General features: G+C 55.6%; 46 protein-coding genes. 18 read left to right on the top strand and 28 right to left on the bottom strand.

Features of this window, described 5'->3' with window-relative positions; genetic code table 11:
- The first annotated feature begins 612 nt into the window (after positions 1 to 612).
- The gene (locus tag JFT58_RS24425; protein ID WP_231998167.1) at positions 613 to 1,092 is read left to right on the top strand and encodes a hypothetical protein; all 480 of its coding nucleotides are present in this window, start codon (positions 613 to 615) and stop codon (positions 1,090 to 1,092) included.
- Positions 1,093 to 1,459: 367 nt separating this feature from the next.
- Here JFT58_RS24425 and JFT58_RS24420 read toward each other — a convergent pair whose 3' ends face one another.
- From JFT58_RS24420 to JFT58_RS24305, 25 genes are all read right to left on the bottom strand, one after another.
- Positions 1,460 to 2,440 carry an integrase domain-containing protein gene (locus JFT58_RS24420; RefSeq protein WP_198834684.1) on the bottom strand — a complete coding sequence of 327 codons (981 nt, stop codon included), beginning with the start codon at positions 2,438 to 2,440 and terminating at the stop codon, positions 1,460 to 1,462.
- Positions 2,441 to 2,578: 138 nt separating this feature from the next.
- Positions 2,579 to 3,307, bottom strand: coding sequence for a TIGR03747 family integrating conjugative element membrane protein (locus JFT58_RS24415; protein WP_198834685.1), 729 nt, complete (start codon positions 3,305 to 3,307; stop codon positions 2,579 to 2,581).
- 40 nt (positions 3,308 to 3,347) lie between these two features.
- Positions 3,348 to 5,507: a type IV conjugative transfer system coupling protein TraD gene (traD, locus tag JFT58_RS24410; RefSeq protein WP_198834683.1), complete on the bottom strand. Its 2,160-nt coding sequence runs from the start codon at positions 5,505 to 5,507 to the stop codon at positions 3,348 to 3,350.
- Positions 5,508 to 5,516: 9 nt separating this feature from the next.
- Positions 5,517 to 6,032: an integrating conjugative element protein gene (locus JFT58_RS24405; protein ID WP_010565129.1), complete on the bottom strand. Its 516-nt coding sequence runs from the start codon at positions 6,030 to 6,032 to the stop codon at positions 5,517 to 5,519.
- A complete protein-coding gene (locus tag JFT58_RS24400) occupies positions 6,029 to 6,577 on the bottom strand; it encodes a lytic transglycosylase (protein ID WP_198834682.1) in 549 nt (182 codons plus the stop codon). Before JFT58_RS24400 ends, JFT58_RS24405 begins: the two co-directional genes overlap by 4 nt.
- Positions 6,559 to 7,278, bottom strand: coding sequence for a TIGR03759 family integrating conjugative element protein (locus JFT58_RS24395; protein WP_103406479.1), 720 nt, complete (start codon positions 7,276 to 7,278; stop codon positions 6,559 to 6,561). Before JFT58_RS24395 ends, JFT58_RS24400 begins: the two co-directional genes overlap by 19 nt.
- A 9-nt stretch (positions 7,279 to 7,287) precedes the next feature.
- Complete coding sequence (locus tag JFT58_RS24390; RefSeq protein ID WP_103406478.1) at positions 7,288 to 7,959, bottom strand: chemotaxis protein; 672 nt, start codon at positions 7,957 to 7,959, stop codon at positions 7,288 to 7,290.
- Positions 7,956 to 8,498, bottom strand: coding sequence for a PFGI-1 class ICE element type IV pilus protein PilL2 (gene pilL2 / locus JFT58_RS24385; RefSeq protein ID WP_103406477.1), 543 nt, complete (start codon positions 8,496 to 8,498; stop codon positions 7,956 to 7,958). Before pilL2 ends, JFT58_RS24390 begins: the two co-directional genes overlap by 4 nt.
- A gap of 106 nt (positions 8,499 to 8,604) precedes the next feature.
- Entirely contained in the window at positions 8,605 to 9,351 is a 747-nt protein-coding gene (locus JFT58_RS24380) for a DUF5983 family protein (RefSeq protein WP_103406476.1), read from the bottom strand.
- Positions 9,352 to 9,404: 53 nt separating this feature from the next.
- A complete protein-coding gene (gene radC / locus JFT58_RS24375; RefSeq protein WP_103406475.1) occupies positions 9,405 to 9,899 on the bottom strand; it encodes a RadC family protein in 495 nt (164 codons plus the stop codon).
- Between the two features lie 99 nt (positions 9,900 to 9,998).
- Positions 9,999 to 10,256 (bottom strand): hypothetical protein, encoded by a 258-nt coding sequence (locus JFT58_RS24370; protein WP_103406474.1) that lies wholly within the window; start codon positions 10,254 to 10,256, stop codon positions 9,999 to 10,001.
- Positions 10,257 to 10,327: 71 nt separating this feature from the next.
- A complete protein-coding gene (locus JFT58_RS24365) occupies positions 10,328 to 10,909 on the bottom strand; it encodes an STY4534 family ICE replication protein (RefSeq protein WP_198834681.1) in 582 nt (193 codons plus the stop codon).
- 1,088 nt (positions 10,910 to 11,997) lie between these two features.
- Positions 11,998 to 13,965, bottom strand: coding sequence for a DNA topoisomerase III (locus tag JFT58_RS24360; protein ID WP_010565137.1), 1,968 nt, complete (start codon positions 13,963 to 13,965; stop codon positions 11,998 to 12,000).
- 228 nt (positions 13,966 to 14,193) lie between these two features.
- Positions 14,194 to 14,649: a single-stranded DNA-binding protein gene (locus JFT58_RS24355; protein ID WP_010565138.1), complete on the bottom strand. Its 456-nt coding sequence runs from the start codon at positions 14,647 to 14,649 to the stop codon at positions 14,194 to 14,196.
- Complete coding sequence (locus JFT58_RS24350; RefSeq protein WP_198834680.1) at positions 14,646 to 15,164, bottom strand: DUF3158 family protein; 519 nt, start codon at positions 15,162 to 15,164, stop codon at positions 14,646 to 14,648. The genes JFT58_RS24355 and JFT58_RS24350 overlap by 4 nt, the downstream gene beginning before the upstream one ends.
- Complete coding sequence (locus JFT58_RS24345) at positions 15,161 to 15,916, bottom strand: PFL_4669 family integrating conjugative element protein (protein ID WP_198834679.1); 756 nt, start codon at positions 15,914 to 15,916, stop codon at positions 15,161 to 15,163. The genes JFT58_RS24350 and JFT58_RS24345 overlap by 4 nt, the downstream gene beginning before the upstream one ends.
- A 264-nt stretch (positions 15,917 to 16,180) precedes the next feature.
- Positions 16,181 to 17,371: an STY4528 family pathogenicity island replication protein gene (locus JFT58_RS24340; RefSeq protein WP_034128264.1), complete on the bottom strand. Its 1,191-nt coding sequence runs from the start codon at positions 17,369 to 17,371 to the stop codon at positions 16,181 to 16,183.
- The gene (locus tag JFT58_RS24335; RefSeq protein WP_010565142.1) at positions 17,368 to 17,916 is read right to left on the bottom strand and encodes a DUF2857 domain-containing protein; all 549 of its coding nucleotides are present in this window, start codon (positions 17,914 to 17,916) and stop codon (positions 17,368 to 17,370) included. The genes JFT58_RS24340 and JFT58_RS24335 overlap by 4 nt, the downstream gene beginning before the upstream one ends.
- Positions 17,913 to 19,502 (bottom strand): ParB family protein, encoded by a 1,590-nt coding sequence (locus JFT58_RS24330; protein WP_010565143.1) that lies wholly within the window; start codon positions 19,500 to 19,502, stop codon positions 17,913 to 17,915. Before JFT58_RS24330 ends, JFT58_RS24335 begins: the two co-directional genes overlap by 4 nt.
- Before the next feature lie 14 nt (positions 19,503 to 19,516).
- Positions 19,517 to 19,726 (bottom strand): hypothetical protein, encoded by a 210-nt coding sequence (locus JFT58_RS30860; protein ID WP_010565144.1) that lies wholly within the window; start codon positions 19,724 to 19,726, stop codon positions 19,517 to 19,519.
- A gap of 79 nt (positions 19,727 to 19,805) precedes the next feature.
- Entirely contained in the window at positions 19,806 to 20,651 is an 846-nt protein-coding gene (locus tag JFT58_RS24325) for a ParA family protein (RefSeq protein ID WP_010565145.1), read from the bottom strand.
- 5 nt (positions 20,652 to 20,656) lie between these two features.
- Complete coding sequence (locus JFT58_RS24320; protein ID WP_010565146.1) at positions 20,657 to 20,881, bottom strand: AlpA family transcriptional regulator; 225 nt, start codon at positions 20,879 to 20,881, stop codon at positions 20,657 to 20,659.
- Positions 20,882 to 20,996: 115 nt separating this feature from the next.
- Complete coding sequence (locus JFT58_RS24315) at positions 20,997 to 21,746, bottom strand: hypothetical protein (RefSeq protein WP_010565147.1); 750 nt, start codon at positions 21,744 to 21,746, stop codon at positions 20,997 to 20,999.
- A 319-nt stretch (positions 21,747 to 22,065) separates the two neighbouring features.
- Positions 22,066 to 23,280, bottom strand: a complete 1,215-nt coding sequence (locus JFT58_RS24310; RefSeq protein ID WP_010565148.1) for an aminopeptidase P family protein — start codon at positions 23,278 to 23,280, stop codon at positions 22,066 to 22,068.
- A 114-nt stretch (positions 23,281 to 23,394) separates the two neighbouring features.
- A complete protein-coding gene (locus JFT58_RS24305; protein ID WP_198834678.1) occupies positions 23,395 to 24,321 on the bottom strand; it encodes a LysR substrate-binding domain-containing protein in 927 nt (308 codons plus the stop codon).
- Positions 24,322 to 24,499: 178 nt separating this feature from the next.
- On the opposite strand from JFT58_RS24305, the gene JFT58_RS24300 reads away from it, so the two are divergent.
- The 7 genes from JFT58_RS24300 to JFT58_RS24270 all read left to right on the top strand — a co-directional run bounded on the left by JFT58_RS24300 (position 24,500) and on the right by JFT58_RS24270 (position 32,008).
- The gene (locus tag JFT58_RS24300; protein ID WP_010565150.1) at positions 24,500 to 25,351 is read left to right on the top strand and encodes a transporter substrate-binding domain-containing protein; all 852 of its coding nucleotides are present in this window, start codon (positions 24,500 to 24,502) and stop codon (positions 25,349 to 25,351) included.
- Between the two features lie 30 nt (positions 25,352 to 25,381).
- Positions 25,382 to 26,032, top strand: a complete 651-nt coding sequence (locus JFT58_RS24295; protein WP_010565151.1) for an amino acid ABC transporter permease — start codon at positions 25,382 to 25,384, stop codon at positions 26,030 to 26,032.
- Positions 26,033 to 26,041: 9 nt separating this feature from the next.
- Positions 26,042 to 26,701 (top strand): amino acid ABC transporter permease, encoded by a 660-nt coding sequence (locus JFT58_RS24290; protein WP_010565152.1) that lies wholly within the window; start codon positions 26,042 to 26,044, stop codon positions 26,699 to 26,701.
- Between the two features lie 8 nt (positions 26,702 to 26,709).
- Positions 26,710 to 27,507 carry an amino acid ABC transporter ATP-binding protein gene (locus JFT58_RS24285; protein ID WP_034128263.1) on the top strand — a complete coding sequence of 266 codons (798 nt, stop codon included), beginning with the start codon at positions 26,710 to 26,712 and terminating at the stop codon, positions 27,505 to 27,507.
- 129 nt (positions 27,508 to 27,636) lie between these two features.
- On the top strand, positions 27,637 to 28,269 hold the full coding sequence (locus JFT58_RS24280; protein WP_010565154.1) for an AraC family transcriptional regulator: 633 nt from the start codon (positions 27,637 to 27,639) through the stop codon (positions 28,267 to 28,269).
- A gap of 890 nt (positions 28,270 to 29,159) precedes the next feature.
- A complete protein-coding gene (locus JFT58_RS24275; RefSeq protein ID WP_010565155.1) occupies positions 29,160 to 30,371 on the top strand; it encodes a M24 family metallopeptidase in 1,212 nt (403 codons plus the stop codon).
- Between the two features lie 395 nt (positions 30,372 to 30,766).
- Positions 30,767 to 32,008, top strand: a complete 1,242-nt coding sequence (locus JFT58_RS24270) for an MFS transporter (RefSeq protein ID WP_233095443.1) — start codon at positions 30,767 to 30,769, stop codon at positions 32,006 to 32,008.
- Between the two features lie 86 nt (positions 32,009 to 32,094).
- Here JFT58_RS24270 and JFT58_RS24265 read toward each other — a convergent pair whose 3' ends face one another.
- The gene (locus JFT58_RS24265; RefSeq protein WP_010565157.1) at positions 32,095 to 33,114 is read right to left on the bottom strand and encodes a GlxA family transcriptional regulator; all 1,020 of its coding nucleotides are present in this window, start codon (positions 33,112 to 33,114) and stop codon (positions 32,095 to 32,097) included.
- Between the two features lie 1,206 nt (positions 33,115 to 34,320).
- Here JFT58_RS24265 and ltrA point away from each other — a divergent pair.
- From ltrA to JFT58_RS24220, 9 genes are all read left to right on the top strand, one after another.
- Entirely contained in the window at positions 34,321 to 35,607 is a 1,287-nt protein-coding gene (ltrA, locus tag JFT58_RS24260; RefSeq protein ID WP_010565158.1) for a group II intron reverse transcriptase/maturase, read from the top strand.
- Positions 35,608 to 36,790: 1,183 nt separating this feature from the next.
- Complete coding sequence (gene codB / locus JFT58_RS24255) at positions 36,791 to 38,053, top strand: cytosine permease (protein ID WP_010565159.1); 1,263 nt, start codon at positions 36,791 to 36,793, stop codon at positions 38,051 to 38,053.
- Positions 38,053 to 39,270, top strand: coding sequence for a PucR family transcriptional regulator (locus tag JFT58_RS24250; protein WP_198834677.1), 1,218 nt, complete (start codon positions 38,053 to 38,055; stop codon positions 39,268 to 39,270). The genes codB and JFT58_RS24250 overlap by 1 nt, the downstream gene beginning before the upstream one ends.
- 2 nt (positions 39,271 to 39,272) lie before the next feature.
- Positions 39,273 to 40,517 (top strand): cytosine deaminase, encoded by a 1,245-nt coding sequence (gene codA / locus JFT58_RS24245; protein ID WP_010565161.1) that lies wholly within the window; start codon positions 39,273 to 39,275, stop codon positions 40,515 to 40,517.
- A 324-nt stretch (positions 40,518 to 40,841) separates the two neighbouring features.
- Entirely contained in the window at positions 40,842 to 42,065 is a 1,224-nt protein-coding gene (locus JFT58_RS24240) for a beta-ketoacyl synthase N-terminal-like domain-containing protein (RefSeq protein WP_373419541.1), read from the top strand.
- A 161-nt stretch (positions 42,066 to 42,226) separates the two neighbouring features.
- On the top strand, positions 42,227 to 43,561 hold the full coding sequence (locus tag JFT58_RS24235; protein WP_010565163.1) for an MFS transporter: 1,335 nt from the start codon (positions 42,227 to 42,229) through the stop codon (positions 43,559 to 43,561).
- A 100-nt stretch (positions 43,562 to 43,661) separates the two neighbouring features.
- Entirely contained in the window at positions 43,662 to 45,752 is a 2,091-nt protein-coding gene (locus JFT58_RS24230; protein WP_034128260.1) for a hydantoinase/oxoprolinase family protein, read from the top strand.
- Between the two features lie 17 nt (positions 45,753 to 45,769).
- Positions 45,770 to 47,539, top strand: coding sequence for a hydantoinase B/oxoprolinase family protein (locus JFT58_RS24225; RefSeq protein ID WP_010565165.1), 1,770 nt, complete (start codon positions 45,770 to 45,772; stop codon positions 47,537 to 47,539).
- 158 nt (positions 47,540 to 47,697) lie between these two features.
- Positions 47,698 to 49,203 carry an NCS1 family transporter gene (locus JFT58_RS24220; protein ID WP_081480365.1) on the top strand — a complete coding sequence of 502 codons (1,506 nt, stop codon included), beginning with the start codon at positions 47,698 to 47,700 and terminating at the stop codon, positions 49,201 to 49,203.
- Positions 49,204 to 49,212: 9 nt separating this feature from the next.
- Here JFT58_RS24220 and JFT58_RS24215 read toward each other — a convergent pair whose 3' ends face one another.
- Positions 49,213 to 50,112: a LysR family transcriptional regulator gene (locus JFT58_RS24215; protein ID WP_010565167.1), complete on the bottom strand. Its 900-nt coding sequence runs from the start codon at positions 50,110 to 50,112 to the stop codon at positions 49,213 to 49,215.
- Positions 50,113 to 50,232: 120 nt separating this feature from the next.
- On the opposite strand from JFT58_RS24215, the gene JFT58_RS24210 reads away from it, so the two are divergent.
- Positions 50,233 to 50,922: an isochorismatase family protein gene (locus tag JFT58_RS24210; RefSeq protein ID WP_010565168.1), complete on the top strand. Its 690-nt coding sequence runs from the start codon at positions 50,233 to 50,235 to the stop codon at positions 50,920 to 50,922.
- Positions 50,923 to 51,349: 427 nt separating this feature from the next.
- Here the strand turns inward: JFT58_RS24210 and JFT58_RS24205 are convergent, their stop codons facing one another.
- Positions 51,350 to 52,264 carry a polysaccharide deacetylase family protein gene (locus tag JFT58_RS24205; protein WP_230633867.1) on the bottom strand — a complete coding sequence of 305 codons (915 nt, stop codon included), beginning with the start codon at positions 52,262 to 52,264 and terminating at the stop codon, positions 51,350 to 51,352.
- Between the last annotated feature and the right edge of the window lie 17 nt (positions 52,265 to 52,281).

Genomic DNA, 52,281 nt, shown 5'->3' with positions numbered 1-52,281 from the left:
ACATCGAGATGTTTTACAACCCAAAACGACGCCACAGTTTCAACAATCAGCTGTCACCGGTAGAGTTTGAAAAGCGTTACGCAGCGAGCCTGGAGAGTGTCTAGGAAACCCGGGGCGATTCAGAATGGCATGAGTGCAGAGAGTGCGGCACTCACGCATCTACGCTCGTATTTGAAGAAAATAGCTAAGCCTGCATGACGTAGGCCTCTTATTAGGTGAGCCACAATCGGACATACGGAAGTGAAAGAAAAGGAGGAAAAAGCATGGCAAATTTTTACCCGCCAGGGTATTGCCCTGACAAATGCAGTGGCGGTCAGTCTGATCGCCAGGTGATTGTAGCGGAAAGGCTTCAAAGTGAATTTCCAGAGGCGGTTCGCGGTGAAATCACGGCTCACGGAGGGGCTAAGCGTTGCAACTACTGTGGTTTGGTTTACCTGCACCCGATTCGCGCAATTGATGGGCGCCTCGGCTTTTGGGATTCCGGGGTTCGAGGGACAGTTTGGAATAAGTAAGTAGCGTCTCTCACCGCACCCCAAGCCCCGGTCTACTGGGGTTTAGGCAGTAGTTGGGGGGCGATTTGCGCTTCCCTGAAGATCGTTACTGAGGAAGTGCATGAGCACCGAAATGGGTTCTATTGATCGGGTGAAGCTGGATGTCGTTGTGAAAGCATGTCGGCGGGGGCTTGAGACCCTTTCGGATACAGCTGGATCGGCATTTAAGCAGTTTCCGACCGGAGCATGCGGAATCGCCTCAGACATCGTTGGCCGCATCTTGTGGGAAGCTCTGGGGTACGAGGGGGTTTATGTGTGTGCTACGGGACATCCACTCCTTAGCCAAAATGCCTCTCATGCCTGGTTCGAAGTCGACGGTTTGATTATCGATATCACGCACGACCAGTTTCATGGTACTGAACTCAACGGCTGGGTCTTCGCGCCAGAGGACGGGTGGTACACCCTGTTCGAAGAACAAGAACGTCGTGATGGGTACAGCCCGCCATGCGAATGGCTAATTTATCCAAGTGACGGATATGACGTCGCGTGTAATGAGGTGGTTGCACAAGGGATCACTGTCGCAGATCTACAAAGCTACTGAACTGTTCCGGGAAATGTTCGCAGGCTGATCACCAGCTAGAGGAAACCACGGCTATGACCATGCGCACATATGAATACTTTGCTTGCCCCAACGGCCACCAGGGCGAAGAGAAAACCACCGAGAACGATCAGCCATATTCGAAGTGCTGGGAGAGTATTTCGATCAAGGGCCTCAGAAACGGGCCAGATGGCAGCTATTTATGCGAAGTGTGCGGGTTGCTGATGTCTCGCGTCCCGAAGCCATCCGCATAGGAAACGACCATGCCATTCCCAAAGATCCACCAGCACAATTCACACGTCACGGCCGATCCGATCATGTCGGACTATGTTCGCGAGCAGTAGCAACGGCTTCATATCGAATGGCTTACTCATGTTCGACCACCAATGTAAGTCGATAACAGGTCGATAAGGCCGAGTCCCAACTCGTAGCTGATTTGCACTCGGGCATCCTGATCTAGGCGTCGGTCGAGTTGGTAGCAACGGCCACCGTTGATGGGCGCAAGATGATGAGTGCTCTGTTCATAGCGTTCGCACGCATAGGCGGCCCGAAGCTCGTGGAAGCCTTTGAGGTTGTGCGAATGGAGCATCTCTCGTGCGGGGCGGACGATTTGCCGTTGTAAATCGACATAGCTTTCGTTCGGTGCAAGCAGATTGCGGCTACCGTTGGGTGAAACCTGTTCGGCAAATTTCAGCGCGTCACGAATAGGATCATTTACCGTAATCCAACGAAGCGCCGACGCACGTGAGCGGCCACCTTGGATGCCATCTCGGATGTTGATTTTGCCGTAGTGTTCGGTCTCATGTTTTAGGCGCGGTAGGTCGGCCAAAATGGCCTCGCGCAAGCGCATGCCGGTGGCTCGCGCCAACTGAACGATGGCCGCCGCGCGTGGCATTTGGTGTTCGCAGAGCACGTCGACGATCCGCTTCACCTGCTCATGGTCTTGGCCTTGCGGCGTCGAGCGACGAACACTGGTACGCCGCATTCCCAAGGCCTTACTCGGGCTCGGCACCGCCACAGACTGATCGCCGCGAAGCGCCGCCATAGTCCGGTTCACGCTGGACAACCGGTTTTGCGCGGTGGCGATGCCGATAGCGCCTTGTTCGACTTGTTGGCGCAGATGCCCTGCGTAGTCCAGCAAGGTCTGCGAATCTATATGTCGCGCATCATTAAATCCAGGCCCATCCTCCGAACGACACCAGCGGACAAACGCCTGCCAGCGATCACTGTGCGCCTTGACCGTGGCGTAATGCCCGCCGCCAAAAAAATCGCGCAATGCTTGCGGTCCGGCATAACTCAGTTGTCGGCCATAGCCAAAATTGCGTCCATCTCGTCTACCAACCAATGCCATGATCACTCTCCTCTCGAAGCCAAACACCTGTGAGGGTTGTCCACTAACGCGGGACTGGCGGCTCCTTACGACCGGGAGCTTGAGCCTCTCATGAGCTGGCCCCATGAACACTTCCGCAGATAAACATTCGTGTCGCACTCAGAGATATTTTTTGAACGTCGCCGCTGTGATGGCCATGGCCACCCCGAGCATCACGGCGCAAGGCAGAAATACGGCCATGGGGTTGAGCGAGAAGGGCAGCGACAAGTAAAGGATCCAGGGCACGATCAGCAGTGGCATGACCGCTCGTTTAGCCCGGTGATAGACAAAGCTGCTTTCGCGCCCTGCTCCATATTTTCGCAGGTCGCGGCGCATCAGGCCGTCGATAAAGCCGGTGAACATGGCCAGCAGAAACAGGGGAATCGCCAAGGCCAGAATGGTCAGGCGCACCACGAACGTGAAGCTGACGTACACCGCTGCCAGCACAAAGTCCTCGATGTTCACGTAGAGCTGATTGATCCCGCTCCAAAAGTCTTTGCCCTGGCTCGAGACTCGCGCCTGCTGGGCAAAATCCGTAAAACCGGTCTTTACCAGTAACCACTGCTTGAGGAAATCCAGCCACTGGACAATCGTCTGTCCAGGCTGTTGGATAATGAGTGAGGATGTGAAGTGCTCACTGAGCCAGCCCAGTTCGCTGCTCATCATCGCCTGACTGTGTCGCCAGCCTTGATCGCCCCAGAACAGCAGCAGACCGGCCCACTCGATTAGAATCGAGAACAGCAACGAGGCGATCAACAAACCGATAATGCGCAGGACCAGGCTAATCGCCGAGACGATCAGCCCTGGGCGCTGGATGGGTTGCGGTGGAGGGCGCTGAGCTGAAGTCATCCTCCTTGACTCCACGAGATGCACTGTAGGGCCGACGGCGTCATGGGGCCTCCTGAGCAGGAACACTTGCATCCACCGCTGAAGACTCGCGTGGAGGCGTAACCCGATCTGGATCGAAGTCCAGCGTCGGACCGCCGCCACTTGCATTCCACCAGTGCCCCGCCTGTTCGTTGTAGCTGACGCGCATCCGCTGAGTGAGCTCTTGCAGATCCTTGGGCATGGCATCGTCCGGCGATGGTTTGGGCAGTGGCATGCGGACTTTCCAGAGCTGCCCGCCCACCTGGAAGGAGAACATTTGCCCCTTGGGTAAGCTGACGATGTGCGCCGATTCGATCAGTGGCACGCTGGTGCTGCTGACCCGGTCTTGGGAGGAGGAGGTGAAATCCGTATTGGCCTCCGGATCGGAGGTGTCGGTGGCCCCCGAGACCAGAGTCTTGGTCAGCACGTTGATCTTGGGCAACTGTTGGGTGAGCAGCTCAGCGGTGGCGGTTTCGCGCACCCGCAGCATCTGCAGAGTGTTGAAGTTGCCGATGACCTGGCCGGCTTTGGCTCGGCTGCCGATACGCGCTTCGATATCGCTGAGGGTTTGGGTATACGCCGTCACTTGGATACCCGCACCGCCGCCCTTGTTGATCAGCGGAATGAATTCATCGCCCATCAACTCGTTGAACTCATCGGCGTGCAGGTTGATCGGTAGCTTGTCGGCGCTGCTGCCTGCGGTAGGCAAGCCATGGTTGATGCCATGCTTGTAGATGTGCCCGGCGACCGAGACCAGGTCGGCGAACATGGAGTTGCCCACAGCGGCGGCCACTTCCGCGTCAGTCAGCGCATCGAGGCCGACGTAGACGATGCCGCGTTTCCGGATGATCTGCATCCAGTCAAAGATCGGTCGTGGGTCATCCAGGTCGGTGTAGTTGGGGGCCAGTAACTGGGCGGTCTTGCCGGTGGTGAGTTTCTCCAGCAGCGGCAGTAGCGACGCCACGATTTTGTCGAAGTAAGTGCGGTCGTAACGAACTGCCGAACGTAATCCATCCAACACCGGATCAAATACCCGTTTCACCGCCAGGTACTGCTCGATGGCCACCACCCGCTTTTCGCGCCCGATCATATGCCGGGGAATGTTCTTCTCGGTGAGCTTGCCTTCGAGCTGGACGATCACTTCCCACGCCTTCGGGTCGGTCTTGGCGAAAAACCGCTGGGCGTATTCGATGAACAGGGCGTCGATGTTGACCACATGTCGCTGGATCTGCAGGTAGTCCGGACGTCGGCCCAGCTCGATCAGTGCGCGGGCGATGATGTTGACGAAGCGCCAGGCGAACTCACGGAAGGCCGCCGAGTTACCTTCGCCACTGAGCTGCCCGGCGATGCGCGAGGCCACTTCCGAGATACGGCCGAAACGTCCTACAGCGTTATAGCGGGCGGAGGTCGCCGGCCAGCCCAGATGGAAAACATAGAACTCTTTCTCCCGACCGGCGCGTTTGGCTTCGACGTACATGCGTTTGAGCAAGTCGGCATCGCCCTTCGGATCAAAGACGATGACCACCTCGTGTTCGATGCGATGAATGTCCTGGGTGATGTACACCTCGGCGAGCCGCGTCTTGCCGACACGGGTAGTACCCAGCACCAGGGTGTGACCAACGCGTTCGCCCAGCGGCAAACTGACTTCCGTTTCGTCGGGCTCGACCCCATGCAACAGTGGCGAGCCACCGACTGGAGGTAAAGGGCGTAACGGATTGAGGGCGTTATCCCAGGCCGTGACACGAGCCAGCGTCGAGAGCGGAAACGGTGCATGTTCCAGGCGACGTTCGAGTCCACGGGCCAGACGGTAGCGGGTCGGTTGCTCGACATAGTGGGCGACCGCCGGATCCTGGGCCTCGACCAAGCGCTGGGTGTGCAGGCGGGTCCAGCGAAAGCCGCGACCCATGAACAGACGTTTGCGGCTGACCGGAATCTCTTGGCTGGTCAGTTCGTAGCGGGGCAGCCGGCGGATATTGCGCCGATAGCACAGCACCTCCCAGGCTTGTCGCAGGCGGATCAGGCCGAACAGGCTATAGGCCAGCGCTGTAACCAGACCGATCTCGGGTGATAGGGCCACAGCCCAGGGCGAGTACACGCACAACACCGCAGCGGCGATGCAGATCGCTACGGTGTACAGCTCCACCGCTGGCCGGAGCTTGGACTCCATCGCATGCTCGGCCATGACCTGGACTCACTGTTCCAGTGAGGTGGCAGTGATCAAGACGGGATAGTGCTCAATCTGCAGGCGGGTGGCGATGTCGTTGCCGTTGACCGGCAGGATGGTAATGCCCGGAGCGGCTGCTCGAATCCGGGCCAGGGCTTCATTATCGGCCACTTCGACGGCGAGGCCAGCCGCGCCCATTTCCTGCAGTTCAGTCGCGCGTTGACGCAACCAAGCCAGCGACTGGGGATCGTCACCGACCAGGACAAATGGCCGCAAACCAGGCATGCTCAGGGCGCGAGACATGATCTGGCCGGGGCTCAAGTGAAAGCTGCGGACGGGCAGTATCCAGGCTTCATCGGCAAACGTGGACAGGTCCGCATGCATGACCCGATCAGGCTGGATCTTGTTGTTTATTGGCGGCCTGGAAACTTGAAAATGGGGCCGGGTGACGTCGCTCGGCTGATCCTCGGCAACGCTCAGTTCCGGCTGGGCGAAAGGTGCCAAGAGCAGGATGAGATAGCAGGTAAGGGATATTCGCTTCATGGTGGTGTGCCTTGTTCGAAGGAAACCAGCAACCGTTCGAGTTGCCGGGAAAAACCTGCGCGGTAACGCGCGGCGGGCGCTCCTCCTGCCGGGCGGTGATAGCGTCCGGCAGCTGACACCCAATCACCGGTGGCGGCGTGATGCTCCTGCAACAGCGCGGCGGTTACGGCGAGATTTCGGTAGGGATCGAGGGCTTCGCAGGGACTGGAAAAACGTTGCCCGTGGTAACCCAGGTTGGTTTGTCCAAGACCGACATCGACCCGCTTGGCGTCATGCAGGGCGAGCGCCTGAAGCAAGGCGTGACAGGCGGCCTGGCGAGTGGCGAAGTGGTAGGGTGTTCCGGCGATGTTCAGGGTCCAAGGCCAGGGCAGCAGTCGACCACGGACGCGGATACCACTCTCTTGCAGGGCAATGGCGAACAGCACCGTAGAAGGGATATTGGCGTCATGCGCCGCCAGTTGGTAGGCCGGAGGCGGAAGTTCGTCAGCTTGGGCGGTGAGCACCGTCAGCACCAGCGCAAGACCACTCAGTCGAGGCGTTGCCATTGTCCATTCACCTGTTGAAATGTGGCAGGTAATGACCCCAAGGCACCCAGGCTGAACCAGCGACCACGGTCATGGTTCAGGGTGATCTGCCGGCGTTGGACTTTTGCCCGATCAATGCCTGCTTGCCGAGCCCAGCGACGGACGCGTTCATCCTCGCCTTGGCTGCCCACCAGGTAGATATCGAACGCCGTGTCACTGCTTTGCAGACGCTGCGCTTCGGCGGTGCAGGCCGGGCAGTGGTCCTCGACAAACAAGGCTTGGTGGGGCGCGGCCGCTGAGCTGGTAGGGGCCGGGGATGCCATGCCCTGGATCGGCAGCAGCCCGGGGAACAGCTTGGCCCAGGCCGCGGTGTAAGCGTTTTGGTAGGCCAACTCGCGTTCGGCGCGTTTGGCTTCCAGCGCTACTTGTAGTTCGGCATAGCGCTGGCGCTCTTGGTCGGTCTGGGCTTCGACTCCGAGTGTGGTCAACGGATCGAGGGCCGGGCTCCAGAAACCGCGCGGGCCGGCTTGGATCTGTTCGAAGCGCGTCCACTCCTGCTCCGTCAGCCCCCAGCTCGCAGCCTGTTCAGAGTCAGAGCGCCGCAGGGGAGCGGACTGCGTGTCCTGGATCCCTGATTGTGTTGTGACGGGGTTACCCATCGCAGCACTCGTGATCAGTAGCGAGACCAGACAGATGACGGGGAGGAGTGGCGCTCTGTTCATGATCGCTGCTCAAGGGAGGTGCACGGTCTGGTCTGGCTGAGCGGCCACCGCGAAGATGGCAGCGTTCGGTTCCAGTACTTTCAGCTGCCAGGCCCCGAGCTGCTCGCCCCTGTGCAGCAGCCGGACATCCTTGAGCGAGCGACTGTCATGAGGTGCGACCGCCAGAAAACGCTCACCACCACGGGACTCGACACTCAGCACTGAGAACGGTGGCGAAAGCGGGATGGGCTTGGGGCGAGCCGTCTGTTTCGGCTTGGTCGTGGAAGACGTCGGTGGTGGGGGGGATGGCTGAGTCTTTAGATTCAGGAGCTGCTGCTCGACGTGCTCAACGCGTCCACGTAGCGCGGTCATGTCTGCCGCGGAGGCGCGGGCTGCCAGACCATCGCGCAGTTCCTGTATTTCTTGCGCCCATTGATCCAGCATCGGATCGAGGGTATTGGCCTGCTGCTCCCCGGTATCGACCATCTGTTTCAGGTCTTTCAGTGCGTACTGCAGTTTTTCCTGTGTGTCCTTGAGGGCGCTTGCGTCACGTTGCAGGGTGTCCAACGTTTTTAGTTGCTGAGTGGTCGTGCTCTGTAGCTCAGTCACGCGTTGATACTGGTTGTACAAACCACCGCTCAGGCCGGCGACCACTAGGCAAAGCAATCCAATGATGACGGTTTGAAACGTCGAGGCTTTCATGGGCGCGCCTCCGATTGATGGGGCAAGACGGGTGTGATCGGCGTGACGCTGGCATTAGTTTTCTGCTGTTCGAAGCAAACCGAACGGCTGACCTTATCGGTCGTGAGTTGCCAAGCGGGGCCAGCCAACACTTGTAGCGCGCGGCGCAACGGGATTGGACCGAGCTGGTAATGGGCCGCTGGCAGGGGCCGGGTAAACAGCACCTCCACCGACGGGGAAACTGGACAGAGCGAATAACCCGAGCGCAGCAGCACGTAGTGCAACGCCTCCTGAACCGAAGGGCTCAAGCTGGACGGGATGCTCACGTCGATGATTTGCGTGAGCAGATCGCGTTGCTCCGGGGTGGGTTCGGTGCTGACCAGCGTATAGCGGCCATAACGAAGCTCTGCCGGATGGCTTCCTACAGTTGTGGCCGACGAGAGCTGGGCCCGATTGGAGCCACTGTCGATCGCTGGAGTGGTCGGCAATGGGCTGGGGATTGGTGCGGTGCAGGCGCTCAACAAACCCAGCAAGCAGACAGGCGTGAAAAAACGCTCCATGGAAAAAGCCTCATGTCAGATTCAGTGCAGAACCTGACATGAGGTGAAGGAGCGATTCAGTGAGAAAGTTGATTCAAGGCGGTTCGTGTTAACGCTGAACACGTTGCTATTCGTCAAAAATGGCGAGCCCATCCAAAACGGCAGCGTCGGGGTCGAAAATCAACAATCGCACATCCGCCAATGCCGCCAGATACAGTACGTCGACCAAAGCTTCAGGTGTGCTGGCGTCTAGTTGCTCTTGCCTCAGCGATGAGTAAGGGCGGTCCTCGATCTTCAGCAGGTTATCGTCAGTCCAAGGCGTGCCGATCAGTTTGCAACCGATGCCACAGCAATCCGGCAAGTTGAACAGCTCGAACAAGAGGCCGGTTTGCCACGGGGCGGAGTGACTGACCCACGCGTCCAGGCACAGCATCGCTTCGTTGGGAAGGTGTGCGGTACTGATCTCCCAGGCTCGACTGTAGTGTCCCGTTTCGAACCTCAAGCGATGGACCATGACTTGAGCTTCTTCCAGGGAGTACAAATCGCCGACGTGATGCCGCTCGTTGAAGATTTCGCCCATCACGGCGTAGATCACTTGGCGTACCAACCCGTTAGACGGGCAGCGTTCCTCCAAGTCCTTCGGAATGGATTGGCCATCGCTGATCAAGGCGAAGTCGTCATTGAACAGGCAGGGGAACAGTTGCAACTCTTCGTCCGGCAGATGTGCCTGTGTGTCGTGTACGGGGCGAAAGCAGGGAGGGCAGTCGTTTTCATAGGTGATCAGTAGCAGCCGTGCGATATTCAGGTTGTTGTAGCCGCGAGCAAATGGGTTTGAGGCCGTCAGCAAGATTGAGGCTCGGTGTGCGGGACTCATGAGGAGTTCTCCAGAGTGAAAATGAACAAGGCGCCCGAAGACGCCTGTGAGGATTACAGCCAGCCATGTTCGGCCAGGGAGAGCGGACGGCCTTCACCGACGATGAAGTGGTCCAAAACGCGCACCTCGATCACGGCCAAGGCCTCCTTCAACCGTGCGGTCAAGAGGCGATCCGCCTGGCTGGGTTCCGTACAACCTGAAGGATGGTTGTGGACCAAAATGACAGCGCTCGCGTTATGAGCCATGGATCTCTTAATGACCTGTCGAGGGTAAACGCTGGCGCCGTCAATGCTGCCGTGAAAGAGAACTTCGAACGCCAGCACCCGGTGCTGGGCATCGAGAAACATCACACCGAAAACTTCATGTTCCTGTTGCACAAGGTGCAGTTTTAGGTACGAGGCCACGGCGTCAGGAGAGGTCAGGGTAGGGCCGCGGGTGAACAGCCGACGATCCAGAATATGCAACGCTTCGTTGATCATCTGGTTTTCTTGGACGATACGATCAGCCTCGACATTCGAGGTTTCAATCAGTGTGAGTTGGGTGCTCATGGTGGTACCTCCGAAGGGAACAATCAGGGGTACACGCCCGAGGGGAGTGGTGTCCCCAGGTGGATATAGAGTGGCGGGTGTTAGCCGATGGCGCGCTGTTTACAGCCGAGTGAATCGATGGCGCTGGCCGTGCAGGGTTGAACCACAGCCGTCGCAGGGCAACGGGGAAAAAGCTTTGATTCCCCAGCCGGCTTCGGGATCGAAGTCGGCACTGATGGGCATTAATCGAACCAGGCCCCGATGGATATCGGCAATGCGTTTCTCGGTTTCCTCTGTCGTGTAGTAGAGCGATAACGCGCTGTAGTCCTCGTAAGCCGCAGCGGACAGGCAGTCGTCGCAAAGCCAGAAGGATTCCATGTCGGTTCTCCTGTGCGGATTGAAGAAAAGGCGCTCGAGGGAGCGCCTTGATGTGGAACATCGTGGACTGTTCAGGCGGACTGAACGGTACGGGTAGCGTCACGGCGGGCCGTGCGGGGAGTGGGTGGAGATTCAGGTTCGACCTGAGCCTCTGTTGGTTCGTCGGTCCCCTCCGCTTCGGCATCAGCCGATGATGGGGATGGCTCACTGGTGGGCGCTTGCTCAGCAGGTGCTGTTGCTTCCTGCCTGGCGGGCGCTTTGTATTCGAACGTGCCGTTGACCTTGATCCAGTCGATGAACAGCAAACGACCTTTCAGACTGGCACCGGGTTGACCTTGTTTATCGCCTTTCTCGTAGAGAAACGGATCGATCCACAGGTCGCCGATACGGAACGACAGCAAGACCTTTTTCTCGGCTTTGACGGCGCCCATATAGAGACGAATCAAGCGTTCAGCTTCACCCCCAGCGACTTTGCAGTCGAAACGGGTGTACTCCACCGCATCGGTGGCACCGTGCAGGGCTGCGATATCGCAAGCCATGAATGGCTGGCCGCGGCGGACTTGTACTTCACGAACACGGTTGAGATAACCGATACCGACGGTGTGCAGATTGAAGTAAGTGGTCGCTTCTTGGGAGTGGTTGGCGTGGGCCATGGTGTTTCTCCTGTTTCAAGGGAAAACGGCGACGCACAGCCCCTGACGGGGAAGCGAGCCCCCGTCAGGGTGGGTAAGGTGAAGGCGAGCGATGAACGACTCGGCACCGGCAAGCCGATGACGATCAGAACGATGCGTCTGGGGAAATAGCGGTGCAGCAGAGGAGCATCTGCGGTGGTGATCCGCAAGCATAGGGTAGTGGGCATTCATTACCGCTGAAGCGGTAACCGCGCGAGCTTCCGAACGCTGATCGCACTTGGGTAAACCACCACGAACGTGGCGTAGCCTTGAAGGTTCTGGCTACCTGGGCTGGGCTGTCAACGACAGCGAACCACGCCCTTTGTATAAGCCTGTCATAGGGGAGCGTCAAGACGCTGCCACCCGATTTTTTATGGCCGGAATATAGTGGTAGTCACTGGACTGAAGAAAGTGAAGAGTGCGCCTGGCGGGGTGCCAGGCGAAGAAGAGAAAAGCCACCTTTGACGGTCGTACGCAGTCGACAAGCTCCTCGCAAAACTGTATTCACTGCGTCACGCTTCGCCAACCGACCCTTGTCGTGGCCCGGGTCGGAACATGCTGGCACGCATCCGCGCACAAAGGGTGCCCAGTGTTTCCCCGGTGGGCTCCGGAACTGAATACGATCGCTGAAGCGGATGACCGCTATTGCCTGGTAGAGGCAACAGTGGTCATCCGCCACAGTGATCAGGTCGAGCACAAATCAGGAATGAAATTCCGCAGAAAGAGAAGGCTCCGAACTCAAGGAGTTCGACCGACCTGCCCGGAGCGATTCGGTCTTGGGTCGCCGTTGGCGATGATCCTGAGACACTACAGCAGAGAGGGTGGGATCACGTCAAGCCAGTGGGCGATCCCGCATAAGCCACTACATTGAGCACGATGAAAGAGGTTACTTACTGCCGAGATGAGCGGCCAATTGTTCGACGGTTGCCAGGATAAAGGCGCGGTCACTTTCTTTGCCTTGGCCCGTGAAATCGGACAACACTTTATCGACTTAGAGAGGGATCAGCCGCCGTTGATGATGCACTGATCAGCACATCACCCCAATACTCATGCCGATCTACAGTGAAGCGTCATGAGCGACGCGTATCTTTTCTGATCGGCACTGTTCCCTTACAGTCGGGGTAGTGGGAGCATGACCAGAACGGTCCTGATTTGCCCTTTCGTTTGAGCATTGAGGCGTTGCAAATGGGGCAGGTCGGGCCGGCTTCGACCGGTACCGCCAAGGTGAGTGCGCCACAGTGTTCGACCAATTGTGCAATCCAGTTCGCCTGCTTGGCAACGAACGCATCTAGGGTCAGGCGTCCCGCTTCGATTTCGTCCAACGCCTGTTCCCAGATTGCGGTCATACCCGGATCTGCGACTGCTGCTGGTACCGCCTCGATCAGGGTATGGGCCGCGGCGGTGGCCATCAAGGCGCGTTTTTTCTTCAGCAAATAACCGCGATCAATTAACCCTTTGATAATGCCGGCTCGTGTGGCTTCGGTTCCGATACCGGTGGTGTCCCGAAGTTTCTGTTTCAGGCGTGGGTCGTTGACAAGCTTGGCGACGTTTTTCATCGCCTTGATCAGATCACCCTCGGTGAGAGGTTTAGGAGCGGCCGTTTGCATGGATTTGAGTTCGGCATTGTCCACTGCGCACTGCGCTCCCTTTTGCAAGATGGGTAAGACTTGGGATTTGTGACTGGGCTCATCCTCCTCGGTGTTTTCGGAGAGTAAGCTTTTCCAGCCCTGGACCAAGATCAGTTTGCCCACAGCGGTCAATCGTTCTTCGCCACGCGCCAGTTCGACCTGGGTCCGATCAAACTCATGATGCGGAAGAAACTGCACTAGGTAGTGGCTACGGATCAGTTCGTAGACATGGCGTTCTTGTTCGGACATCCGCACCAGGTTTGCCGGTTCGATGGTGGGGATGATGCCGTGGTGCGCAGTGACCTTGGCATTGTTCCATGCGCGGGAGCGCAATGATTGATCGAGGTCCTCGAATGCAGGTCTGAGTGCAGGATCCGTTTTGAGCAGGGCGTCTAGTACCGCGGGAGCCTCGTTGAACATATTCTCTGGCAAATAGCGGCAATCGCTGCGCGGGTAGGTGGTGGCTTTGTGGGTTTCATACAGGGCTTGGGCGATGTTCAGGGTTTCCTGGACGCCGAGCCCCAGCTTACGCGAGCAGACTTCCTGCAACGTGCTTAGGTCGAAGGGCAGGGGCGGCGGTTCTCGGAAGTGCTCAGTATGTAACGAGATTACCGTGGCGGACTTCTCGTCGGTGATTGTTTGGACCGCGTGATGGGCAAGCACTTGTTGTAGGCAACGCCCCGACTCGTCCCGTCCTGAGCATGGCGGTAACCACGCCGCGATGAATCGCTGGCCCATCGACGATAGGTGTACCTCAATGTTCCAGTAAGGTACCGGGACGAAGCCGGCAATCGCACGATCCCGATCGACCACCAGACGTAAGGTGGGTGTCTGGACGCGCCCCACTGACAAAACGCCGTCGTAGCCTGCCCGCCGACCAAGAAGGGTAAACAAACGACTGAGGTTCATGCCGATCAGCCAGTCGGCACGGCTGCGGGCGAGGGCCGAGTGATAGAGCGGGAAGGTCTCCTGACCAGACTTCAGCGAGGAGAGGGCTTTGCGAATCGACGCCTCGTTGAGGGCGGACAACCAGAGGCGCTGAACGGAGCCTGGATACTTGCAGAGCTCCAGCAACTCGCGGGCAATCATCTCACCTTCTCGGTCGGCGTCGGTTGCGATGACAACGGTGGTGGCTTCGCTGAGCAGGCGTTTGATGATTTTGAACTGCGCGGCAGTCTTGGGTTTGACCTCGACCTGCCACTGCACGGGAATGATAGGTAGATGATCCAACGACCAGTTTTTGTACTGAATGCCGTAGGTTTCAGGCGGGGCCGTCTCCAGTAGGTGGCCGATACACCAGGTGACAGTTGTCTCGGGGCCGATTAGGCAACCATCACCACGCCGAGTGGCTCCGAGAACCTTGGCGATGTCACGACCCTGGGAAGGTTTTTCGCAGAGGAAGAGGCGCATATAACTACTCCGGATTGAGTTCGGAGCAGCGTTGTTCGAAGTAGCAGGTGCGAGATATGAGAAACCCGAATGGCAGGTTCCTCATATTAGTCGGTGAGGGCGGCTTTGAATGGGCTGAAGCTGCTACCTTATTGGAGCGTTTGCAACTGGGTGGGGGGCTTCATGAGCCGCGAGCAATGACAGGCCAGGAACTTCGCGCAAAGGCGCAATTTTTATGCCTGAAGTCGTTCAGGCCTTAGGTGATTGCCCTCTGTGTTTCCTGGGTTTCGAGGTCGGCGAGCTGGCCTGCTCAGTATTTTGAGCGGCCGTCGGTTCACTGGAGCGTTCCCGCATGACCACGCTGTGCACCCGGTGAGGCAGGATGCCGACTCGACGGGCCTCGATCTTGAAGGTCACCCGCGCATTGTCTTCGCTGTCCTCCCACTCATCGCGCACCGTACGACCTTCGACCAGTACGCGCATGCCTTTCTGGTACAGGGTGCTCCAGTGTTCAGCCTCACGGTGCCAGAGCTCAACCGGCGCCCAATAGCCGCCCCGATCTTCATAGCTGCCCTCGCGTGGGATGGGGTTGTCAAAGTACACATTCAGCCGTAGCAAACGCCGCGGCTCGTCATTGCCAGAGGCGAACTCCTGGAATTCTGGCGCACTGCCGATGTTGCCTTCGCCGACGAAAAAAGTACTCATCGTGATATCTCCGCTGCGGTTGTGAACTGGCGCAGCAGCCGTTCGGCACTGGCCATTTTGATCGCGCAGGTCGAGGCCTGGCGGTAAAGCGAATGCACCACGCTCATCTGTAGGTTCAGTGCAATGCGCTCGCATTCGAAACAGTGCAATCCCTCGCGCACGACCTGGGACAGGGAGTTGTTGCGGACCTGGCGTTCCCAGACCGCAACCCCCATACGGGCAAAATCACGGGTGCGCCAACGCAAAAAGGTGCTGCCCGCGCTGGTGTTCTGCAGCACCAATCGAATGTCCAGCAGTGAGTAAGGAGGCTGTCCGGCCTGCTGCACCACAGCCACCATCAGGTGACACAACTGCGCCTCGATTTCCCTCGCCACCTGCGCCAGGTGCTCCAATTCCCCCTTACCCTTAAAAGGTTTTAAAAGGCCTTTTAGGGAGGCTGCGTGTTCGAGCTGTCGATAGGAATCCTGTGTCAACGTATCGAAGGGCATTGGGTGAGCCGGATTCATGGGATTCATGCTTCGTCCTCCGGATCATCCACTGTCGTAGGCAGCTCCTCCGCGTCTTCTAACAACGCGTCGGCATCATCCACTGCCGCCGCACCACGGCGAACGATTGGCGGCGCGAACTGGGAGCGGCGATGACCCTCAAGAATGTCCATGGGGGGCAAACCCAGTTTATCGATGGCCGCCAGGGCACGCGCGTTGTTCGCCGCCATGTCATCGCGTGTGACGCCAGCATGCCGATAGCGTTGCGCCTGGCCGAACAGGCTGCGCAATAGATGGGCGCCGTCGTCGATCCAGGCTTCCATGTCGACGCGGCCGATCAAGGCGGTGTGATGGGCCAATAGGGTCCGGCGCACCAGGGTGTCGTAGTCGGTCAGCAGGTAGACCGCCAGAAAACCCAGCTGGCTGCCGATGTACAACGGCAAGGTGACGGGGTGGATGTTGAGGTTGTCGCTCATGTCGATCTGTGTCGGCAGGTCCTGCCTGATTCGATCCAGCTGTTGGGTCAGTTCCAGCATTCCGGTCTTGGCCTGTATCAGCTTTTCTTCGAGTTGCACCATGGCCCAGTCGGCATAGGGATCGTCCTGGGCCGCGGTTTGTTTGATCAGGTTGGTGACACTGATGTAGCCGGCCATGCCCATGATCGAGTGGACGCCTTCGCGTGCGGTCCGACCTTGCCAGATACGGGCGGCGTGGTGGGTGTGCAGGGTCAGGGTGATGCTGCTGCGCAATGAACCCAGGTTGAGTTGATAGTGATCGGCCACGGTGTTGTCCTCGCATTCGCTTGGACGGGAACGTTGCGACAGATGAGGGTCGAGGGCAGCCAAAAAACTGAATGCGGTCTGTTCGGTTTGGTTTAAGAGGGCTAATTATGGAGACGTCAGTAGATTTGATGCCACCGGCATCAAATCTACTGACGTCTACGTTCATCGAAAGAGATGTCCCGGCTTTTCCCTAAGAGTTTCATAGTTTGGTCCGATGTGTTCGTAGAGTGGAACACCATGGATTTGATGCCACTGGCATCAAATCTACTGAGGTCCACCGCGTTTGCCACGCAGTTGGCGCAGCTCATTCAGGCACGCTTGTGCGAGGGCAGACGCGGGTTCGCCCTGTTGTCGAGATGGCCGCGAGGGAGCGGGTGGAGGTGATTCTGCAATGGGTGAAGGTTCGGCCTGACCTGCCCAAGGACGAAAGTCACCTTTCAGTGCGCGCTGGATCAGGCCCATCAGATACGCCGCTGGCTTGCGGATTCCACCGGCCGCACAACGTGCTCCCGCTTCGTTGAGCACCGCCTGCCGATCCGCTGGTTTGAGCTTGTTCAGCGCCACGGCGACGGCCTGACGCTCGCTTGGGCTCAGGTGCAGCGCAGCGGGCCAGTGCAGGTTATCCACCGCTGGGGTCGCGCGCGGTACTGTACAAATACTTTCTTTTAATACAGTACAGGCGGCGTTCGGATTCCGAACGGTGTCTGAAACATTGACGTTCAGGCCCGGTTCGGAATCCGAACGAGGGCCTGCACGATTCCGAACGCGGTGATCTTCCTCCCGTTCGGAATCGTGGAAGGCATCAACGGCTGGCTGATCCAATCCTTGCTGCGTCCAGTGTTCGCCCCAGCTGTCGAGCCGCGTCGGTAACCGATCACGATCGATATTCGTGTCCTGGCGGACTTCCTCCACAACGTGCTGAGCGACAATACGCACCGCCTTCGTCGCATGGCCGAGGGCATGCCCGACCAGCGCCAGGTAATCCTGATCCAGTTCCATGGCTTCGGCGGGGGTTAACGGCTCATCGTGCAGAACATACAGCGAACCTTGAAGACGTCCGCTGAGCTGATCGCGTCCGCGACTCACCAAACTGAGCCAGCGCGTCAACCTGAGCATCGTCAACACCCGAGCAATGGTTTCACGGGAGGCTGACGCACCGTAGGGCACGCTCGACAGGTAAGGCTGCAAATCCTCATAGCGCGGCGTGACCACGCCCTGGCCTTGCAGCATGAGTCGAAACACCTGCCAGGCATTGCGTTCCAACGGCGTCAACCGACTATCCAACAGCAGCCGACGTGGCACGACTTCGTGAGATTGGCCACTAAACAGAAAGCCAGCCTGTAGAGCCTGGTTGGAGGGCTGCTCAGTGGTTGGGCGTGCAGGCCAGCGCTCATGCAGCTGCTTTGTGCATTGCTGCAGGACACGTTGCCAGCGTCCGGAAGGAACAGCATTCATGTTTTGTTGCTGTACTGGTCGATTTGCTGCCAAACGATGGTCAAGCTGATCTGCTGTTCTTCGGCAAGCATCATCATGGCGTCGAGTTTATCCTCGGTGCCGTCCTCTGTTCGTATTTGGCACCAACGTTGCCACAACGCATGCTCCTGCGCTTCGCTCAAATGTTGGGGGCGGCCTTTACGGGTTTCTATTTTGAGTAGACGCCGGCGCATGGCTGTTTCCGAATGCGCCAGGCCGAAGCACTGATACATGATGGTGCTGCTGGCGCCGAGCTTGAGCGCTCGGTTGATCAACCGTTCGTTCTGTTCATCACGTTCAGCTTGTTCGATCAAACGATGCAGCACCGGCGAGTCAATCTTGACCTCAAGCCAAGGGACAGTGGCATGGGCCAGGCGCGATAACGTGGTCGGTGGTAAGGATTGCAGCATGAAGATGTCATCCTCACTCAGTCCAAGTGCCTTGCAGCGTTGCAGGTTGCCCAGGCGTAGTTCGTGCAGTACCTGGGTTAGCATGGCTTGATTGAGCATATTGAAGGACAAGTTCATCTCAGCTCCTCCGGTGAGTTTTTGTCTTCAAAGATGAGTGTTAAGTCGATTAGGCGCCGGGCCAAGCGGATCAGGCGAAACAGTTTGATTAGCATACTGTCAGGCAGTCGCTCCAGACCCACGTCCGTGACTGGTCTATCTGGTAGAGGGAGTTGATAGACCCCCAGCAACAACTGCCCGAACAGTGCGGAGGGGATTTGCTTGCGATCCTCCCAGTTCACCTCGTCTTGAGCCCGTAACAGGGCCAGGAGCATTAGGTGAACGCCCGTCGAGCGAGGCGCTGAAAGATCGAGTCGCTCAATGTTCAGGGCGAAGCCCAAGCCACGCTTTTGATCAATGATGCTCTCGGCATCTCCGGCATAGGCCGCCATTTCTCGAGCCAGTCCAGCAATGGCTAAACGCAGTTGTTCAGGTGTATCCAGCTGTGGTGTGATGATCCAAATGTCGTCGATTGGGCAGGTTTCGACTGGAGACGTCGGCTCGGTGGAGATCTCGCGATCGATTTGCTCACGAATCTGTTGAACGCGTGATAGATGACTGACCGCAGGTGAAGTATTTTTTTCGGGGGCTGTGAGTCGTTCTTCTGAAATTGGCTCTATCTTGCTCTGGGCATCAGTTGATTCGGGGTTAGGGTCGGAGGAGGGCGACTCTGCCGCAGTTTCATGCCCGCTTGGCCGATGGCTGTTTTCTGAAGGCGTGGTGGTGACAGCCCTAGGCGTGGCGACGACCCGTTGGGTATCGCTCAGCTCCAGGGCCAGCATACGGTAGGACTGTCCAAGCAGGTGGCTCATGCGTTCGAGCAATTCGTCCTGGATCTGCTCAAGATCAAAAGATTCAGGATCGCCATCGAAGTAGCTCATGGTCTCTAGCCAGAACTCTGCAAATGAAACGGCAGCGGTTGGATAACGGTTCCAGGCTCGCTCAGCCTGACTACGTAGACCGATCAGGCGCTCTATCTGAGGCTTACCCAATCCGGCATACAGAGTTTGTGGAATGGCAGGCAATAAGTGTTCGAGGGTGTCCATCATACGGCTGATATGCGACTGCGAAATCGGATAGCCTCCAGCGGCAAGACGTCGAGCCAGCTCCCGTTGTGAGAGATCTGCGCCATCGGACTCAAGCATGGTTTTGAGTTTGGCTACTGCCAGCGCCCGTTCGATGAACGTGAGTTGACCGTGCAGGTCGCTTTCCGCCAAATGGCCGAGTAGGGCGGTGATTTCATTGCTCCAAGGTCGGAACAGGCAGTGGATCCGAAAGAAACGCTCGTCGCGAGTTTCCTGCCACAGTTCGCCGAGAATGGCTAAGCGCGTATTACCGCCGTTGCGGATGATGAAAGAGGCTTCACCCGGTCGGCGGGTTATCGGTGGCGGTTGATCCAGCCCGCGTTCACGGATCGACGCCTTGATATCGTCATAAACCGGGTTACGAATGAAGCGTGGGTTGTGTTCGTAGGGACGTAACTGTTCCAGAGTGACCAGCATGGGAGTGTCGATGACGGGATCGGACAGTCGCTCCAGTCCAGGACCTTGAGTGAAGTGGTCCTGGTGCAGCTTGTCGGTGATTTCCTCCTGACTGAGCTTCTTCATTGGAACCGCCTCGGTTAACGTCGGCTACGTAAATGGTCACCGACCTCGAATTTCACGATTTCGGCAGTCCCTGAACCTTCGAAATGTTGGGAGAGTTCTGCGAGGAAACACACCATGGCCGAGCGCCCCCCTTGCAAACGAAAAGCCACGGTGCAGTACTTCTCGCAAGCCGCGTCGCGTGGTCGAATGGAAGGCTGAACAACGATAGGAAACTGATCCAACATTAGAAAACTCCTTACCAAGCTCTATTGGCTTCAAGGTCGATCAAAAAAAAATCGGTGAAATGCTGATTGGGCGATTTTTTTATCGAGGCTCCGCACACCTCATTACCGAAGAGATCGCTTCACGCCATTCAGGGAATAATTCGATGGCCAGCGCCTGCATGATTTCTAGCGCAGACTGCGAGCGCCGGCGTTTACTCGACGGGCGAGCGTCTATTCGGTGGACCGGTAAGCCTAGGGAGGCGGCATTGAGATACGCCACCCGATCCGGGATTACGGTGTCTAGAACCGAGATCTTGGTAGCCTCTGGGAAATTCTCGCGCAGGCTTCGGATGATCATCCGGGTGTCCAGCCGATTGACGTTCACTTGGTTCAGTAAGAGCCGCAACGGCGGCGGGTCGATGCCTAGATGACGAAACGGTTCGAGCTCACTCAGTAGTTTTAAGGTGCCCCGACGCATTTCGCGGGCAGCGAGCATTTCCGGCGTGATGGGAGAGAGGGCGAGATCGGAGGCCAAGATGGCCATTTCCAGCAGCACACTGCGGGCTCCCTGAGTATCAATCAAAAGCAGGTCATAATTGAGATGCAAATCGTTGAGCAAATTGTGTAGGCGTAGTCGTCCGTCAGGGGCATGTAGCAACAAGGTGCTCAGTCGACCTTGATCGTCATTAGAGAAAATCAGGTCGAGACCGACGACTGCAGTCCTAGAAATTATTCGTTCAGGTATTGTTAGATTGAGTGCAATGAGCTCGTACGCACCTGCCTGCGCTTTCTGGCTCAATGAATAATAACTGGAGAGGGTGGGTTGGCTATCCAGATCCAAGAGCAGAACACGGAGACCAGCATCGGCCAACAGGCCGCCGAGGTTCGCCGCTACTGTAGTTTTGCCTACACCACCCTTGGTGGAAACCACCGAGACCACGTGCATCACCCTCACTCCTGTTGTGAAAGGCGTTCTGCAATCCAGTGTTCGATTTCCAGAGAGTCCCAGCCGACCGCGCGCAGCCCGATACGCTTCGCCCGCGGGAACTTGCCTTCCTTCATCAGGTTGTAAATATGCGCACGTTTGAAGCCGGTTTTTAGTTCAACCTCTTCACGTCGCATGATGTGGCGTTGGGGTTGAGGCGCTTCGGGTTCGGGTACCGATGGGTTGGACATGCTAGTCACTCCTGGCGCCTGTTGGCGCGTGGTGGGAAGTGACTTGGATTGAATCGCACTAGCGCGGCTGAGTCATTGCACTGCAATCAAGCCCATTGCAACGCAATTGACTGGATCAGTTGTTTTTCTTGAGGCTACGATTGGCCACAGCAAACTTTTCATCCAGCGTCCGCTTGCTGAGGCCGGGCACATCTTTGTGACGGGCGACAATGGCGTCGACGATGGCTGCTTGATTCGTGAATACCGAAAGAGGTTTTCCGGCGGGCGAATGGTCCAAAAGAAGGCTGACCAATGCCCCGATCATATTGTGATAGGTCAGTTCACTACGCTCGCTGAGTTGACCATTCGTTTTGGCCAAGGCTTTGAGATCATCTCTTTCAAGTCCAATCGACTGGAGTTCTCCCAAGATTTCTTGAATGTGTTGCTGTTGCGCTTTCAACGCTCTCGATAACTCGTCTCGATCTGCTTTCACTGAAAGAAACGTTCCGAGACTGACCTTTGCAGATGTATCCTCACCGGACTCGAATAAAAAGCTGGGCTTATGGTCGGGATAATGAATTTCCATCCAGCGGCGTAAGTCTGAATGGCGTATGGTCAGCTGATAGGGCTCTACGTAGCTTCCCAAAGGAACAGAAACGCCGAGGCAGCCGTACGGCAGTTCTCCATTGCGTATGGCGTCTAAAATCCTTTCGACAGCGATGTGAAGATTGGGCCATCGGGGAAAGAGGGTTGCAAGGTTCTCAGGACGAGACCAATCCGCGTGCATAATTTGGGCTTCGTAGCGAGTGAGATTGCACCAGCGCAATGCTGCATCTATAGGGCGATAGAAGCTTTTGCTATGCGAATTAAAAACATTAATAGCCATAGCGTGACGGACCTCCATTCCTAATGGATAGGCCTCTCACCGACTATCAATATTCAAACTAGCGATTCATGCTAGCTGTTTCCTCCATCGACCAAATCGGTGAGGTCATTTAATTTCGAGTGCTACCAGAAAGCAATACCCGAGTAGCAATCGATTTTTTACGCGATCCAGAGCCACAATCTCGGTCTCTTAACCAAAAATTCGGGTTCTGATTAGGTATCCTCCACATGACCCAGAGGTGCAGATATCATTAATCAATGATGCAGATTCTTGATGTTTGGAACTTCTTGATCAATTGAACCGCTCTGGATGTTAATAGCTAGGGAAGATTGATTATATTGTGCTCAGGCCCAGAGCCTAATTTCGTAATATTTTCCGCACCCCTGTCATTTACAATGAGCACGCTGCCCTCTCGATATCCGCCAGCACCTTGCGTACCTTCCGGTAGCATTACCATTGGTGTCATCGATACCACCATGCCCGTTTCTAGCACCGTCTCGATATCTTCGCGTAATTCGAGCCCAGCCTCCCGTCCGTAATAGTGGCAAAGGACTCCATTTGAGTGACCGTAACCGAAAGTGCGATAATTGAGCAGATCCGCTTGTAGATAGATTTCATTTAGCTCTGCCGCAATATCGCAGCAACGAACCCCTGGTCTAATTATCTCTTGCCCGCGTTGGTGTACTTTGCAGTTGATTTCCCATATGCGACGCTGCTGGGCATTTGGCTCACCCAAAAAAGCCGTTCGTTCTAATGAAGAAAAATAGCCTGCGATCATCGGAAAACAGTTAACTGAAAGTATATCGCCGGATTTAACTCGACGACTGGTAACGGGATTATGGGCGCCATCAGTATTCAGGCCGGATTGAAACCACGTCCACGTGTCACGAAGCTCACAGTAAGGCATGCGCTTAGCAATTTCCCTGGTCATTGCAGCCGTCCCTGCAAGTGCTACCTCGTATTCAGGCACACCTTCAGATATCGCCTCTAAACAAGCCGCACCTCCTACGTCCGCTACGGCTGCACCAATACGAATCAGCTGGATTTCTTCGGTTGACTTGAACATGCGAATACGGTTGGTGCCAGGCGCGATGCCAATTAGTTCCGCATTGTCAAGAGCGGCTTCTACCTTGCGAAATTTATCGAGGGATAGATGATCGAACTCTACGCCTATACGGCGAGATTTTAATGGGATTGCTTTACGTAGAGCAACAAAATAGTTATCACGCTTCCAGTCTGTATAGACAAGATTATCTCCCCAGCTGCGGCGATAACCTTGGCCTCCATCAATATTGGTCGTGATAAGAATGGAGCTATCATGCGTTACTACTAATGCGTAGCTACGCCCAAACTCGCAGTAGAGGAAGTCGCCAAAATAGTTTATGTTGTGTATTGAGCTCAATACAATGGCGTCCAAACTGGTGTTGGTCATATGCTGACGTAATAGTTGAAGGCGTCGGGACATTTCCTTCACACTGAAAGTAGACCGTGTTTTAGGTCCATTTTGAAGTGTAATGTAATTAGGCATGCTCATGCCGAGGTTCCTGTCTAGTGAAGGCAGCGCGTAGCATCTCCTTCACGCCCAATAGGAACAAATGACGATTTTTAATTCCGTACTATTAGCAGAGCTTATGGCTCAGGCAGATATCTAGCTACCTAGGTTCAAGCGCCGCTGTGACAGGTGCTGCTCCACCTCGCTCTTAATCCACTTCTTCAGCGCCTGAACCCTAGGGCGGTCTTCATGGATGCTAGGGTGCACTAGCCATACTTGGCCATCTTGCATTACCTCAGGGAACGGCCTGACCAAAGTACCGTTTGCTATCTCTTTGGCACACAGCGAATGCCGCATTAACGCGACCCCCTGGCCATCACAAGTCGCCTGCAACACAAGGTCTGCCCGCGAAAATGAGCAGCCTCCACGGGTATTGATATCGTAGCGGCTGTGCCGGGAGAAAAAAGCGTCCCAGTTGGTGCTGTAGGCAGCGTGAGGCATAGAGTCATGTAACAAGATCGTCTGACACAAATCACCATAATCTTTGATTTCTAATCGTGCCAACAAATCCGCGCTGGCTACTGGATAAACGAGGTCATCGAATAGGTGTAGCTGAGAGAGCTTGGCATTGTCAGTCCAAGCGCAGCTGATTGCCAAGTCGACGCCGTCGCTATTGAAATTAGGGGTACTCAGATCCGCTTCTACCTCCAACTGTATGCCAGGGTAGGCTTGATTGAAGGATGGCATCCGCGGCAGCAACCACTTGCTAGCGAAGGAGGGCATCACGCGCACTTTTAGCGTGCCACTTAGCTCTTCATCTCCAATTTGGTGCAAAGTCGTTCCTAAAAGCCTCAACGCTTGGTCGACTCCGATGTGCAAGCGTTCACCGCGGTGCGTAAGCCTCAAGCCCCTAGGCAGGCGATAAAAAAGCTCATAGCCCAGTTCCTGCTCAAGCGCTTGAATCTTCTGGCTTACAGCGCTTTGTGTAAGGAACAGGTCTTTTGATGCGCGAGTGAAGCTCAAGTGCCGTGCAGCAGCATCGAAGTAGCGCAATCCCTCAAGAGAAGGTAGGGCACGAGACATGACGAGGCTCCAGCAGTTGGGATTTTACCAGTACAAGCATGAGTCATGCCGACATTAGTAAACCTAATGAGTCGACGTTAAAAATAGCCGTTTGTTCATGATTTCGGTTGTGGACATGCTGTGTGAGCGCCAACCGATTCGCCCACTTCTACTCGTAACTCATCGAAAGGATCGCGTCATGAGACCACTGTACTCGCTGCTGACTCCATTGTTAGTTGGCACTTTAGCGTCCTTTGCAGCTGCTGAGGCTAAGGCTGATTTACTTTCTGACATCAAGGGGCGTGGCGAGATTGTCGTCGCAACCGAAGCACGTTATGCGCCTTTTGAGATGATCGAGGACGGTAAAATTGTCGGGTACGGGAAAGACTTGCTCGACGCGATTATGCTTGATTTGCCCGGGGTCAAACTTAAACAATTAGATGTGCCATTTCAGGGCATACTTCCTGGATTATCCAGCAAAAGATTCGACTTCGTTGCCACGTCACTTACTATAACTAAGGCGCGAGCAGAAAGTTTTGCTTTTACCTTGCCTTTTTCCACTGCTAGTGTGGCAGTATTGAAGCGTAAAGGAGACGCTCGGATCAATAGTGCCGAAGATTTGATTGGCATGGTAGTAGGAAGTCAAGCTGGAGCCCCACAAATCGACGTGCTCAAGGAGTATGAGCGGACTGTACTGCAGCCTACGAAGAACTCGGGCGTGAAAGAAATCAAGGCATTTATGGACTATAATGAGGCTTATGCGGCTTTGGCCTCCCGTCGCGTCGATGCAGTCGTTCAATCCCTACCCAATCTCGCGCCTTTAATCAAGGAACGTGGAGATGTATTTGAAATTGTACAGCCTCCCTTCGGACCGCCGACATACTATGCGTGGGCCGGTCGTAAAGATGCTGACAGCGCCTCTCTTGTTAAATTCTTCAGTGACGGTATTGCAAAGCTGAACGCAAGTGGTGAGTTAGCCAAGCTCCAGCGCAAATGGTTCGGCTTCGAAATGCCTCTACCTACTGATGCTGTTCCAGCACCGATAAACTGAATGCAGTAATGCTAGTCGGGAAAATTAGGTATGTTTGATTTAACAGCTACAGCCCACTATTTGCCACAGCTTTTGGCAGGCCTGTTTACCACACTATGGGTATCTTTGACCGCTATTGCGTTAGGGCTGGTGGTGGGCTGGGCTGTTTGCCTTGGTCTGATGGGTGAGCATAGGTGGCTCCGGATGTTCTGCGCTGCTTATGTAAGCTTCTTTCGAGGCACGCCTTTGTTGGTACAGCTTGTTCTAGTATTTTATGCACTGCCTTCTATTGGGATAAGTTTACCTCCACTGGCCGCCGCGATTGTCGCGTTAACTTTGAATAGTGGAGCCTTCCAGGGTGAAATATTGCGCTCCGGTTTCCAGCTTCTGCCATACGGTCAAACTGAGGCGGCCAGAGATCTTGGTCTGTCGCGCTGGCAAGCATTGATTTATATTAAAACACCCCAGGTGTTGAAGGCCATGTTGCCTGCTCTTGTAAACGAAACTATCGATATCATTAAAAATTCCTCATTGATTTCTGCTGTCGCTGTACATGAGCTTATGAGGACAGCTCAAACCCTTGCCTCAACTACCTACCGCCCCATCGAATTCTTTATCGTGACTGGACTGCTTTACTTGGCCCTAACAATGGCGACTGGACGGGTGGGTAACTGGCTGGAAGCTAGGCTAAAAATTGCATAGGAGGTGCCTTTGATTGGCATTGGTCTGTTTGACGAGTACGGTGGCTCAATCCTAGCCGGGATTTGCGTTACGCTGAAAATGAGTATTGGGGGAATTGCGCTGGGGATGGTTTTAGGCCTGGCGTTACAGAGTTTTTACAAGCCTAATAACAAACCAGCTGCCTTTTTATATCAGCTGTATTTAAATGTTTTTCGGGGTACGCCGCTTCTTCTACAATTATTTTTGGTTTTCTATGGGGGACCATACATAGGTATTGACTGGACTGCAGAAACCGTAGGATTGATAGGTCTAGGGTTGTATGGTGCAGCCTATTTTGCAGAGATATTTCGTGCTGGACGTGAGTCAATTCCAAAAGGTCAACTCGAAGCTGCAAGAGATCTGGGACTGACAGGTACCCAGGCATTTCGAGTTGTGCTGTGGCCGCAGATGATGGCTCGGTGCGTACCAGCAGTTGTCGGGCAGACGATAATTCTACTAAAAGAGTCGTCTGTTTTGTCGATTATAACAGTCGCTGAGTTAACTAATGTGGCGATGACAATTGCTGTTCAGAGCTACTCGATGCTGGAACCATATACGATATTGGCGTTGACGTATTGGGCTATTGCCATTGTACTAGCTGGCATTGGCTCCAGAGCTGAGCGTCATTTTAAAAACTATCTGCAGCGCTGAGGTTATGCATGTCCAATTCATACGCTATAGAAATTCGTGATTTGCAAAAAAGCTATGGCCAGCATGAAGTGCTCAAAGGCATTTCACTCACCGTCGCAAAAGGCGAGGTTGTTAGCATCATCGGAGGTTCTGGATCTGGTAAATCAACGTTGCTGAGATGTATAAACTTTCTTGAGGAATATGACGGTGGTGAGGTATTGGTAAATAACCGCCTTATTGGTTACGGAAGCTCTGTTACTGGAGGTTTGTACCAATTACCCGAAAACACAATCCAGAGTTCGCTTCGCAAGGTGTGCATGGTTTTTCAACAGTTCAATTTATGGCCGCATATGCGTGTTCTTGATAATGTTGCCACCCCCCTGAGGCTTGTAAAAAAAATGCCGAAACTTGCGGCATATGCAATGGCGGAGGCCCAGCTTGAAAAGGTCGGTCTCGCTCATAAGGCTTCCAGCTACCCGAGTCAACTCTCCGGAGGTCAACAGCAACGGGTGGCAATAGCCAGAGCGTTGGCGATGGAACCCAGCATTATGCTGTTTGACGAGCCTACCTCAGCTTTAGACCCCGAATTAGTAGGAGAGGTGCTCAATGTCATTAAGGACGTTGCGAGTGAAGGTATGACATTAGTTATCGTGACGCATGAGATGGGATTTGCGGCAAAGGTATCGGATAAAGTCGTCTTTCTCGCTGATGGTCGCGTAGAGGAACAGGGACCTCCTAGCCAAATATTTGGGGCTCCCACCAGCCCTCGCTTACTTCAGTTCCTTACGTCATGGAATGAGCGGCAGAATGGTGGCAGTGTAAATTGAATTGCATTTACATCAATATGGTCTTACTTTGTGATCAAACTATCATTTGATCTCTTTCCAGAAGCATTAGATGCTAAATATTATCTTGTGCGGTGTTGCGTTTAAGCATGGTACTGAGGATGCAGAAAAGTGTCTAAATTCCCTGGCGGTGAGTTGCATATTGTGAAATTTGGATTCTTGCTCTCTGAGGGGTTTGACCTATATTCATTAGCGAATGCTATACAGCCATTACGATCCGCTAATCATGTAGCAGGCTTTCAGCTTTGTGAGTGGCAAATTCTCAGTTTAGAAGGGGGCACGCTTAACGCAAGCAGCGGCATAGCTACCGAGACTACTCGGCTGGACCATGCGCAGTTATTTAATGTGTTGATCCTGTGTACCGCGGAGAATCTACATTCCGATGCGGATTACGATGCTGTCATGCAGCGGCTGGACCATTGGATCACCGAGCCTGTTAATCTGGGGGCCTTCGGCGGTGCGGGCTGGTTGTTGGCAATGAGTGGCGCGCTAAATGGTTTTCGTTGCAGCCTACCTGAAACAGGGTATTCCCAGCACCTCGGTATTTACAAAGACATCAAATTTGTTACCGCGCCATTCTGTGTCGACCGTGGACGCCTGACATGTATTGGCCGCCAAGCTGTTCAAGGGCTCATGTGCGAATTTCTAGCACAAGAGTATGGGCGGTATATTATGTTAGAAGTTGAAAAGAATCTGGCAGTCAAATCAGGCGCAAGTGGTACGATTCCCCAGGTCCGAACTTAATTCCAGATAATCGTTGTGAGCTGGCTTATCGATGTAAATTAAGAGACAGAACCCTGGGTTTTTTTGTGTGGCCGATTCGAAAGTGCTCAACCGTTCGCATATCAATGTTATTTACTTCTCGACCGAAATTATCCATCACCAAGCTTGTTTCGGTAATCTCTCTAGCATCGTGGCCACCCTTGTCCCGAGATTGATCGGGCTAGAATGAAGATCTGCCTCGGCAAGAATGTTATCGTCTATATCATGATATCCGCTGATGAATTGCATCCCTCGCCCATTCTGGAAGCCGGTCTGCACATCTGAGATGTGTTGGGCTACTCGGAACTCAAGCGTTTTTTCGCTCTGATCACCGATAACAGCGCAAATACGCTGCACTTGGCAGACCCCTACAGGCTAGCGGTTAGGCGGCCTGCTCATGTTTGATCCTGTCCGCCCCAGGCGACTACGTAATAATCTGTAGTCTGATGTCGCTCCACAAAGCAGAGTCCTGATGCAGCGCAGCTCGGCGCGCATGGAGTTATTCTCCGGTTGAACCGTTTGTGTCAGTAAATGTTGCATCTCCTTCCCCTATGACCGCTCGCCTCACCCAGAGAAGACCCATGCACTCGAACTCGCTCGCTTCGTTGCGCTGGTCACCTATCGTCAGCATCTAAGCTGCGTTTATGACTCGATATCGACGGTCGAGATCGTCCATGGACATATGTCATCCAAAACATCGCGGTGTGTAGCGCTTTTTGATTAGCCCTGAGTTCCCCTTCGAAAATAGCGGGTCTGGTCAATTACAGGTCGGATTCGCACAAAAAATCCTACTTCGCATCTGTTCGAATGATCTTCAGCGGCCAGCCAGAGTGGCGTCTTACGTCGCTGAATCAACGACAAGGATAAATGACATGCAAATGCCTAAAACCATCCAGATCAAGAACGGCGAAAAAGTGAAATCGACGTTTTCGGTTGAGGAATACGCCAATCGACAGGCCAAATTGCGAGCGTATCTATCGCAAAACAATATTGATGCGGCAGTTTTCACGTCCTATCACAACATAAACTACTACAGCGATTTCCTGTTTTGCTCCTTCGGCCGCCCGTACGCGCTGGTCGTTACCCAAGACAGTGCCGTTACTATCAGCGCCAACATCGATGGCGGTCAGCCTTGGCGCCGCACCGTGGGTACTGAAAACATCGTTTACACCGACTGGCAGCGCGACAATTATTTCGTCGCGATCCAGCAAGCATTGCCGAAAGCTGGACGCATTGGCATCGAATTTGACCATCTGAACCTGCTCAATCGCGACAAACTTGCCAGTCGTTACCCGCAGGCCGAATTGGTGGACATCGGCGCACCTTGTATGCGTATGCGCATGATCAAATCCGCCGAAGAGCATGCAATCATCCGCCATGGTGCCCGCGTGGCAGACATCGGTGGCGCAGCAATCGTGGAAGCCTTGCGTGATCAGGTGCCGGAGTATGAAGTCGCCCTGCATGCTACCCAGGCAATGGTGCGAGAAATTGCCCGCACCTTCCCGGACTCGGAACTGATGGACACCTGGACCTGGTTCCAGTCTGGCATCAACACCGACGGTGCACATAACCCGGTGACCTCGCGCAAGGTTAACAAAGGCGACATCCTGAGCCTCAATTGCTTCCCGATGATCGCTGGTTATTACACTGCGCTGGAACGCACAATGTTCCTGGGCCATTGCTCCGACGAGCATCTGCGTTTGTGGGAAGTGAACGTTAAAGTGCACGAGGCCGGCCTGAAACTAATCAAGCCGGGCATGCGCTGCTGTGATATCGCCCTGCAACTTAACGAGATTTTCCTTGAGCACGATCTTCTGCAATACCGCACTTTCGGCTACGGCCACTCCTTCGGTACGCTGAGCCATTACTATGGCCGCGAAGCTGGGCTGGAACTGCGCGAGGACATCGACACGGTATTAGAGCCGGGGATGGTGGTTTCTATTGAGCCGATGATCATGCTGCCTGAAGGCCTTCCGGGTGCGGGCGGTTACCGCGAACACGACATATTGATCGTCAACGAGCAGGGTGGGGAGAACATCACCAAATTCCCGTATGGCCCGGAACACAACATCATCAAGAAGTGAGATTACGCGCCGCACAGTGAACCTGTGCGGCGTTCTCTTTTATTAGTGGCAAACGTGTAGAAAAAACCGTCCCGGCGGCTGAGTTAAACGGAAAAAGCAACGTATGCACGATAATATCGCGCATCATTTACTGACCCTAAACCCTGCCAAGTAAAACAATAGAGGGTATTTGTCATGTTCTACGTCATGATTCCGGCCACTGGCTCAAACCAAACCAACTTCCATACCGCTTCAGGTAGCGATACAGCGTTGCCTCTTCATTCCGATAATTGCACCTCTACCACCGGAGGTTCGCAATGAGCACCTGAAGCGCAAGTCTGACGCCGATCCTGGACCAGCAGCTTGAACAGGTGTCCGAGCGCAAGGCACTGCGGCGCGCGGCCAGTGCCAGTTTCATGGGCAACTTCGTCGAATGGTTCGACTACGCAGCCTACGGCTATCTGGCAACCGTTATTGCACTGACGTTTTTTCCTCAGACCGACAAGGCGACCGGTCTGCTGGCAACCTTCGCGGTGTTTGCGCTGTCGTTTATCGTCCGACCGCTGGGAGGGCTAGTCTGGGGGCACTTCGGAGACAAATACGGGCGGCGCAGCGCATTGTCATGGTCGATTCTGATCATGTCAGTCTCGACCTTCTGCATCGGTATCCTGCCGACTTACAACCATATTGGTCTGTGGGCATCGGCTCTGTTGTTCCTAATCCGCTTGTTTCAGGGCTTTTCCGCTTCCGGAGAGTACGCCGGTGCATCAGCCTTTCTGGCCGAGTATGCCCCCGAGGGTAAACGCGGTTTGTATACCAGCATCGTGCCTGCGAGCACTGCTGCCGGCTTGTTGTTCGGAGCAGTGTTCGTGGCCGGTCTGCATTCGTGGATGAGCGTTGAGGATCTGCACAGCTGGGGCTGGCGTTTGCCCTTTCTGTTGGCGGCACCGTTCGGTCTAGTCGGGCGTTACATTCGCATGAGTTTGCAAGACACACCCAAATTTCTGGAGATGGAAAAACGCCTCGAGGCCAAGGAATGCGCGACCCACGCTCCAGTTCGCGAACTTTTGACCTTGCACCGGCGTAGCGTGATTACCGGGATCGGTGTGACATGCCTGAATGCGGTGGCGTTCTACCTGTTGCTCAGTTATATGCCGACCTACCTGTCCACCGAGATGGGCATGAGCGAGAGTGATTCGTTCATGGCGTCAACGGTGTCGTTGGCGACCTATATCGGGCTGATTTTCCTGATGGGCAAACTGTCTGATCTGTTCGGACGAAAGACCATGTTGCTGACCGCGTCGGTGCTGTTCCTAGCCCTTACATGGCCGCTGTTTGGCATGCTGAACAACCAGCCGCTGGTCGTCATTCTAATGATCCAGATCGCTTTTGGCGCGATCTTGGCGATGAATGATGGCACCTTGCCGTGCTTCCTCGCCGAGATATTCCCGACCCGCGTGCGTTTCAGCGGTTTTGCCTTTAGCTTCAATATCGCCAATGCGGTTTTCGGCGGCACTGCGCCCTTTATTGCGACCTGGCTGATTCAATTGACCGGTAACAAAATGGCGCCAGCCTGGTATCTACTGGCGGCCGCTGCCGTTGCTTTGATTGCCATGCTCGCCAGTCGCGAGACCGCGCATAAAGCCTTGCAGGATTGACCAGCACCATCACTACCCTGTATAGGCCGAGCATGCTCTGATCGCGTCCTTGAGGTCGCCGTGACGAACAGGCTCGGCTCCTACAATCAATGCACGGCAGCCACTTTTTTTCGTTCACTTATGGGCGATATGCCGAAGAAACGGCTGTAGCATTTGGAGAAGTGCGCTGGGGAGACAAATCCGCAAGCTAGGGCAATGTCGCGCACTTGCGACTCGCTGCGCAATAGCAATTGCCGCGCTCGCGAAAGACGCAGCTCCAGGTAATACTGACTCGGTGTGCGTTGCAGGTGCTTGTGAAATAGGCGTTCCAATTGCCGCACCGATACTTCGTTCAACCGCGCGAGCTCCTCAAGGCTCAATGGCTCATCGAGATTGGCTTCCATGATTGCCACCATCTGGCTGAGCTTAGGTTGGGACGTGCCCAGTTTCTGTCGTAATGGGACGCGTTGCTGTTCCTGTGCGCCCCGTACCCGATCACACAGTAGCAACTCGGCCGCATGTGCTGCGATGTCCCGACCACCGGGTTCGCGGGCAATCAACTGTAGTGTCATGTCCATAGAGGCGACGCCACCGGAGCAGGTGTAGCGATCACGATCGAGCTCGAATAACTGGTTGGAAATAATGATCCCCGGAAAACGCTCCTTCAGGGCTTCGATATCTTCCCAGTGAATCGTGCAGCGATAACCCTTGAGCAAATTAGCGCGCGCCAATAAGTGGCTCCCAGTGCAAATACCACCTAGTGGCACCTGATCATGCGCCAGCTTGCGTAGCCAGTTGAGTAACGGTTGACTGCTGTGATTAGAGACGATCGGGTTTGATCCGACAACAAACAGAATATCTAGTTTTGGTGCATCGGTGATGGTGTAGTCGGGCAGGATGCGCATGCCGTTGCTGGCCGTGACCGGGTCCATGTTCGCTGCGATGATAACCGTGCGGAACATCGGTTGACGCGCCGCCATATTGGCTATGCGCAATGTTTCCACGGCGGAGGCGAAGCCGATAGTGGTGAAATTTGGTATGACCAGAAAACCTACGGTTTTCACTGGCCGTGGTTCATTAGCCGAACGTCCCGCCGCGGGGGGGAGCGCCGCCTGGAGTTTCGCCATTGTTCGCACTCCTCAACTGCATAAGTGACGCGCTTTGCGGCAATATGCCGACGTTCGCAACATCATTTTGTTTCTACGAGGGTTAACCCCGCTTTCAGTCTTAGGATCTTACTCCGAGTGTCCGATCAATAGACAAAGCGATACCTGCTTGCACTCAAGGTTTTCCTTGGGGGTCGATTTGAAGCCGGTCGATCCGACCAAATGGCTACGGAAGGGAATGTCCATCGCATGTATGCAGTTACCGAGCAAATCCCACCGCCAGTAGGGCCAAATATCGAGCAGTGTATACGGAATGCTGCTTCATTCTCACCCTGGCCCATCGCCAATCTATATCGAGACAAAATTTGTGGTTTGGTGCAAAGGCGAGCTTGCTTGGATGCGTCGCTTGCTTCCTGCGGGGGGCACTGATCTAGGTGTCGTCCCCTAGCATTACCTGGAAACACGGAACCTTCCCCCGACGCTGGCCATCGACACGCCGGGTTGCAGGCATTCCTGGACTATCTGGGCTTTAAGGGGTTTGGGCTAAGACGTTCTTCGGCGCATGGGAATCCTGACGATAAGAGTGATGGTGTCCACGTATTTTTAGGTGGAGAACATCGCCCTTTGCTGGGATCGGGTAGGTGACTTTGCCGGACGGTTAGAGCGCCAGTTAAAGCTGGCAGAGGATAGTCGATGAAAGTTCGATACTGGTAAGAAATGGCGAATCAACCAGACCCCGAGTCATGCATGTTGCACCGTGAGGTGCAGGGTGAAGCGTTGACAGGGGAAACCGATGGGCCAGCCATTGAGCCGCGTAATCAGGAATTCGGGATGCCGATGCTGTTAACCGAAGCAGAAGGCAATACGGAGCATGGCGTTATACGCCAGTCATGCTCTGATCCCGCGCGGTCGGAGACCCTGTGCACGTCGGGAAGTCCTTTGCACAGAAACTGGGAGATCTCAGCGGTGCCCGGTGCGCAAGCACCGGGCGGAGGAGGAAAGGCCAAAAGCCGTAACCCTGCTGCCTACGTCGCTGAGAAGTCGGATACGTCCGTAGTACCTGAGAAGCCATCGAACAAGGGGCCAAGCCCTGCGGAGATAGTGGAGGAAAGGGACGTAGCCAAGGGAAACACCGACACGTCCCCCGCGCCCCGGACACAGAGTCGGATCAGTTGCGCGTCGATGGGACTTGAAGGTGTACGTGAAGCAGCCCGAAGGAACAAGGGCATGCAGTTCACGGCATTGCTGCACCACATCACACCGCAGTTATTGGCGCAGAGCTTCTATGCCTTGCGCCGCGATGCAGCGGTGGGCGTGGACGGCATGTCGTGGCGAGAATATGAGGAAGGTCTTCTCCAGCGGGTGACCGATTTGCACGCAAGGCTCCACAGTGGAGCCTATCGGGCAACGCCATCGCGGCGGGTGTACATTCCCAAAGCCGATGGCAGGCAGCGCCCGTTGGGCATTGACTCTTTGGAGGACAAGATTGTACAGCAGGCGGTTATTACCGTTCTGAATGCGATCTATGAAGAGGACTTTCTTGGATTCTCGTATGGGTTTCGACCGGGCCGCAGTCAGCACGATGCGCTGGCTGCGTTAACGGTCGCGCTGAAAAGCCAAAAGGTGAACTGGATACTTGATGCGGATATCACGTCGTTCTTTGATGAGATCGACCATGAATGGATGCTGATGTTTCTGGGACACCGAATTGCAGACCGGCGCTTGCTCGGGCTTATCTGCAAATGGCTTCAAGCGGGCGTTGTGGAGGATGGCCGTAGGGTGGCTGCGACCAAGGGGACGCCCCAAGGCGCAGTGATATCGCCGCTGCTGGCGAATATCTATCTTCACTACGTGCTGGATCTATGGGCAAGGCAGTGGCGCGAGCGCCACGCCCGTGGCGATGTGATTGTCGTGCGCTACGCGGATGACAGTGTGGTGGGGTTCAGGACGAAAGTGCAGGCTCAGCAGTTTCTGGTGCAGTTGCAGGAACGGTTGGCCAGGTTCGGCCTATCGCTCAACGCCTTGAAAACACGACTGATCGAGTTTGGTCGTTTTGCTGTGACGAATCGCAGGAAACGAGGTTTGAGAAAACCGGAGACTTTTGATTTTCTGGGTTTCACCCACTGTTGTAGTGTCAGCCGACGCGGTGACTTCCAAGTACTGCGACTGACTGTCAAAAAGCGTATGCGTGCGACGCTTCTTGCTATCCGTGAGGAGTTGAGTCGCCGGCGTCATGACCTTGTCCGGGTTCAAGGGCAATGGCTCAAACGTGTGGTGAGCGGTTACTTCAATTACCACGCGGTACCGGGGAACCTGATACGTCTTAGCGGTTTTCGTTTGGCGGTATGCCGTCTCTGGCGGCAAGCCCTTAAGCGACGCAGCCAGCGTAATCGGCTTCAATGGTCACGGTACGGACGCCTTGCCGATCTCTACATCCCGAGACCTAGAAATGCACATCCTTACCCTGAGGATCGCTTTGCGTCACATACCCGAGGCAGGAGCCGTATGCGGTAGTTCCGCACGTACGGATCTGTGCGGGGGGCGGCAGGTAACTGCCGTTCCTACCGCGACCGCTCTTCCGCCCCTTCGGGCACACCCGGCGTGAACCGCAACGGTCCGGCGAGTCACCGCAGCCGCCCGGGTGCCACAGCCATGGCCCAGTGGTGCGCATACGGCGCTGGCTCGGCCGCACCAATCGCGGCCGGCGCCACAACCAGCACTCCATAGTACGAGGTACCTGCACCGGGAGCATCGGCAACGGCCGCTGAAGACGGTGCAGTGCTAGCTTGCACGCAAGGGCTGTCTGGCTAAAGAAGGCGATCGGTTAGCAGCCTGATCCGAGCAAGTGAATGCAGGGGAAAAGTCCACCGCATGTATGTTTTAACCTGCCAGGTCACGCCACCAGCTGTGCTTAAACACCAAGCAGTTTAGGCGGTATTTTGCTGGAATTCTCGCCTGGCCCTGCGTCGGACGATATAAAGAGCGATTTTCGGTCTCGCCCAAATATGAGTTTGCGTGGGTGTACTGCTTGCATCCTGCACGGGTGGCTGATCAATGCTCATACCGTTAGCCTAACCCGTTAAAATTCTACCTCACACAAAGCCTTGAGGTCGTGCAGGGACTCGCAATACGTCAGACATCCGTCTCACCTCCGTCACTGGCGTTAGCCCATGCCCATGCCGTTACTTGTCGTAGGGGTTGTCAGAACAATGCCTCAATGGAGCGGGTGATCCTGGTTTGAAAACTGAGGGTATCGGTAGTGGGGGTACAATATCACCAAAGAGACGGAGAGACATCAATCTCGATTTGATGCATCGCTATAAACGGGTTCGCCCAAACGAGCTAAATCGTTGCCTTGCTACAAGCTCAGTCAGAGAAAAGACTTAGTGTTGGGTCGGTGAACTGTCGACAGCCATATTGACGGACTTGAGGGCCCCTGCAAGATTCTCAGCTATATGCTGAGCAAGGTATTTGCTACGCCGGGCTTCGTACCTAAACAGTGCGTTCGCGCTACATAAAAGGGCGTCGTGCATACGCAGCCAAATTAATTGCCTATAAAAATGTGATAGATGCACATTACCTTGTATTCGCTTCGCACGCTTAATTCTTAATTTTCTAGCGTTTGAGAACAGGCCCAGTATTTGCTCCAGCCCTTGCAGGCCTGTCCATCAACGCTTTCGATCTGGAGAAAAAAGACATGAGTGCATCTGGCGATTTTCCGTTAAGCGAAGCCCCGCAATCTGCGCGCAAGGGGCTTCTTTCCATTTCCATGGTTCTGTTCAGTTTCACGTTCTTTACCGGCACAATGTTCGCCGGTGGGAAGCTGGGCATGGCATTTTCGTTCACCGACATGTTATGGATTGCAACCATCGGCAATAGCCTATTGGCACTCTATGCTGCGGCCCTGGCTTTCATTGCTTCGCGTAGTGGCCTTAACACCGTCCTGATGGGACGGTTTTGTTTCGGCGAGGCGGGTAGCAGGCTGTCCGACTTTCTGCTGGGCTTTGCTGAGTTGGGCTGGTACGCCTGGGGCACCGCGACGGCGGCTATTGTTCTGGTAAAAATGCTTGGCTTGTCCGAAGGACTGACGATTCCGTTGATGATCCTGTTCGGCTTTGGTTTCAGCATCACGGCTATCGTGGGCTACAAAGGCCTGGATGTCCTGTCGCGTGTTTCTGTACCGCTGATGTTTATTTTGCTGATCGTTTCCATGTACATCGCCACCCGCGATATTGGAGGCTTTAAGGGGCTGGCGGCTGTCATTCCCCATGAGACCATGACCTTTTCGGCGGCGGTGACGATGGTGTTTGGCACCTTCGCCAGCGGTGCTACTCAGGCGACCAACTGGACCCGGTTGTCGCGTACCGGTCGCGTGGCAATCATCGCCAGTGTCGTGAGCTTTCTGATAGGTAACGGCTTGATGGTGGTCGCCGGAGCTTGGTGTGCAATCGTCTATCAGCAGGCCGATATCGTTGAGGTAATGATCCTTCAAGGCTTGTCCTTCGCAGCAGTCATCATGCTCTGCCTCAACCTCTGGACCATTCAAGGTCCGACCATCTACAACGTCGCCGCTGCGTCTTGCCATCTGCTGCGCAGCGAGCGACGACGCACCATGACGGTTGCTGCCGCGGGTGTCGGTGTGCTGTTGGCCATCGGCGGTATGTACGAAATGCTGATCCCGTTTCTGGTGCTGCTGGGCTCGATCATTCCTCCTGTGGGCGGTGTAATCATGGCTGATTTCTGGTATCGCCACCGTGGTAAATACCCGCTGTTAGCGAATGCCAGCTTGCCTCGCTACAACCTCATGGGCCTGGGCGCCTACGCCGTGGGGGCCCTGGTCGCATACTGCTCGCCCTGGGTCGCTCCGCTGGTGGGTATCGCTGTATCAGCCGTCTGTTATATAGGATTGCTGCAGTTCAGCGGTCGTCGTGTCGCGGTGAGCGCCGCACAGGGGGAGTAGTGAGTTTGATCGTTGAGGAAGTCCTCAAACTGACCGGCCTCGAGGAGCTGAGCGTGCGTGCTGGTGCGGGTCAGCTGCATCGCAGTGTCCGCTGGCCCTATGTGGCTGAGAACGAAGGGATCGCCGAGTGGGTGATGGGGGGCGAGCTGGTGTTTATTACTGGTGTCAATCACACCAGGAACGAGGCTAATCTCCTGAGAGTAGTCGAAGACGGTGTGGATATGGGGATTGCTGGTCTGGTGGTTCTCACCGGGGGAACGTTCATTCAAAGCATCCCCCCAGCGGTTATCGAGCGGGCCGAGGTACTTGGCCTGCCTCTGATTGAGCAGCCCTATCTTCTAAAGATGGTCTTCGTCAGCCACACGATCGGCACGGCGCTGGTGCAGACCGCTCAGGCGCGGCGTTCACGTCATGACATCCTCAGCCAACTGCTGACCGGCGACTACCCGAGCCTGGCTATCGCGCGCCAGCGTGCCGAGCACGTGCAGCTTCCTCTTGAAGGGCCACGTCATCTCGTGGCCTTGCGGCTGTCGTCGGTCAGAGGTCTGTTCGAAAACCATCCCCCGGCCCAGGCTGAGCAATTGTTGCAGCAGACGCAACAGGCACTGCAAGACTACCTGGAAGCCTGGAACCGCCGTTTACCTGAAGCATTGCCGGTAATCCTACAAGGTGATTTGTTCATCGTGCTACTGGCGAACCGTGCACAGCTGCGTGACGATCTTTTGTATCTGCACCGCGAACTCAGCAGTTTGATTGGAACCATGACGGTTTTCATGGGGCTGGCAAACCGGGTCGAGGATTGTGGCCAATACCGTCAGGCCTTAAGCGAGGCGCGTCAAGCGCTAGACGTTGCGGAAAACCTGCGACCGGCCAGCGGCCTCTGCGACTTCAGCGAGCTGGGAGTACTGCGGCTGTTGCAGGGCATAAGCGACCGTACGGTGATTGATCACTTCGTGAAGCAGACCCTCGGCGCCTTGATCGAGCCTACCCGCAAGCACCCGTTCACTCTGATTGAGACCCTGGATGCGTTGCTGCAGGAAAACGGCAATGCCCTCAAGGCCGCCTCCCGGCTGGCGATCCATCGCAACACCATCACCCAACGTATTCAACGCATCGAACAACACAGCGGGCTGTCGCTGGATGACCCTCTATTTCGCATGAATGCCTCGGTCGCGCTGCTGGTATGGCGCATGACCGACGTCAATAGCAAGGAGTAAGTATGAATATCATAAACGCGCGACTGCGCGGTAAAAACGGCCTTTTTCGAATCGAGCTCGATGAGGCGCATATTGCGGCCATTATCCCTCAGACTGATGTGCTTCAAACCATTGACGCAACCGACCTGGATGCCGGACAGAATCTGGTTACCGCACCGTTTGTCGAGCCACACATCCACCTGGACGCCGCGCTCACCGCCGGCGAGCCGAAATGGAATATGAGCGGTACGCTGTTCGAAGGAATTGAACGTTGGGCCGAGCGCAAGGCGCTAGTGACCCATGAGGACACTAAAGTACGTGCGCGCAAGACCATCGACATGTTGGTCGATAACGGTATCCAGCATGTGCGTACCCATGTCGATATCACCGACCCAAGCCTTGCCGCGCTCAAATCCATGCTGGAGGTGCGTGAGGAAACCCGGCACCTCATCGACCTGCAAATCGTTGCGTTCCCTCAAGAGGGTATCGAATCGTTCAAGAATGGCCGTGCTTTGATGACCGAAGCCGTGGCCATGGGTGCTGACGTAGTGGGCGGTATTCCGCATTTTGAAAATACCCGTGAGCAGGGCGAATCCTCGGTGAAGTTTCTGATGGACCTGGCGGAGCGGACGGGGTGCCTGGTAGATGTGCACTGCGATGAGACCGACGATCCACAGTCGCGCTTTCTGGAAGTGCTGGCCGAGGAGGCGAGGGTGCGCGACATGGGTGAGCGGGTAACCGCCAGCCATACGGTGGCGATGGGCTCCTATGACAATGCGTACTGCTACAAGCTGTTTCGATTGCTCAAGCGTTCGCGCATAAATTTTATTTCCTGCCCGACCGAGAGCATCCATTTGCAAGGTCGTTTCGACGGTTATCCCAAGCGTCGCGGCCTGACTCGGGTTGCGGAGATCGACCGGGCTGGCATGAACATCTGCTTCGGTCAGGACTCAATCGTCGATCCATGGTATCCGCTGGGGAATGGCAACATTCTGCGCATTCTGGAAGCGGGTCTGCACATCTGCCATATGCTCGGCTACGAGGACCTGAAGCGTTCTCTGGATCTGATCACCGATAACAGCGCCAAGACGCTGCACCTGGGTGATCGCTACGGGCTTGAGATCGGCCGACCGGCCAATGTATTGATCCTGTCCGCGCCAGACGACTACGAAATGATCCGCAGCCAGGGGCAAGTGCTGATGTCGATCCGCAACGGAAAGGTTCTGATGCAGCGAAGCCCTGCGCGCGTAGAGCGATTCACAGGTTAAGCCACTTTCGCCAGCGAATCATGCTGGCCTTCCCTGGTAACCGCTTGACTTGCTCAGGGAAGGCCGGTGCATTCGACATCGCTTCGGTGCGCTGGTCACCTCTCGCCAGCTTCCTAGACTGCATTGTTGTCTCGGTCTCTTCGACGGCCGGGAACGTCCGTGCCCCCATTTTAATTGATGCGTTTTTCGGCAATAAACCAAGTTGATATACGAATTATCAGAATGAAAAATCACCATTAGACTCGACCACATCGCCGCATTGTTCACGTTGCGAAAAGAGAAAGGAGTTACGTGTTGCATACTCAAAAATCATCCAGGGACACCATAGGCCTACGGCGCGTTGTAGTGACCGGGATGGGCATTGTCTCCTGCCTGGGCAATGACCAGGTGGAGGTTGTGCGGGCATTGCGTGAAGGGCGCTCGGGGATCGGCTTCAATCCGACCTACGCCGAAGCAGGACTGCGTAGCCATGTCAGCGGGCTGCTGAACGTGGATTTGCTGCAGATTGACCGCCGCCAGCGGCGCTTCATGGGCGATGCCGCTGCCTATGCCTATCTGGCGATGCGCGATGCGATTGCGGACGCCGGGCTTGAGCCAGAGCAGGTGTCCAATCCCAGAACGGGCTGCGTGATGGGATCCGGCGGCGGCTCCAGCGAAGATATTGTCCAGGCCAACCAGTTGCTGGAACAGGGCATTCGCAAGGTCGGTCCCTATCGAGTGCCGCGCACCATGACAAGCACTGTCTCGGCTTGTATCGCCAGTTTCTTTGCCATCAAGGGCCTCAACTATTCCATCGCTTCTGCGTGCGCGACCAGTGCTCACTGCATCGGTCACGCCTTTGAGCAGATCCAGTTCGGTAAACAGGATGTCGTATTCGCTGGCGGCGCCGAAGCCGAGCATGTCAGCCAGAGCTGTATGTTCGATGCCATGGGGGCTTTCTCGACTAGCTACAACCGTGTGCCCACCCAGGCGAGTCGGCCATACGATGTTGCACGCGATGGCTTCGTGATAAGCGGTGGGGGTGGCGTGCTGGTTCTTGAAGAACTGGGGCACGCCCTTGAGCGTGGTGCGAAGATCTACGCAGAGGTAATCGGTTATGGCACCGCCTCCGACGGCCAGGACATGGTGTCACCCAGTGGCGACGGAGCACTGCGTTCCATGCAGGCGGCATTGAGCTCCTGTGATGAAACTGTGGATTACCTCAACACCCATGGCACCAGCACCCAGGCGGGCGATTTGGTCGAGTTGCGCGCTGCCTTGCTGGCGTTCGACGGCAACTTGCCTGCGTTCAGTTCTACCAAATCGTTGACCGGTCATGCACTAGGCGCGGCCGGCGTTCATGAAGCGATCTATTCGCTGTTGATGATGCAACACGGGTTTCTCGCCGCGTCCCACAACATTGAGCAACTTGATCCTGAAGTCGAACCGTTGCCAATCATTCGCACTACGCGCCTGAACCAGTCGGTGGATTGCGTGATGAGTAACAGCTTCGGTTTTGGTGGCGCAAACGCCAGCCTTATTTTCAGCAAGCGCGCGTTCCAAGCGTGATCTGAGGAAGCGATTGGAGTGACATCGCAGCGACTTGGTCGGTAAGAGTCGTGTCGTTGCGGGCGGCAACCAAGGTCCGCCAGAGACCAACAGCCCCGCTGTTCTTTTTTTTAGTTAGCTTCTGCCCATCGCTTGTTCCGACAACTGACAGTGAGGTGGATATGACAACTAATTCGCACACGCCCCAGCAACCAGTGGAGTTGAAAAAAGTAGTTTGGGCGGCTTCAATCGGCAACTTTGTCGAATGGTTTGATTTCGCGATCTACGGCTTTCTTGCGACCACGATTGCGCAAATTTTCTTCCCCAGCGGCGACACGACGACGGCGCTGCTCAACACTTTTGCGGTGTTCGCCGTGGCGTTCGCCTTTCGCCCGCTGGGCGGTTTGGTCTTTGGCATGTTGGGGGATCGGCTGGGGCGCCGTCGGGTGTTATCGATGACCATCCTGCTTATGGCAGGTGCAACTACCCTGATCGGTCTTTTGCCGACTTATGCAAGCATTGGCTTGATGGCTCCGGTGCTGTTAACGCTGATTCGCTGTGTACAGGGGTTCTCCGCCGGAGGTGAATACGCCGGCGCGTGTATCTACTTGATCGAGCACGCTCCATCCCACAAACGTGCCCGATACGGCAGTGCCGCACTGGTTTCAACGTTTGCGTCCTTTGCTGCCGCCGCCATCGTTACCTACCTGCTCAACACCTTTCTGAGCGCCGAAGAAATGGCCAGCTACGGTTGGCGTCTACCGTTTCTGATTGCCGCCCCCCTTGGTCTGGTGGGTTTGTATCTGCGCTGGCAGCTGGATGAAACCCCGGCATTCAAGGCCATCGCAGCCACCGAACGCGGTGTCCATGCGCCGCTCAGAGAAACCTTGCGCGACCAGGCCGGCGCGATGTGCTGCCTGGGTGCATTCATCTCGTTGACGGCCTTGTCCTTCTATATCTGCACAACCTACTTTGTAACTTATCTGCAGCTTCAGGGGGGCTTACCCCGGCCTACGGCTTTGTTGATCTCGGTACTCACGCTGGTATTCGCCGCAGGGCTCTGTCCGCTGGCGGGAGCTTACTCGGACTACGTTGGCCGGCGTCGCACCATGTTGACCGCCGCTTTATGGCTACTGGTGACGATATATCCAGCATTTCTGCTGGCCGGTTCAGGGACGTTTGTTGCGAGCCTGATGGGTGCGTGTCTACTCGCGGTCGGCGCGGTGCTTTGCGGTGTCGTCACAGCGGTGCTGTTGTCCGAAGTCTTTCCGACCCACACCCGCTACACGGCCTCTGCCATCACTTACAACATGGCTTACACCGTGTTTGGCGGCACCGCGCCGTTCATGGCCACCTGGTTGATCGAGCAGACCGGTAACTCCATGGCACCGGCTTTCTATCTCGCCGCGATTGCGATCTTTGCCCTCGCCGGAGGTCTTTCCCTGCCGGAAACTTGCGGGCGCGCACTGGATGGGCGCGAGCTCGAATCACAGCCCCGCTTAAAGCCCTTGGCCTGACCGTACAATCATTGAAACGCTTGCAACATAAAAACTAACTGGCGAACTTGCCCCGGACGCCCGGTTTGAGGCATTCGCGATAATGCAGGAGCATCATGACATGGCACGCATTGGCGTAGATGTTGGCGGCACCAATACAGACCTGATTCTGGAAACCACCGAGCTGGATTCCATTGGCCGCAAGATTTTTTCCCATAAAGTTCCTACCACGGTCGAGGACCAGTCCCTGGCAGTCATGCGCGGGATCATGGAGTTATGTGCCAAGGCGAAAATCGGCTTCGACGAAATCAAACAAATTGTCCACGGCACCACTGTCGCAACCAATATTTCCATTGAGCACAACGGCGCTAATGTTGGGATGCTGACCACCAAGGGATTTCGCGACATCCTGCACATTGGCCGCCACAAGCGCCCGTTTAACTTTTCCCTGCATTTCGAAGTTCCGTGGCAGAGCGCGCCGCTGGTCCGTCGGCGCAACCGCATCGCGATCAACGAGCGCGTCCTGCCGCCCCATGGCGAAATTCAGACGCCGCTGGACGATGAAGAGGTCCGTAACGCCGCGCTGACGCTCAAGGCTCGCGGCGTCGAGGCGGTGATCATCGGCTTCATGTATTCGTTTCTCGAGCGCAGCCACGAGCTTCGAGCCAAAGCCATTGTTCAGGCGGTAATGCCGCAAGCGTTCGTCTGCTGCTCCAGCGAAGTGGTCGATGTCATGCGCGAATATGAGCGTTTCTCCACTACGGCCATGAATGCCTACGTCGGACCGCGCACCTCAAGCTATCTGACCCATTTATCCACCCAGCTACGAGACAACGGTATTCATGCGGACCTGCGCATCATGCAGTCCAACGGCGGCGTGGCCACCGTGGAAAGCTGCTGCGATCGGCCTGTGAACATTTTGATGTCCGGCCCGGCAGGCGGTGTGATGGGCGGGCATTACTTCGCGGGTCTGGATGGCGAACGGAACATCATTACAGTGGACATCGGTGGAACCTCTGCCGATATTTCGACGCTGGTCGACGGACAGATCAAAATCATGAACCCACGGGACTCTTACGTCTCCGGGCATCCGGTGCTGGTGCCTATGATCGATCTGATCACTATCGGAGCAGGGGGCGGTTCGGTGGCGTTCATTGACGCGGCGGGAGGCTTCCAGGTCGGCCCGCGCTCGGCTGGCTCCAACCCTGGCCCTGCGTGCTACAACCGTGGCGGTGTGGAACCGACGGTAACGGACGCCAACATTGTGCTCGGGCGGCTCGACCCCGATCAGATGCTTGGCGGCGATCTGCAAGTGGACCCGCAACTGTCCTATAAAGCTATCGAAGAGAAAATTGCCAAACCACTGGGCATGGATGTCCATCAAGCCGCGCTGGGCATTCTCAAGATCGTCAATAACAACATGGCCTTGGCGATACGCTCCAATTCCGTCGCCAAAGGGATCGATCCCCGGGATTTCGTACTGATGCCGTTTGGCGGCGCAGGCCCCGTACACGGTCCGGCGCTGGCGGATGAGGTTAACGCTAAGTCGGTGTTGATTCCCCCTGCACCGGGCATCACTGCCGCGGCCGGGCTGTTGACCACCGACCTGCAATACGAAGCGCTGCGGTCGCTGCTGTGCAACCTCAACGATATCAGCGAGCTGAACATGGCGCGCATTGAACAGGCATTGCAGGGGCTGGAGACGGACATCCGCAAACAGCTGGAAAATGATGGTGTGAGCGCAGCTGATATGCAGCTGACCCGCATCGCCGAATGCCGCTATGACGGGCAGGGGTTCGAGTTGCGCTCGCGGATACCCGCTGGGGCAGTTGACCGTGCGGCCATTGCCGAGGTCATGGCGCAGTTCCATCGCGAGCACCAAAAGGACTACGGCTATTGTTTCGACGATGCCACGGTCGAAGTGGTCAGCTTGCGGGTCATCGGTCATTCACAGTCGCAAAAACTGGCCTGGTCGGCGCTGCCGGAAGCTCAGGACAGCGATACCGGTGACGCTTTCCTGTACGAACGAACCACCATTTTCGATGACGGCCAGAGCTTGTCAACGCCGCGATATGACCGCAACAAGTTGCAAGCAGGACAATACATCGAGGGCCCGGCAATGCTCATGCAACACGATTCGACCTCATTGGTGCCGCCAGGCTGGGTCGCGAAAGTGAGCGCACATGGCAACTTGATCATTTCCCGTTCGTAATCTTTGAGGTCCGCGCCATGAGCCAGCAAAAAGTAGATCCGATTACCCTGCAAGTCATCAACGGTGCCTTAAAAACCATCGCCGAAGAAATGGGCCACGTGCTGTACCGCATGTCGTTCTCATCGATCATTCGCGAGTCCCAAGACATGGGCGCAGGTCTGTTCGACACCCGATATCAGACCATCTGTGAGTCCGAATCGACGCCCATGCACATCGGTTCCATCCCGGCGTATCTGCGCGGAATTGAAGCGACCCTGCAAGGCGGCGCTTGGCATGAGGGCGATGTGGTGGTGCATAACCACCCGTACCACGGTTCGAGCCACAGCCCGGATCTGGCCATTATCATTCCGATCTTTCATGAAGGGGAGTTGGTCGGCTTCTCCGGTAACACCGCGCATCACATTGACATTGGTGCGGCGACACCGGGCTTGATCATCGATGTGGGTGATGTGTACGCCGAAGGCATGCTCATGGCAGGTCTGAAGCTGTACGAGAAGGGTGTGCGCAATGAGGCGCTGGTGCAGATGTTCAAGTACAACAGCCGCGCGTCCACGCAGTTGATCCGCGACATCGAAGCCCAAGTGGCCTCTGCGCATTTGGGGGTCAAGCGATTCAAGGAGTTGCTGCAGCGTTACGGTAAGGACTTCACTTTCGATGCGATCAATCAACTGATTGACTACTCGGAAACCATCATGCGCCAGAAGATTCAGGAAATTCCTGACGGCGAATACCGCGCCGAAGGCTTTCTCGACGACGACGGTCGCCATAGAGATCAGCGCTTACCGGTGGTGGTGACGGTGAAGGTGCAGGGCGATTCGGTAATCGTGGACCTGACCGGTTCCGCGGCGCAAACCTTGACTGCGTACAACGTACCCTTCGAGGGCTCGTGCAAGGTCGCGGCATTTGCTGCGTTTCGCAAGATCCTGCTGGATGCCTACACCACGCAAAGCCCGGTACCGTCCAACGAAGGCTCGTTCCGACCGATCAGCGTGCTGGCGCCGTTAGGGACTATTTTCAACCCGATTTTCCCGGCAGCGGCCGAGGCGCGTTTCACCCAGTGCAACCGCATGATTGACCTGATCATCAAGGCCCTGGCGCCGGTACTGCCAGAGCGGATCATTGCCGGCAGTTCGGCGTCGATCTCTTTTGCCGCCTATTCGGGCATCAAACCCAGCGGCGACTATTGGGTGTTCCTGGAGGTCAACGAAGGCGCTTACGGCGGGCGGCCCCGGTCTGATGGTCCCGACGCCATCGACAACCTCATGGCCAATACCCGCAATAACCCGATTGAAGACCTCGGCATGCACCTGCCGATGATTTGTGACCGTTACGAGTTACGCGATGACGTCATGCCCGGCGCCGGAAAATATCGCGGTGGGATCGGCGTGGTGAAAGCGCAACGGGTGTTGACCAACGGGTTCATCACCCATGAAAGCGAACGCCATTACGACGTGCCGTGGGGTATTTTCGGCGGCTGTGAGGGCGTGGTCGGCAAGACTGAAATCTACAATGTGGCAACCCCTGACGATATCGTTTCGATGCCATCGAAGTTCTCCGGCTACGCCTCCCGGGCCGGTGATGTCATGGCGTACTACTCGCCTTGCGGCGGTGGTTACGGCAATCCGCTGGAGCGTAGCGCCGAGCAGGTGCGCGAAGATGTCCTGGATGACTTCTGCAGCCTGGACCAAGCCTATGAAGTCTATGGCGTGGTGCTGGACGAGCAGGTTCAGCTGGATCTAGCCGCCACTGATAAGCGACGAGCACAGCTGACGGCGCAGAACGGCTGACCTTCGATCGGTCCCATTGAGAAGTCCGACAGATCACCCAATGGTTTGTCGGGCTCCAGATAAAGCGTTGAATTCCCTTATTTACCCCTGCACGGCCTGGCCTCCTCAAAAAGGGCCAGCGTCGCCGTGCGCCTCGAACTTACCCAGAGGTATTGTCAATGACTCTGAACACACCCGATATCGCCAGCGATATCCCAGCAGCGGCAAGTCCTGTCTCGGTGTCTCGCCATAATTTGCTGGAGAAGACGATTTTGCCGATAAAGCGCCAGCAGCGTTCGATCGGCACACTGGGGTTCACCTGGATCTGGATTGGGATCGCTTTCATGATTGCCACGTTCCAGTTGGGCGCCACCGGCGTTTCCGGCATGTCGTTGACCCAGGTCGTGCTGATTATCCTGCTTGCCAATTTTGTCCTGGCTTTGTTGATGACCCTGACGGCCGATATTGGCACCGAGCATGGTCTTTCGTTTGCGGTTTACCTGCGCGCGCCTTTCGGTATTTATGGCACGCACATTCCGTCTCTGTTTCGTGGGGTGATTGCGGCAATCTGGTTCGGTATTCAGACGTACCTTGGAGCGCTGGCCCTCAATGGCATCATTGAATACCTGACCGGTTTTGATAACTGGCCGCTGTGGTACGTGATTTTTGCTGTGGTCCAGATCATCAATACCGCCATGGGGATCAAGGCAGTGGAGTTTTTGTCCTCGATTGCCGCGCCGGCAATCATTGCCATTTCGGTCTGGATGTACATGACGCTGGACGTACTGGCGACTACCAAAGGCGTGAATATCTGGACGTTCGTCGGCGACAAACAACTGAGCTGGACGACGCTGTTCCTGGCTAACGTAGCGTTCTGGTCGACACTGGCCATCGATATTCCCAATATCACCCGTTATCTGAAGACGCCATTGGATTCCCGACGGTTTATCAAACGCAACAAGCACGCACTGCTTGCTCAGTTACTTGCACTGCCATTGACCCAGACATGGATTGCCCTGATTGGTGCGGCATCATTTATCGCGGCAGGAGACTGGAATCCGATCAATGTGATTCAAGTGCAGAGCACGGGTATCAGTCTGGTCGTGCTTATGTTGCTGGTGGTTCTGGCGCAATGGTCGACCAATACAGCGGCCAATCTGATTCCGGCAGCGCTGACCTTCGTCAACGCTGGCGCGCCCTACGTTAAGTATCCAGTGGCGGTCGTCATCGCGGGCATCATCGGCACGCTGTCCATGCCTTGGGCGATCCTCGACAACCTCTTTGCATTCCTGTTTTCCTACGGATCCTTTCTGTCGGCTATCGGCGGAATCATGATCGCGGACTACTACCTGCTCAGACGCCGCCACCTGAATGTGCCCGAACTTTATCAAGTGCAAGGACAGTTCTATTACTGGCGTGGGTTCAATCCCGCGGGGTTGCTGGCCTGGAGTCTGGCTAGCGTGCTGGCGTTCTTCTCGGGTGACTGGGCCTTTGTGGTCGGCTTTGTGGTGGGACTGGTGGCCTATTTTGTACTGATGAAGTTCTGGGTGGCTAAACGCTATCCGCAACGTGAACTGCTGACGCCGGACAATGAGTCTTTGCTCGCCACCAGCGTGGGGATGAACTGGAGCTACGACGGCGAAAATGACAGCTTTCACCGTACACCCATCAATCGCCTGGATTAAGCTACGCCGCTAGGCGGTCAGGTCCTGCAACAACGCCCTGAACCTGGCTGCCGTGGGCGTTTCGTATGCGTCGTTCCAGGCGGCGATGGTTTGCACACAGGCATGCTCGTTTTCCAGGGGAATAATGGCTACCCCTTCGCGCTGGATCTTGTAGGCGCATTCCGAATAGATCGACACGCCCATATTAGCGGCCACCAGCCCGAAGATACCGATGCTGGTGGTCGCCTCCTGAATGATGTTCGGCGTAAAGCCAAAGCGTTGGCAGAGCTGAAATGACTGTTCCCGAAACAGGCTCCAGCCGCTGGCCGCGCCGAAGATGAAGCGCTCGTCTTTGAGTTGTTCGACCCTGATGCTGGTGTTGCCAGCCAATGGGTGTCTGGCGGGAAGAATGGCCACCATTCTCTCTTGCGACACAGGCAGGGATTTGATCCCTGGCATCGACACCGGGCCCAAAAGAAATCCTACGTCGATCAGACAATCATCGATGGCTTTGTACTGTTCGTGCGACGGCATGTAGAGCAACTCTACCGTCACGTTCGGATGGAGTTCCTTGAAGCGCTCAAGGATCGCGGGCAGGGCGCCGTTGATTGCAAAATCGTTGTAGGCAACCGTGAGGTGACCAATATCACCCGCCGCTGCGCTACGCGCCAACTCGATTCCGCGCTCTATATGGCGAAATACCTGCTGGCACTCATGGAGAAACAGGCGACCGGCCTCGGTCAGCGCAACCTGTCGGGTGGTGCGCTGGAATAACTGCGCCTCCACTTCTTCTTCCAGAGCTCTAATCAAACGACTTAACGCAGGCTGGGTAATGAACAGCACGTCCGCCGCGCGCTTGAAATGAAGGTGTTCGGCCACGGCGATAAAGGCTTTCATCTGCTTGAGGTCGAAACGGATATTGATGCTCATACTGGTATCAATAATGTCAAATAATGAATTGGATGTTATTTATACCACGGATTACCGTGAGTATCAGGTCAAGGCAATTTCTAATGCCAACCTTCATTACCTAGACTGGAGAGACTCACTATGTCGCAAGAACTGATGATCATGCTTGAACGCGCGTTCGAAGAATCTACCAAGCTCTACAAGGAGCGAGGTTTTCAGCGCCGCATCGGTTTTGGTAAGCACCCGGCGCTGATCAATGTCGATTTGGCCAATGCCTGGACTCGCCCGGGCAACCCGTTCACTTGCGATAAGATCGACGACGAAATTATTCCGGGCGTCCAGCGCCTGATGAAAAAATTTCGCGCCAAGGGCTTTCCGATCGTCCACGTGACAACGTGCTACCAGAATACCGATCGCAATGATCCGAACACCGATATGGGCCAATGGCACAACAAAATTCCAGTGGATGTGGTCAACCAGAGTGACGAAAACCTTTGGGCCATCGACTCGCGTATCGCCCCGATTGAGGGTGAGTTCGTGCTGATCAAGAAGCGCGCCAGTTCGTTCAGTGGAACGTCGCTGGCAGGCTACTTGCGTTCCGCTGGCGTCGACACAATTTTGGTCACCGGTGTCACAGCGTCTGCATGTGTTCGCACGACTTTATGTGACGGCCTGGCTGAAGGTTTTCGTACCATCGCAGTTAAAGAATGTATCGGTGACCGTGTCCCGGGCGCAGTAGCCTGGAACCTGTTCGACATCGACGCAAAATTTGCCGATGTAGAAACTGTCGACACATGCCTGGATTACTTGGCGACTGCGGGCCAGAAGTAATTACGAGAACGTGACTGGGTCCTGTTTGGTTAAACAAACAGCTGACGAAGAAGGGGCCGTGTGTCTATGCGTCACGGCCCTTTTGCCATTTGTTATTTCGGCCATGGTGCGTCTATCCCTTCACCTATGTGCCAGGGCATCCTAGCCGGACTGTAATTGGGGTGGTGCTGCGCAGTACCGACTCGTTAAATCGCTCGATGCAATAACCCCTTCCATGCAGAGCCCAGTAGGGCCAGTGCTGACGTGCGCTACTGCGAATTCAAACATCTGGCATTTGAGTCGATGCCATTTCTATGCAGATAAGTTAACGACCCGTCGCCGAAACTCACATGGGCGAATACGCAATAATTATCCAAATTAGTATTTAGAGGAACTGGTTCTAGTAGTGAGGCGGTCGCCCGTTGGCGACCGCCATTCAGCGTTTTGGCTAATATTTGTCGAACTTGACGGGACCATCGTACGGCGGCATACGCTCCACCCGCAGATTTGTCGAGCCTTGGTCATGTACTTGACTTACATGCGCGGCGATTTCTTCCAGCGTGGCGAACCACACTCCGCCTTTGGCCTGCATGTATTCAATGAAGCGCACCGTCTCATGCCAGCGGGCGAGGCGGCCGCTTACGAAAGGATGCCAGACTGCAACCAGAAGCCCGCCGTATTCCCACATGGCATCGAACTCAGCCTTGTAAACGGAGATAGCCTCCTGGGGTGAACGGATCGGCATGCTGTAGTCGATGTCACTCATGTGTACGTAAGGCGGCCAATCATCCATGGCCCAATGGGTCGGCAACTCGACCAGTTGCCCAGTTTTGCCTTGCAGGATGTATGGGGTATCGTCGCCCATCAACGACGCGTCGTACTTGAAGCCTTCGACAATCAACAGGTCTGTGGTCGCGGGGGAGAAGTTGTACAGCGGGGCGCGGAAACCTCGGGGTTTCTGGCCGGTGTGGCGTTCGATGATGTCGATGGATTTACGCAACCAGAACAGCTCTTCCTCTTCGCTGATTTCGTTGACGTGCTCATGGATGTAGCCATGGTGCCCGATCTCATGACCGTCCTTGACCATCGCCTCGACCGCAGCCGGATATTGCTCGATGCACCAGGCCGGGACGAAGAATGTCTGTTTCAGACCCAGGTCCCGGTAAGACTGCAGGATACGCGGTACGCCGACTTTCGGTCCGTATTGCAGCGTTGAAATGGTGCTGACCCGCTTGTGGCTGTCTGCGGGACGATGCAAGTGCAGGAAGCTGTCGGCGTCCATGTCGAAGGTGATCGCCACGGCGCAGCGCGCACCGTCCGGCCACGCAATAGGGCTCTTGATCATGCTTGCAGGTTTGCTCATGTCGGTACCTGTTGAAA

Source organism: Pseudomonas sp. MF6767 (genome assembly GCF_016405475.1).
Taxonomy (GTDB): domain Bacteria; phylum Pseudomonadota; class Gammaproteobacteria; order Pseudomonadales; family Pseudomonadaceae; genus Aquipseudomonas; species Aquipseudomonas paracarnis.
The sequence above is the reverse complement of the archived record's forward strand: the minus strand, read 5'-3'. Positions and strand labels throughout refer to the sequence as shown.

Coding starts and splice junctions, on each gene's coding strand:
- JFT58_RS24425 (WP_231998167.1), top strand. CDS start 613: ATGAGCACCGAAATGGGTTCTATTGATCGGGTGAAGCTGGATGTCGTT.
- JFT58_RS24420 (WP_198834684.1), bottom strand. CDS start 2,440: ATGGCATTGGTTGGTAGACGAGATGGACGCAATTTTGGCTATGGCCGA.
- JFT58_RS24415 (WP_198834685.1), bottom strand. CDS start 3,307: ATGACTTCAGCTCAGCGCCCTCCACCGCAACCCATCCAGCGCCCAGGG.
- traD (WP_198834683.1), bottom strand. CDS start 5,507: ATGGCCGAGCATGCGATGGAGTCCAAGCTCCGGCCAGCGGTGGAGCTG.
- JFT58_RS24405 (WP_010565129.1), bottom strand. CDS start 6,032: ATGAAGCGAATATCCCTTACCTGCTATCTCATCCTGCTCTTGGCACCT.
- JFT58_RS24400 (WP_198834682.1), bottom strand. CDS start 6,577: ATGGCAACGCCTCGACTGAGTGGTCTTGCGCTGGTGCTGACGGTGCTC.
- JFT58_RS24395 (WP_103406479.1), bottom strand. CDS start 7,278: ATGAACAGAGCGCCACTCCTCCCCGTCATCTGTCTGGTCTCGCTACTG.
- JFT58_RS24390 (WP_103406478.1), bottom strand. CDS start 7,959: ATGAAAGCCTCGACGTTTCAAACCGTCATCATTGGATTGCTTTGCCTA.
- pilL2 (WP_103406477.1), bottom strand. CDS start 8,498: ATGGAGCGTTTTTTCACGCCTGTCTGCTTGCTGGGTTTGTTGAGCGCC.
- JFT58_RS24380 (WP_103406476.1), bottom strand. CDS start 9,351: ATGAGTCCCGCACACCGAGCCTCAATCTTGCTGACGGCCTCAAACCCA.
- radC (WP_103406475.1), bottom strand. CDS start 9,899: ATGAGCACCCAACTCACACTGATTGAAACCTCGAATGTCGAGGCTGAT.
- JFT58_RS24370 (WP_103406474.1), bottom strand. CDS start 10,256: ATGGAATCCTTCTGGCTTTGCGACGACTGCCTGTCCGCTGCGGCTTAC.
- JFT58_RS24365 (WP_198834681.1), bottom strand. CDS start 10,909: ATGGCCCACGCCAACCACTCCCAAGAAGCGACCACTTACTTCAATCTG.
- JFT58_RS24360 (WP_010565137.1), bottom strand. CDS start 13,965: ATGCGCCTCTTCCTCTGCGAAAAACCTTCCCAGGGTCGTGACATCGCC.
- JFT58_RS24355 (WP_010565138.1), bottom strand. CDS start 14,649: ATGAGTACTTTTTTCGTCGGCGAAGGCAACATCGGCAGTGCGCCAGAA.
- JFT58_RS24350 (WP_198834680.1), bottom strand. CDS start 15,164: ATGAATCCCATGAATCCGGCTCACCCAATGCCCTTCGATACGTTGACA.
- JFT58_RS24340 (WP_034128264.1), bottom strand. CDS start 17,371: ATGAATGCTGTTCCTTCCGGACGCTGGCAACGTGTCCTGCAGCAATGC.
- JFT58_RS24335 (WP_010565142.1), bottom strand. CDS start 17,916: ATGAACTTGTCCTTCAATATGCTCAATCAAGCCATGCTAACCCAGGTA.
- JFT58_RS24330 (WP_010565143.1), bottom strand. CDS start 19,502: ATGAAGAAGCTCAGTCAGGAGGAAATCACCGACAAGCTGCACCAGGAC.
- JFT58_RS30860 (WP_010565144.1), bottom strand. CDS start 19,726: ATGTTGGATCAGTTTCCTATCGTTGTTCAGCCTTCCATTCGACCACGC.
- JFT58_RS24325 (WP_010565145.1), bottom strand. CDS start 20,651: ATGCACGTGGTCTCGGTGGTTTCCACCAAGGGTGGTGTAGGCAAAACT.
- JFT58_RS24320 (WP_010565146.1), bottom strand. CDS start 20,881: ATGTCCAACCCATCGGTACCCGAACCCGAAGCGCCTCAACCCCAACGC.
- JFT58_RS24315 (WP_010565147.1), bottom strand. CDS start 21,746: ATGGCTATTAATGTTTTTAATTCGCATAGCAAAAGCTTCTATCGCCCT.
- JFT58_RS24310 (WP_010565148.1), bottom strand. CDS start 23,280: ATGAGCATGCCTAATTACATTACACTTCAAAATGGACCTAAAACACGG.
- JFT58_RS24305 (WP_198834678.1), bottom strand. CDS start 24,321: ATGTCTCGTGCCCTACCTTCTCTTGAGGGATTGCGCTACTTCGATGCT.
- JFT58_RS24300 (WP_010565150.1), top strand. CDS start 24,500: ATGAGACCACTGTACTCGCTGCTGACTCCATTGTTAGTTGGCACTTTA.
- JFT58_RS24295 (WP_010565151.1), top strand. CDS start 25,382: ATGTTTGATTTAACAGCTACAGCCCACTATTTGCCACAGCTTTTGGCA.
- JFT58_RS24285 (WP_034128263.1), top strand. CDS start 26,710: ATGTCCAATTCATACGCTATAGAAATTCGTGATTTGCAAAAAAGCTAT.
- JFT58_RS24275 (WP_010565155.1), top strand. CDS start 29,160: ATGCAAATGCCTAAAACCATCCAGATCAAGAACGGCGAAAAAGTGAAA.
- JFT58_RS24270 (WP_233095443.1), top strand. CDS start 30,767: ATGGGCAACTTCGTCGAATGGTTCGACTACGCAGCCTACGGCTATCTG.
- JFT58_RS24265 (WP_010565157.1), bottom strand. CDS start 33,114: ATGGCGAAACTCCAGGCGGCGCTCCCCCCCGCGGCGGGACGTTCGGCT.
- ltrA (WP_010565158.1), top strand. CDS start 34,321: ATGCAGTTCACGGCATTGCTGCACCACATCACACCGCAGTTATTGGCG.
- codB (WP_010565159.1), top strand. CDS start 36,791: ATGAGTGCATCTGGCGATTTTCCGTTAAGCGAAGCCCCGCAATCTGCG.
- codA (WP_010565161.1), top strand. CDS start 39,273: ATGAATATCATAAACGCGCGACTGCGCGGTAAAAACGGCCTTTTTCGA.
- JFT58_RS24235 (WP_010565163.1), top strand. CDS start 42,227: ATGACAACTAATTCGCACACGCCCCAGCAACCAGTGGAGTTGAAAAAA.
- JFT58_RS24230 (WP_034128260.1), top strand. CDS start 43,662: ATGGCACGCATTGGCGTAGATGTTGGCGGCACCAATACAGACCTGATT.
- JFT58_RS24225 (WP_010565165.1), top strand. CDS start 45,770: ATGAGCCAGCAAAAAGTAGATCCGATTACCCTGCAAGTCATCAACGGT.
- JFT58_RS24220 (WP_081480365.1), top strand. CDS start 47,698: ATGACTCTGAACACACCCGATATCGCCAGCGATATCCCAGCAGCGGCA.
- JFT58_RS24215 (WP_010565167.1), bottom strand. CDS start 50,112: ATGAGCATCAATATCCGTTTCGACCTCAAGCAGATGAAAGCCTTTATC.
- JFT58_RS24210 (WP_010565168.1), top strand. CDS start 50,233: ATGTCGCAAGAACTGATGATCATGCTTGAACGCGCGTTCGAAGAATCT.
- JFT58_RS24205 (WP_230633867.1), bottom strand. CDS start 52,264: ATGAGCAAACCTGCAAGCATGATCAAGAGCCCTATTGCGTGGCCGGAC.